At 66.6% G+C, this 55,504-nt stretch carries 57 protein-coding genes and 1 tRNA gene; 32 read left to right on the top strand and 26 right to left on the bottom strand.

Annotation, left to right across the window (positions count from 1 at the left end; genetic code table 11):
• From CON77_RS11590 to CON77_RS11575, 4 genes are all read left to right on the top strand, one after another.
• A partial coding sequence (locus tag CON77_RS11590) for an ATP-binding cassette domain-containing protein (protein ID WP_157826933.1) occupies positions 1–433 on the top strand: 433 nt, incomplete at its 5' end.
• Complete coding sequence (locus tag CON77_RS11585; RefSeq protein WP_101049284.1) at positions 433–1,242, top strand: ABC transporter substrate-binding protein; 810 nt, start codon at positions 433–435, stop codon at positions 1,240–1,242. The genes CON77_RS11590 and CON77_RS11585, both read left to right, overlap by 1 nt.
• Positions 1,243–1,536: 294 nt before the next feature.
• Positions 1,537–3,057: an acetaldehyde dehydrogenase ExaC gene (gene exaC, locus CON77_RS11580; protein ID WP_101049307.1), complete on the top strand. Its 1,521-nt coding sequence runs from the start codon at positions 1,537–1,539 to the stop codon at positions 3,055–3,057.
• Positions 3,058–3,234: 177 nt separating this feature from the next.
• A complete protein-coding gene (locus CON77_RS11575; protein WP_101049283.1) occupies positions 3,235–3,600 on the top strand; it encodes a DUF779 domain-containing protein in 366 nt (121 codons plus the stop codon).
• Between the two features lie 18 nt (positions 3,601–3,618).
• Here the strand turns inward: CON77_RS11575 and CON77_RS11570 are convergent, their stop codons facing one another.
• Positions 3,619–4,737 (bottom strand): sigma-54-dependent Fis family transcriptional regulator, encoded by a 1,119-nt coding sequence (locus CON77_RS11570; protein ID WP_101049282.1) that lies wholly within the window; start codon positions 4,735–4,737, stop codon positions 3,619–3,621.
• Between the two features lie 217 nt (positions 4,738–4,954).
• Here CON77_RS11570 and CON77_RS11565 point away from each other — a divergent pair, with 217 nt between their 5' ends.
• From CON77_RS11565 to CON77_RS11545, 5 genes are all read left to right on the top strand, one after another.
• Positions 4,955–5,428: a 4Fe-4S dicluster domain-containing protein gene (locus tag CON77_RS11565; protein ID WP_101049281.1), complete on the top strand. Its 474-nt coding sequence runs from the start codon at positions 4,955–4,957 to the stop codon at positions 5,426–5,428.
• Positions 5,429–5,447: 19 nt separating this feature from the next.
• Positions 5,448–7,295: an aldehyde ferredoxin oxidoreductase family protein gene (locus CON77_RS11560; protein WP_101049280.1), complete on the top strand. Its 1,848-nt coding sequence runs from the start codon at positions 5,448–5,450 to the stop codon at positions 7,293–7,295.
• 106 nt (positions 7,296–7,401) lie between these two features.
• Positions 7,402–8,754: an NAD(P)/FAD-dependent oxidoreductase gene (locus CON77_RS11555; RefSeq protein ID WP_101049279.1), complete on the top strand. Its 1,353-nt coding sequence runs from the start codon at positions 7,402–7,404 to the stop codon at positions 8,752–8,754.
• Between the two features lie 11 nt (positions 8,755–8,765).
• Positions 8,766–9,017 carry a sulfur carrier protein ThiS gene (gene thiS / locus CON77_RS11550; RefSeq protein WP_101049278.1) on the top strand — a complete coding sequence of 84 codons (252 nt, stop codon included), beginning with the start codon at positions 8,766–8,768 and terminating at the stop codon, positions 9,015–9,017.
• A 14-nt stretch (positions 9,018–9,031) separates the two neighbouring features.
• Positions 9,032–9,331, top strand: a complete 300-nt coding sequence (locus tag CON77_RS11545; protein WP_101049277.1) for a hypothetical protein — start codon at positions 9,032–9,034, stop codon at positions 9,329–9,331.
• Positions 9,332–9,358: 27 nt separating this feature from the next.
• On the opposite strand, the gene CON77_RS11540 is transcribed toward CON77_RS11545, so the two are convergent.
• Entirely contained in the window at positions 9,359–10,258 is a 900-nt protein-coding gene (locus CON77_RS11540; RefSeq protein ID WP_101049276.1) for a substrate-binding periplasmic protein, read from the bottom strand.
• A gap of 79 nt (positions 10,259–10,337) precedes the next feature.
• A complete protein-coding gene (gene pedF / locus CON77_RS11535) occupies positions 10,338–10,829 on the bottom strand; it encodes a cytochrome c-550 PedF (protein WP_101049275.1) in 492 nt (163 codons plus the stop codon).
• Here pedF and CON77_RS15585 point away from each other — a divergent pair.
• Complete coding sequence (locus CON77_RS15585; protein WP_157826932.1) at positions 10,828–11,109, top strand: hypothetical protein; 282 nt, start codon at positions 10,828–10,830, stop codon at positions 11,107–11,109. The genes pedF and CON77_RS15585 overlap by 2 nt on opposite strands.
• A gap of 119 nt (positions 11,110–11,228) precedes the next feature.
• Positions 11,229–13,385 (top strand): sigma-54-dependent Fis family transcriptional regulator, encoded by a 2,157-nt coding sequence (locus tag CON77_RS11530; RefSeq protein ID WP_101049305.1) that lies wholly within the window; start codon positions 11,229–11,231, stop codon positions 13,383–13,385.
• Here the strand turns inward: CON77_RS11530 and CON77_RS11525 are convergent.
• Both CON77_RS11525 and CON77_RS11520 read right to left on the bottom strand, forming a co-directional pair.
• Positions 13,362–14,396, bottom strand: coding sequence for an MBL fold metallo-hydrolase (locus CON77_RS11525; protein WP_101049274.1), 1,035 nt, complete (start codon positions 14,394–14,396; stop codon positions 13,362–13,364). The two genes, CON77_RS11530 and CON77_RS11525, sit on opposite strands and share 24 nt — an antisense overlap.
• The gene (locus tag CON77_RS11520) at positions 14,393–15,349 is read right to left on the bottom strand and encodes an alpha/beta fold hydrolase (RefSeq protein WP_198552353.1); all 957 of its coding nucleotides are present in this window, start codon (positions 15,347–15,349) and stop codon (positions 14,393–14,395) included. The genes CON77_RS11525 and CON77_RS11520 overlap by 4 nt, the downstream gene beginning before the upstream one ends.
• 160 nt (positions 15,350–15,509) lie before the next feature.
• On the opposite strand from CON77_RS11520, the gene pqqA reads away from it, so the two are divergent.
• The 9 genes from pqqA (at position 15,510) to CON77_RS11480 (ending at position 21,495) form a co-directional block, all read left to right on the top strand.
• Positions 15,510–15,584 carry a pyrroloquinoline quinone precursor peptide PqqA gene (gene pqqA, locus CON77_RS11515; RefSeq protein ID WP_082876953.1) on the top strand — a complete coding sequence of 25 codons (75 nt, stop codon included), beginning with the start codon at positions 15,510–15,512 and terminating at the stop codon, positions 15,582–15,584.
• 92 nt (positions 15,585–15,676) lie between these two features.
• A complete protein-coding gene (pqqB, locus tag CON77_RS11510) occupies positions 15,677–16,594 on the top strand; it encodes a pyrroloquinoline quinone biosynthesis protein PqqB (RefSeq protein WP_101049272.1) in 918 nt (305 codons plus the stop codon).
• On the top strand, positions 16,591–17,343 hold the full coding sequence (gene pqqC / locus CON77_RS11505; RefSeq protein ID WP_232788516.1) for a pyrroloquinoline-quinone synthase PqqC: 753 nt from the start codon (positions 16,591–16,593) through the stop codon (positions 17,341–17,343). The genes pqqB and pqqC overlap by 4 nt, the downstream gene beginning before the upstream one ends.
• The gene (gene pqqD, locus CON77_RS15580; protein WP_232788515.1) at positions 17,340–17,639 is read left to right on the top strand and encodes a pyrroloquinoline quinone biosynthesis peptide chaperone PqqD; all 300 of its coding nucleotides are present in this window, start codon (positions 17,340–17,342) and stop codon (positions 17,637–17,639) included. Before pqqC ends, pqqD begins: the two co-directional genes overlap by 4 nt.
• The gene (gene pqqE / locus CON77_RS11500) at positions 17,623–18,810 is read left to right on the top strand and encodes a pyrroloquinoline quinone biosynthesis protein PqqE (protein WP_439650565.1); all 1,188 of its coding nucleotides are present in this window, start codon (positions 17,623–17,625) and stop codon (positions 18,808–18,810) included. The genes pqqD and pqqE overlap by 17 nt, the downstream gene beginning before the upstream one ends.
• Positions 18,810–19,622, top strand: a complete 813-nt coding sequence (locus tag CON77_RS11495) for a hypothetical protein (protein ID WP_232788514.1) — start codon at positions 18,810–18,812, stop codon at positions 19,620–19,622. Before pqqE ends, CON77_RS11495 begins: the two co-directional genes overlap by 1 nt.
• Positions 19,623–19,625: 3 nt before the next feature.
• Entirely contained in the window at positions 19,626–20,240 is a 615-nt protein-coding gene (locus CON77_RS11490) for a hypothetical protein (RefSeq protein WP_101049270.1), read from the top strand.
• Positions 20,241–20,253: 13 nt separating this feature from the next.
• Complete coding sequence (locus CON77_RS11485) at positions 20,254–20,778, top strand: hypothetical protein (RefSeq protein ID WP_232788513.1); 525 nt, start codon at positions 20,254–20,256, stop codon at positions 20,776–20,778.
• A gap of 3 nt (positions 20,779–20,781) precedes the next feature.
• Positions 20,782–21,495 carry a hypothetical protein gene (locus CON77_RS11480; RefSeq protein WP_101049268.1) on the top strand — a complete coding sequence of 238 codons (714 nt, stop codon included), beginning with the start codon at positions 20,782–20,784 and terminating at the stop codon, positions 21,493–21,495.
• Positions 21,496–21,508: 13 nt separating this feature from the next.
• On the opposite strand, the gene CON77_RS11475 is transcribed toward CON77_RS11480, so the two are convergent.
• From CON77_RS11475 to CON77_RS11445, 7 genes are all read right to left on the bottom strand, one after another.
• The gene (locus tag CON77_RS11475) at positions 21,509–21,841 is read right to left on the bottom strand and encodes a c-type cytochrome (protein WP_101049267.1); all 333 of its coding nucleotides are present in this window, start codon (positions 21,839–21,841) and stop codon (positions 21,509–21,511) included.
• A 113-nt stretch (positions 21,842–21,954) separates the two neighbouring features.
• Complete coding sequence (locus CON77_RS11470; protein WP_198552355.1) at positions 21,955–23,646, bottom strand: PQQ-dependent methanol/ethanol family dehydrogenase; 1,692 nt, start codon at positions 23,644–23,646, stop codon at positions 21,955–21,957.
• Between the two features lie 259 nt (positions 23,647–23,905).
• Positions 23,906–24,982, bottom strand: coding sequence for a quinoprotein relay system zinc metallohydrolase 1 (locus CON77_RS11465; RefSeq protein ID WP_232788512.1), 1,077 nt, complete (start codon positions 24,980–24,982; stop codon positions 23,906–23,908).
• Positions 24,979–25,830, bottom strand: a complete 852-nt coding sequence (locus CON77_RS11460) for a quinoprotein dehydrogenase-associated SoxYZ-like carrier (RefSeq protein WP_101049265.1) — start codon at positions 25,828–25,830, stop codon at positions 24,979–24,981. Before CON77_RS11460 ends, CON77_RS11465 begins: the two co-directional genes overlap by 4 nt.
• A gap of 61 nt (positions 25,831–25,891) precedes the next feature.
• Positions 25,892–26,722: an ABC transporter permease gene (locus CON77_RS11455; protein WP_101049297.1), complete on the bottom strand. Its 831-nt coding sequence runs from the start codon at positions 26,720–26,722 to the stop codon at positions 25,892–25,894.
• A complete protein-coding gene (locus CON77_RS11450) occupies positions 26,722–27,921 on the bottom strand; it encodes a type 1 periplasmic-binding domain-containing protein (protein ID WP_232788511.1) in 1,200 nt (399 codons plus the stop codon). Before CON77_RS11450 ends, CON77_RS11455 begins: the two co-directional genes overlap by 1 nt.
• Entirely contained in the window at positions 27,918–28,925 is a 1,008-nt protein-coding gene (locus CON77_RS11445; protein ID WP_101049264.1) for a PQQ-dependent catabolism-associated beta-propeller protein, read from the bottom strand. Before CON77_RS11445 ends, CON77_RS11450 begins: the two co-directional genes overlap by 4 nt.
• A 160-nt stretch (positions 28,926–29,085) precedes the next feature.
• Between CON77_RS11445 and CON77_RS11440 the strand changes: the two genes are divergently transcribed.
• From CON77_RS11440 to CON77_RS11430, 3 genes are read left to right on the top strand one after another with little or no spacing between them, the layout of a single operon-like run.
• Positions 29,086–30,087, top strand: coding sequence for a tripartite tricarboxylate transporter substrate binding protein (locus tag CON77_RS11440; RefSeq protein WP_232788510.1), 1,002 nt, complete (start codon positions 29,086–29,088; stop codon positions 30,085–30,087).
• Positions 30,084–30,845: an ABC transporter ATP-binding protein gene (locus tag CON77_RS11435; protein ID WP_198552352.1), complete on the top strand. Its 762-nt coding sequence runs from the start codon at positions 30,084–30,086 to the stop codon at positions 30,843–30,845. The genes CON77_RS11440 and CON77_RS11435 overlap by 4 nt, the downstream gene beginning before the upstream one ends.
• 28 nt (positions 30,846–30,873) lie before the next feature.
• Positions 30,874–31,320, top strand: a complete 447-nt coding sequence (locus tag CON77_RS11430; RefSeq protein ID WP_101049262.1) for an OsmC family protein — start codon at positions 30,874–30,876, stop codon at positions 31,318–31,320.
• Between the two features lie 12 nt (positions 31,321–31,332).
• On the opposite strand, the gene crcB is transcribed toward CON77_RS11430, so the two are convergent.
• From crcB to CON77_RS11405, 5 genes are all read right to left on the bottom strand, one after another.
• Entirely contained in the window at positions 31,333–31,716 is a 384-nt protein-coding gene (gene crcB, locus CON77_RS11425) for a fluoride efflux transporter CrcB (RefSeq protein ID WP_101049261.1), read from the bottom strand.
• 19 nt (positions 31,717–31,735) lie between these two features.
• Positions 31,736–32,635: a recombination-associated protein RdgC gene (locus tag CON77_RS11420; RefSeq protein ID WP_232788509.1), complete on the bottom strand. Its 900-nt coding sequence runs from the start codon at positions 32,633–32,635 to the stop codon at positions 31,736–31,738.
• A 419-nt stretch (positions 32,636–33,054) separates the two neighbouring features.
• On the bottom strand, positions 33,055–35,424 hold the full coding sequence (locus CON77_RS11415) for a putative bifunctional diguanylate cyclase/phosphodiesterase (RefSeq protein ID WP_101049260.1): 2,370 nt from the start codon (positions 35,422–35,424) through the stop codon (positions 33,055–33,057).
• Positions 35,421–36,038, bottom strand: coding sequence for a methylamine utilization protein (locus CON77_RS11410; RefSeq protein ID WP_157826929.1), 618 nt, complete (start codon positions 36,036–36,038; stop codon positions 35,421–35,423). The genes CON77_RS11415 and CON77_RS11410 overlap by 4 nt, the downstream gene beginning before the upstream one ends.
• Positions 36,035–36,970 (bottom strand): DUF4394 domain-containing protein, encoded by a 936-nt coding sequence (locus tag CON77_RS11405; protein ID WP_101049258.1) that lies wholly within the window; start codon positions 36,968–36,970, stop codon positions 36,035–36,037. The genes CON77_RS11410 and CON77_RS11405 overlap by 4 nt, the downstream gene beginning before the upstream one ends.
• Before the next feature lie 205 nt (positions 36,971–37,175).
• Between CON77_RS11405 and CON77_RS11400 the strand changes: the two genes are divergently transcribed.
• From CON77_RS11400 to CON77_RS11390, 3 genes are read left to right on the top strand one after another with little or no spacing between them, the layout of a single operon-like run.
• Positions 37,176–37,490, top strand: a complete 315-nt coding sequence (locus CON77_RS11400) for a L,D-transpeptidase Cds6 family protein (protein ID WP_101049257.1) — start codon at positions 37,176–37,178, stop codon at positions 37,488–37,490.
• Between the two features lie 5 nt (positions 37,491–37,495).
• Positions 37,496–37,843, top strand: a complete 348-nt coding sequence (locus CON77_RS11395; protein ID WP_101049256.1) for an ATPase with chaperone activity — start codon at positions 37,496–37,498, stop codon at positions 37,841–37,843.
• The gene (locus CON77_RS11390) at positions 37,780–38,505 is read left to right on the top strand and encodes a GDSL-type esterase/lipase family protein (RefSeq protein ID WP_439650564.1); all 726 of its coding nucleotides are present in this window, start codon (positions 37,780–37,782) and stop codon (positions 38,503–38,505) included. Before CON77_RS11395 ends, CON77_RS11390 begins: the two co-directional genes overlap by 64 nt.
• Here the strand turns inward: CON77_RS11390 and CON77_RS11385 are convergent.
• Complete coding sequence (locus tag CON77_RS11385; protein ID WP_157826927.1) at positions 38,471–40,429, bottom strand: sensor domain-containing diguanylate cyclase; 1,959 nt, start codon at positions 40,427–40,429, stop codon at positions 38,471–38,473. The genes CON77_RS11390 and CON77_RS11385 overlap by 35 nt on opposite strands.
• 418 nt (positions 40,430–40,847) lie before the next feature.
• On the opposite strand from CON77_RS11385, the gene CON77_RS15200 reads away from it, so the two are divergent.
• Entirely contained in the window at positions 40,848–42,614 is a 1,767-nt protein-coding gene (locus tag CON77_RS15200; RefSeq protein ID WP_157826926.1) for an Ig-like domain-containing protein, read from the top strand.
• Positions 42,615–42,625: 11 nt separating this feature from the next.
• Complete coding sequence (locus tag CON77_RS11375) at positions 42,626–43,075, top strand: site-specific integrase (RefSeq protein WP_101049252.1); 450 nt, start codon at positions 42,626–42,628, stop codon at positions 43,073–43,075.
• Between the two features lie 47 nt (positions 43,076–43,122).
• On the opposite strand, the gene CON77_RS11370 is transcribed toward CON77_RS11375, so the two are convergent.
• From CON77_RS11370 to CON77_RS11345, 6 genes are all read right to left on the bottom strand, one after another.
• Positions 43,123–43,198: transfer RNA gene (locus CON77_RS11370), tRNA-Thr, on the bottom strand.
• 57 nt (positions 43,199–43,255) lie between these two features.
• A complete protein-coding gene (locus CON77_RS11365; protein WP_101049251.1) occupies positions 43,256–44,287 on the bottom strand; it encodes a class 1 fructose-bisphosphatase in 1,032 nt (343 codons plus the stop codon).
• Between the two features lie 29 nt (positions 44,288–44,316).
• Positions 44,317–47,025, bottom strand: coding sequence for an aminopeptidase N (gene pepN / locus CON77_RS11360; protein WP_198552351.1), 2,709 nt, complete (start codon positions 47,023–47,025; stop codon positions 44,317–44,319).
• 18 nt (positions 47,026–47,043) lie between these two features.
• A protein-coding gene (gene prfB / locus CON77_RS11355) for a peptide chain release factor 2 (protein ID WP_101049250.1) occupies positions 47,044–48,148 on the bottom strand; the annotation gives its coding sequence in 2 pieces (ribosomal slippage) (positions 47,044–48,066 and positions 48,068–48,148; 1,104 coding nt in all).
• 85 nt (positions 48,149–48,233) lie between these two features.
• Positions 48,234–48,812, bottom strand: a complete 579-nt coding sequence (locus CON77_RS11350) for a hypothetical protein (protein ID WP_232788507.1) — start codon at positions 48,810–48,812, stop codon at positions 48,234–48,236.
• 61 nt (positions 48,813–48,873) lie between these two features.
• Positions 48,874–49,833, bottom strand: a complete 960-nt coding sequence (locus CON77_RS11345) for an alpha/beta fold hydrolase (protein ID WP_101049249.1) — start codon at positions 49,831–49,833, stop codon at positions 48,874–48,876.
• A 74-nt stretch (positions 49,834–49,907) separates the two neighbouring features.
• Between CON77_RS11345 and CON77_RS11340 the strand changes: the two genes are divergently transcribed.
• From CON77_RS11340 to plsY, 4 genes are read left to right on the top strand one after another with little or no spacing between them, the layout of a single operon-like run.
• Positions 49,908–51,632, top strand: coding sequence for an acetate--CoA ligase (locus tag CON77_RS11340; protein ID WP_369407350.1), 1,725 nt, complete (start codon positions 49,908–49,910; stop codon positions 51,630–51,632).
• A 58-nt stretch (positions 51,633–51,690) separates the two neighbouring features.
• On the top strand, positions 51,691–52,764 hold the full coding sequence (locus CON77_RS11335) for an aldo/keto reductase (RefSeq protein ID WP_439650566.1): 1,074 nt from the start codon (positions 51,691–51,693) through the stop codon (positions 52,762–52,764).
• A gap of 14 nt (positions 52,765–52,778) precedes the next feature.
• Positions 52,779–53,276: an aminoacyl-tRNA deacylase gene (locus CON77_RS11330; protein ID WP_101049246.1), complete on the top strand. Its 498-nt coding sequence runs from the start codon at positions 52,779–52,781 to the stop codon at positions 53,274–53,276.
• Positions 53,277–53,321: 45 nt separating this feature from the next.
• Positions 53,322–53,951, top strand: coding sequence for a glycerol-3-phosphate 1-O-acyltransferase PlsY (gene plsY, locus CON77_RS11325; protein ID WP_101049245.1), 630 nt, complete (start codon positions 53,322–53,324; stop codon positions 53,949–53,951).
• A gap of 58 nt (positions 53,952–54,009) precedes the next feature.
• Here plsY and CON77_RS11320 read toward each other — a convergent pair whose 3' ends face one another.
• A complete protein-coding gene (locus tag CON77_RS11320; protein ID WP_101049244.1) occupies positions 54,010–54,957 on the bottom strand; it encodes an HD-GYP domain-containing protein in 948 nt (315 codons plus the stop codon).
• A gap of 4 nt (positions 54,958–54,961) precedes the next feature.
• The coding region (locus CON77_RS11315; protein ID WP_101049243.1) for a retropepsin-like aspartic protease family protein at positions 54,962–55,504 on the bottom strand (543 nt) is incomplete at its 5' end.

The following is a 55,504-nucleotide window of genomic DNA, read 5'->3' as shown; positions in this document are numbered from 1 at the left end:
CGTGTGCTGGCGCGGCTCGACCTGGCGTGCCAGCCGGGCCGTGGCCGAAGAGGCGCTGCGCCGGGTGGGGCTGGACGGTCTGGCCCAGCGCAGCGGGCGGGCCCTGTCGGGCGGTCAGCAGCAACGCCTGGCGCTGGCCCGGGCCTGGGCGCAAAACCCCGAGGTCTGGCTGCTGGACGAGCCCACTGCCAGCCTGGACCCGAAGGCGAAGAAGGAGGTCGAAGCCCTCATCGCCGAATTCGCCGCCGCCGCTGGCACCACCCTGGTGTTCAGCAGCCACAACCTGGGCCAGGTCAAGCGGCTGGCCACGCGGGTGTTGTACCTCGAAGCGGGCCGCTTGCTGGCCGATTTGCCGGTTCACGATTTTTTCAACGACGCCGTGCTGGAGCGGGTGTCCCCCTCGGCGTTGGCTTTTTGCAAAGGAGAGCTCTGATGTGGTCGAAATGGTTCAAGCCGGGCTGGTTCGCCGCCGGCGTGTGGGTGCTGTCGTTCGGGGCCCAGGCCCAGTCCATCGTGGTCGCGTCCACCACGTCCACCGAACAGTCCGGGCTGTTCGGCCACGTGCTGCCGATGTTCAAACAGGCCAGCGGCATCGACGTCAAGGTGGTGGCGCTGGGCACGGGACAGGCCATCGACATGGCGCGCCGCGGCGACGCCGACGTGCTGTTCGTGCACGACAAGGTGGCCGAGGAAAAGTTCGTGGCCGAAGGCTTTGCCGCCAAGCGCCAGGACGTGATGTACAACGACTTCGTGCTCATCGGCCCCAAGGGCGACCCGGCGCAGACCCAGGGCAAGGACATCGTGGCGGCCCTGAAGAAGCTGGCGCAGGCCAATGCCCCCTTCGTGTCGCGCGGCGACAAGAGCGGCACCCACGCGGCCGAACTGCGGTTCTGGAAAATGGCGGGCAACGAAAGCAATATGGGCGGTGGCTACAAGGCCTGTGGCTGCGGCATGGGCCCGGCGCTCAACATCGCCGCCTCCAGCGGGGCCTACGTCCTGGCCGACCGTGGCACCTGGTTGAACTTCAAGAACCGCGCCGACCTGGCGGTGCTGGTCGAGGGCGATCAGCGTCTGTTCAACCAGTACGGTGTGATGCTGGTGAGCGCCGCCAAGCACCCCCAGGTGAAAACCGCCGAGGGCCAGAAGTTCGTCGACTGGGTGACCGGTCCGGCCGGACAGTCGGCCATCGCGTCGTACAAGATCGGGGGCGAACCATTGTTCTTCCCGAACGCCAAACCCTGACGCCACCCGATACCCCCTGCCCAGGCCTGCCGCAGCGTGCTGTGGCAGGCCTTTGATTTTGGTGGTGGGTATTCCCTTATGCACGTTGCTGCCGTTGCATCGCGGCGCAACATATGCATGAATTTGCCGTACCAAAACAGAGCGGTGCGGTACACCAGCCCCCTGAAATCTGTTCCAAAGGCCTGGGGGAGCCGTGGTTTCGGTGGCAAAACGCGGTGGCATGGAAGTTGTTGAGGGTTCTGGGCCGAACAGGCCTTGTTCCACGTTTTTGACAACTTCACAGAGGAAGACAACATGCTTTACGCCGCCCCCGGTGCTGCCGGTGCCAAGATCGCCTACAAAGCCCAGTACGACAACTTCATCGGTGGCAAGTTCGTGCCGCCCGTGGAAGGTCAGTACTTCGACGTGATCACCCCGGTCACCGGTCAGGTTTACACCCGTGCCGCCCGCTCGGGTGCCCAGGACATCGAACTGGCCCTGGACGCCGCCCACGCCGCCGCCGACCAGTGGGGCAAGACCGATGCCGCCACCCGCGCCAACATCCTGCTCAAGATCGCCGACCGCATCGAACAGAACCTGGAACTGCTGGCCTACGCCGAAACCGTGGACAACGGCAAAGCCATCCGCGAAACGCTGAACGCCGACATTCCGCTGACCGTGGACCACTTCCGTTACTTCGCCGGTTGCGTGCGCGCCCAGGAAGGCGGCATCAGCGAGATTGACGAGAACACCATGGCCTATCACATCCACGAGCCGCTGGGCGTGGTGGGCCAGATCATTCCCTGGAACTTCCCCATCCTGATGGCGGCTTGGAAGCTGGCCCCCGCCCTGGGCGCCGGCAACTGCGTGGTGCTCAAGCCCGCCGAGTCCACCCCCATTTCCATCCTGATCCTGGCCGAGCTGATCGCCGACCTGCTGCCCCCGGGCGTGCTGAACATCGTCAACGGGTTCGGCCGCGAAGCCGGCATGCCGCTGGCTACCAGCAAGCGCATCGCCAAGATCGCCTTCACCGGCTCCACCACCACGGGCCGTGTGATCGCCCAGGCCGCCGCCAACAACCTGATCCCGGCCACGCTGGAACTGGGTGGCAAGTCGCCCAACATCTTCTTCGCCGACGTGATGGACAAGGACGACGGCTTCCTCGACAAGGCCATCGAAGGCCTGGTGCTGTTCGCCTTCAACCAGGGCGAGGTCTGCACCTGCCCGTCGCGCGCCCTGATCCAGGAAAGCATCTACGACAAGTTCATGGAGCGCGTGCTGCAGCGCGTGGCCGCCATCCAGCACGGCAACCCGCTGGACACCGACAGCATGATGGGCGCCCAGGCGTCCAAAGAGCAGCTGACCAAGATCCTGTCCTACCTGGACCTGGGCAAGCAGGAAGGCGCGCAAGTGCTGGCCGGCGGCGGCCAGGCCCACCTGGGCGGCGACCTGGAAGGCGGCTACTACGTGCAGCCGACGCTGTTCAAGGGCCACAACAAGATGCGCATCTTCCAGGAAGAAATCTTCGGCCCGGTGCTGGCCGTGACCACCTTCAAGGACGAGGCCGAGGCGCTGGCCATTGCCAACGACACGCTGTACGGCCTGGGCGCCGGCGTGTGGAGCCGCAATGGCAACGTGGCCTACCGCATGGGCCGCGCCATCAAGGCCGGCCGCGTGTGGACCAACTGCTACCACGCCTACCCCGCGCACGCCGCCTTCGGTGGCTACAAGGAGTCCGGCATCGGCCGCGAAACCCACAAGATGATGCTCGACCACTACCAGCAGACCAAGAACCTGCTGGTCAGCTACAGCGAGCAGAAGCTGGGCTTCTTCTGATCCTTGGCTGGTGGAGTCATGTCTCTTTGGCGTGACTCCGCGCAACACCCGGGCCGGGCCATCGCCTCATGCTGGGGTACCAGAAATCGGCGATGGCCCGGCCCGGTTGTTGCGCTACTGGGTGCGTGAATGTCACGAGGCAGCGCGTGCCCACCAACACAAGCAGGAGACACCACCATGGTCGATAAAGTCATCGCCACGCCGGCCGCGGTCGAACTCATCGAATTTCTCAAGGCCAAGCACGGCCCCGGTCTCATGTTCCACCAGAGCGGGGGCTGCTGCGACAACAGCGCGGCCAACTGCTACCTGCTGGGCGAAATCACCACCGGTGCCGGCGACGTGTACCTGGGCGACATCGGTGGCTGCCCTTTCTACATCGGCAAGGCGCAGTACGAGTACTGGCGCCACACCCAGCTCATCATCGACGTGATCGAGGGCCATGGCGGCACCTTCTCGCTCGAAGGGCCGGAGGGCAAGGCCTTTCACACCCGCTCGCGCGTGTTCACGGCCGAGGAACTGGCAGCGCTGGAACGGCAGGCCTGAGGCCTGAGGGTCGCCGCTTCAGCGGCGTTCCAGCTTGCGGTACACCGTGGCCCGGCTGATGCCGAGCGCCCGCGCGGCCTCGGCCACATTGCCCTGGGCATCCTCCACCGCCTTGCGGATCAGGGCGGATTCCACCTGTTTCAGCGGCACGCCGTAGTTGCTGGCGGGGTGGATCGAGGCCCCCCCGTCCTGCACCCCGCTGGGCTGGGCCAGCACCTGCAGCCGCAGCCCGCACCACAGCGGCTGCTCCACCGCGCCCCGCTGCTGCCGGGCGGCGTCGAACAGGGCCCCGGTGGGCACCGCGAACACGTCGCAGGCGTGCGGCCAGTCCTGGCCGGGCACCAGGTTGAGCATGTCGATGGCCGCGCGGTTGGCCGCGGTGATGCGGCCGTCTGCGTCCAGGCCGACCAGGCCGTCGCTGTCCTCCCCCAGCACCCGGCCGGGCCAGTTCAGGCGCAGCAGCAGGTGGTGTGGCTGCGCCAGCGTGAGCGCGTTTTCGATGCTGCGCGCCGACTGGGTCACCAGGTGCTTGAGGGCGGGGCGTTCCGGCACGTGGATGCCGGTGAGGTCGAGCATGCCGATGCACTGGCCGTCGGGGCCGAACAGCGGGGCCCCGGCGCAACTGTAGACGCTGGTGTCGTCGAAGAAGTGCTCGCCCCGGTGCAGCCACACCGGCAGCCCCTCGGCCAGCGTGGCGCCAATGGCGGTGGTGCCCACCGCCTGCTCCGAGAGGTTCACCCCCACCCGGGCGATGGCACTGGCACTCGGGTCCTGCCGGTCGATCGGGCCGTTGACGTCGATCACCACGCCCTGCGCGTCGGTCAGGATGGCGAAGTAACGGGTGTCGGCCATGGCGCGTGCCAGCGAGCGGATCACCGGGGCGGCCGCGCGCAGCAACGACTGGTTGGCTTCGATGGCGCGCTTGACGGCGGGGGCCGACACCGCCTCGAACTGCACGCGCTGCTGCGGCTGCAGGCCCAGGTCCAGGCAACGCCGCCAGGAACGTCCGATCCACGGAGGCAGCCAGGGAGCGGGCTCGCCCGGTGCGCGTTCCAGAAGGGCCTGGCGGGCGCGTTCGATGCCGGCCAGTCGGTCCTGGGGGGTGGGCGAGGCGGGGGCGGGCAGTCCGGTGTGCATGGGTGTGGGCGGTGGCGCGGGCGGCAGGCCCGCATGTTGCCGTGTTTTCGCCATTAAAGCAGTGTTTCAATTTGAGAATAAGTGCGTCGGGTGCGGGCGTCCTAGGGATTTCCCTGAACCCAAACGCCCGGGCTGCTTTAACAATCGCCATGCAAACGTGTTCATAAGTACGGCTGTGCATAGGTGGCCGTGCCCCCACCCCAACAGGAGAAGCTCCATGCAGAAAGTTCTGCACATCAACCCGGACAAATGCACCGGCTGCCTGCAGTGCGAAATGGCCTGTTCCTTCGAAAATTACGGCACCTACGCGACGTCCAAGTCGCGCATCAAGGTGTTCGATTTCCACCACACCGGCAAGAAGGTGCCCTACACCTGCACCCAGTGCGACGAGGCCTGGTGCTTGCACGCCTGCCCGGTCGAGGCCATCACGGTGGACAAAGTCACCGGGGCCAAGGTGGTGAGCGAAACCACCTGTGTCGGCTGCAAGGTCTGCACCATCGCCTGCCCCTTCGGCACGGTGAACTACGTGCAGGAAACCGGCAAGGTGCAGAAGTGCGACCTGTGCGGCGGCGAACCGGCCTGTGCCGAAGCCTGCCCGACCGGGGCCATCACCTTCATCGATGCCAACTGGACCGGCATGGACAAGATGAAGCAGTGGGCCGACAAATTGGGCAACCAGGCCGCGGCCTGATCGGGTAAGGAGCAAGAACATGTCCTGGGCTGGAAAAATCCTCCGCGTCAACCTGACGAACGGCACCATCCAACGCGAACCGCTGAACATGCAGTGGGCGCACGCTTACCTGGGCTCGCGTGGCCTGGGCAGCAAATACCTGGTCGAAGAGGTCGACCCCAAAGTCGATCCGTTGTCGCCTGAAAACAAAATCATCTGGGCCACCGGCCCGCTGACCGGCACCATGGCCTCCACCGGTGGCCGCTACACCGTCATCACCAAAGGGCCGCTGACCGGCGCCATCGCCTGCTCCAACTCGGGCGGCTACTGGGGCGCCGAGTTCAAATCGGCCGGTTGGGACATGGTGATCTTCGAAGGCGCCAGCCCGAAGCCGGTCTACCTCTACATTAACGACGACCAGGTCGAACTGCGCGACGCCTCGCACCTCTGGGGCAAGTCGGTGTGGGACACCGAGGAAATCCTCAAGACCAGCCTGCAGGACCCGCTGCTGCGCATCTCCTCCATCGGCCTGGCCGGTGAGAACCAGGTGCTGTACGCGGCCATCGTCAACGACCTGCACCGCGCGGCCGGCCGTTCCGGCGTGGGCGCCGTGGCTGGCAGCAAGAACCTGAAGGCGATCGCGGTGCGCGGCACCAAGGGCGTGGGCAATGTGAAGGACCCGAAGGCCTTCATGAAAGCCACCTTCGAGAAGAAGAAGATCCTGGCCGAGAACGCGGTGACCGGCCAGGGCCTGCCCACCTACGGCACCCAGGTGCTGATGAACGTGATCAACGAGATCGGCGCGCTGCCCACGCGCAACCACCGTGACACCCAGTTCGAAGGCGCCAAGGACATTTCCGCCGAAGCCATGGCCACGCCGCGCGCGAGCGACGGCAAGGCCCAGCTGGTGACCAACCAGGCCTGCTTCGGTTGCACCATTGCGTGCGGCCGCATCAGCAAGATCGACCAGAACCACTTCAGCGTGCAGAACAAGCCGCAGTACTGGGGTGCCACCGGCGGTCTGGAGTACGAAGCGGCCTGGGCGCTGGGCGCGGCCAACGGCGTGAACGACTTGGAAGCGCTGCAGTACGCCAACACCATTTGCAACGAGCAGGGCATGGACCCGATCAGCTTCGGCGCTACCATCGGCGCGGTGATGGAGCTGTACGAGATGGGCGTGCTCACCAAGGAGCAGATCGGCATCGAGGCGCCGTTCGGCTCGGCCCAGGCGCTATGCGAACTGGCCGACATGACCGCCAACGGCGTGGGTTTTGGCGTAGAGATCGGCCGGGGCTCCAAGCGCCTGTGCGAGAAGTACGGCCATCCCGAGCTGTCCATGAGCGTCAAGGGCCAGGAATTCCCGGCCTACGACTCGCGCGGCATCCAGGGCATGGGCCTGACCTACGCCACCTCCAACCGCGGCGCCTGCCACCTGCGCAGCTACACCGTGGCCTCCGAGGTGCTGGGCATCCCGGTCAAGACCGACCCGCTGACCGCCGACGGCAAGCCGGAACTGGTCAAAGCCTTCCAAGACGCGACCGCCGCCTTCGACTCGGCCGGCATCTGTATTTTCACCAGCTTTGCTTGGGGCCTGGCCGATGTGGCACCGCAAGTGGCCGCCGCCTGTGGCGACGAGTACACCACCGAGGAGCTGGAAAAGATCGGTGAGCGCATCTGGAACATGGAGCGCGAGTTCAACAACGCCGCCGGCTTCACCGCCAAGGACGACAACCTGCCGCCGCGCCTGCTGAACGAGCCGGCCCAGACCGGCCCGGCCAAAGGCCTGGTGAACAAGTTGCCCGAGATGTTGCCCAAGTACTACGCGGTGCGTGGCTGGGACACCGAAGGCCGCCCGACCGCCGACACCAAGGCCCGCCTGGGTCTGTGATCCGAACCGCCTGTGACCGCGCCACCCCTGGCGCGCACAGGGCCGGGGTGGTTCAGGCCGCGCGCCTGTCCACCCCTTTTTTCATTGTCCGCGGAGCCCATTGCCCATGACCCATCACCTCATCCTCGGCGCCGGCCCGGCCGGCGTGATCGCGGCCGAAACCATCCGCAAGCACGCGCCGCACGACCGCATCACCCTGGTCGGCGACGAGCCCGAGCCGCCGTACTCGCGCATGGCGATCCCCTACCTGCTGATCGGCAACATCGACGAGCGCGGCACCTACCTGCGCAAGGGCGCCAGCCACTTTACCGAGCGGCGCATCGACCAGGTGCGCGCCCGCGTGACCCGGGTGGACGCCGCGGCCAAAACCGTGGCGCTGGACGACGGCCAGACCCTGTCCTTCGACAAGCTGCTGATCGCTACCGGCTCGCACCCCGTTCGCCCGCCGATTCCGGGCATGGACCTGCCCGGCATCCACCCTTGCTGGACGTTGGAGAACGCGCGCGAAATCGCCAAGCTGGCCCAGCCCGGCGCCCGCGTGTTGCAGATGGGCGCGGGCTTCATCGGCTGCATCATCATGGAGGCCCTCAAGCAGCGTGGCGTGGACCTGACCGTGGTGGAAATGGGCGACCGCATGGTGCCGCGCATGATGGGCCCGGCCGCCGGCGGCATGATCCGCGAGTGGTGCGAGGCCAAGGGCGTGCGCGTGTTCACCGGCGCCCGGGTGGAAGCCATTGAGCGCGCGCCCGAGCCGGCCACCGGCATTTTGGGCAAGCTGGCGCAGGCCGTGGGCCTGGCTGGTGCCGCGCTGGCCGCCGACCGGCCGCTGCGGGTGCGTCTGTCCACCGGGCAGACGATCGAGGCCGACCTGATCATCAGCGCCACCGGGGTGCGCCCGGCCATCGGCTACCTCGAAAACTCCGGCATCACCTGCCTGCAGGGGGTGTTGACCGACGAGCACATGCAGACCAACGTGCCCGGCATTTACGCCGCCGGTGACTGCGCCGAGGCCTTCGACAAGGTCAGCGGCAAAACCATTGTCAGCGCCATCCAGCCGAACGCGGCGGACCAGGCCTATGTGGCCGCCATGAACATGGTGGGCAAGCGCGCCGAGCTCAAGGGCGTGACGCAGATCAACGTGCTCGACACGCTGGGCCTGATTTCCACCAGCTTTGGCAACTGGCAGGGCGTGCCCGGCGGCGAGCAGGTGGAGCTGCTGGACCCGGCGCACCACAAGGTGCTCAGCCTGCAGTTCCAGGGCGACGTGATGGTGGGCTGCAACAGCGTGGGTTGGACCGACCACGTGGGCGTGATGCGCGGCCTGGTGGAAGGCAAAGTCAAACTGGGCGAGTGGAAAGACAAGCTCAAGGAAGACCCGACGCAGCTGATGAAGGCCTACCTGGCGACGGCTCAGGCGCAAGGCCAGTGGAGCGGGGCCGGCGACGCCCGCCGCCGTTGAGCTGGGGGACTATGCAGATCACCTTCAAGCTGTTTGCCACGCTGGGCGACTACTTGCCGCCCGCCGCCCGCTACAACCAGATCGCGCTGGACCTGGCGCCCGGTACCACCGTGAGCCAGGTGATCGAGGCCCACGCCCTGCCGCCCAAGCTGGTGCACCTGGTGCTGATCAATGGCCACTTTGTGCCGCCCGAGGCGCGGGCCGACCGTGCCCTGACCGACGGCGATGTGCTGGCCATCTGGCCACCCATCGCCGGCGGCTGAGCCGGGCACCCATCATGCAGTCGGCCTACGCAGAGCACTTCGTGCGCGACATGGGCTGCACCCCGCGGGAGTGGCTGGGCTGGTTGCCCGAAGCCGTGGGGCCGCATGCCTGGACGCTGGGCGCCGAGGAGGCGCAGGTGCAGATCGGCACGGGAGGGCTGCGGCTGCGCTGGGCCGAACTGCCGCCGCGCGTCATCGCGCTCATGCGCATGCCGCGCTTGCAGGTGGAATTCCGCTTTGAAGGCCTGTCGGCCGATCAGCGCTACGCTTTCATGAAGCGCTTCGACCTGTACATGCAGCGTGGCGGGGGCTGAGAGGCCCCCGCGCCGCGGTCGCCTGCCTCAGGGTGTGACCATCGTCAGACCGTGTTCGCGGAACAGGGCGAGCAGTTCGCCCTTGTCGCGCAGCCGCTGCAGCGCGGCTTCCAGGGCCAGGGCCAGGGCCTTGTTTTCTACCTTGACGGCCATGCCGATGGGCCAGCCGTTGTCGGCCAGGCCGGGCAGGCCGAGTTCGGTCAGGCCGAAGGCGGCCCGCTCGACCTTGGCCGTGAAGAGGGCAGATTCGGCCTGTGCGCGGGTGACGTAGGCCGCCTCGATCTCGCCCTTGAGCACGGCCTGCGCCGCGTCGATGCCGCTGTCGAAGATGCGGACCTGGCTGCGCAACATGCCGCCGCGGTAACCCATCAGGATGCTGGCCGCGCCGCTGCCGCGCTCGGCGCCCAGGGTGTGGCTCTGCAGGTCGTCGCCGCTGCGGATGCCGCTGAGCTTGTCCAGACGGTGGAACACGGTCAGCACCTCGCGCGCATAGGGCGCGAAGATCAGGGTCTGGCGGTTCTGGTTGATCAAGTATTTGTCCACCGGCACGTGCAGCATCACATCGGCCGGACCATAACCCAGGTAGTGCCCGCGCCAGACCATGTTGCGCAGGTCGTCGTTCATTTTTTCGCCCGCGTCGAACGGCAACAGGTTGAGTTGCAGGTTGAGCTCACGGGCCAGGGCCCGAGCCAAGCCCACGTCCAGGCCGGTGGGTTCGTTGGCCGAGCCGCCGGAGTAGGGGGCGTTGTCCTTGTACACGGCCACTTTCAGGGCCCCGCTGGCGCGGATCTTGTCCAAGTCCTGCAGTTCGGTGGCATGGGCCGGCAGCCAGGGCGCGGCCAGGGCCAGCGGCAAGGCGGCCAGCAGGCTGCGGCGGGGCAGTCCGGCGCCGACGTGGCTGTTCGGGGTGGGGGTGTGGGCGGTCATGCGTGTCTCCTTTTGTGTTTGTGCGTGTCCGGGTGCGCGCCTGTGGTGGCGCGCCAGGGCCGTGTGGCCCTGTGTGTCGTCAGTCGTTGGTGCGGCGGGTTTCCAGGTAGGTGCGGATCGCCCAGATCGCTTCCTGGCTCAGCGTGCTTTCGAACGGGGGCATGTAGACGCGGCCGTCGCGGGTGCGGCCACGGCGCACGGTGGCCAGGAAGAAATCGTCCATTTCCTTGAAGCAGGCGGCCTTTTTGTCGGCGTCGGCCAGGCCGGTGCAGTCACCGTCGAACTTGCGCAGGTCGGGAGCTATGCCGCCGGAAATCGCCTCCAGGCCGTGGCAGCGGGCGCAGTTCTGGTTGTAGGCGGAGGTGCCGATGCGCAGCGCCTCTTTCTGGGCAGGGCCGGTGCTGTATGGGTTGCTGTCCAGCCATTTGCTGCCGAGTTGCGGCAGGGTGCTGGTGTCCACCGCCTGGGGCACGACATCGCCATGGGCGAAGGCGCCGGCGGCGGCGAAAGCCAGGGCCAACGCGGCGGCGGCACGGTGCAGGGTGGGGCGGAAGGTGTGGATGGGGTGCATGGACAAAGTCTCCTGGGTTTTGAATCGCACCCAACAGGGCAATATGCGTGCCACCGAGCTTGCCCCCTGTGCCACCGCCGCGATTGCGCAGGTGCGGGCCATCCGGCTGCTCCATGGGGACACGAAGTGTTCCAGTATGGAGCATGCGTGGTGGATCTTGTCCGTTTTGGGCGGTGTGGGGTGTTCCAGTGGGGCGCAATTGGGCCGAACCGAGGGTTTTCCTGCACTGGCGAAGTCTTTGCATGTATTGATGGCACACACGAAGAAAACGACAATATGACGCAAGGAAACGACAAAAACGGGCCGGCAATCGACGGGGGCAAGTCCCTGGCGGCCGACTTTGATGCAGCGGTGGCCGGCGACTGGGGGTGGGTGGCCGGAACCACAGGAGACGACAACATGCCTTTGACACAGCCCCAAGCGCTGGTGGACGCCGGTTCTGGTGGGTGGTCTTGTTTGCCCAGCAGCCCGAAATACCAGGCCGTGATCGGTGAAGCGCACGTGCGCAGCCGCAATTTTGGCCTGAACAGCGCCGACCGGCCCGATTTTTCCAGCGTGCCCAAGCGCCATTTCCACGAGGCCCTGGACGCCAACCGTTTCCTCTACCAGCACGCGGCGCCGGTGATGGAAACCATGTACGAGCAGATCGCCAACACCCACAGCATGGTGGCGCTGACCGACAGCAGCGGCCTGATCCTGCATTCCCTGGGCGACAGCGATTTTCTGGAAAAAGCCGCCCAGGTGGCGCTGATGCCCGGGGTCGACTGGTCGGAAAAGAGCAAGGGCACCAACGCCGTCGGCACCGCGCTGGCCGAAGAGCAGCCCATCGTGGTCCATGGCCGCGACCATTACCTGTTCGCCAACCAGTTCCTGGCCTGCTCCTGCACCCCGATCTTCGACCCCTACGGCAAAGTGGTGGGGGCGCTGGACGTGACCGGCGACGAACGCAGCTACCACCACCACACCATGGCGCTGGTGCGGATGTCGGCGCAGATGATCGAAAACCACATGTTCGCCAACGTGTTCCCGGACGCGGTGCGCATCCACTTCCATTCGCGCTCCGAATTCCTGGGCACCTTGGTCGAAGGCATCGTGGTGTTCAGCCAGGACGGGCGTTTCCTGTCGGCCAACCGCAGCGCCCAGTTTCAGTTGGGGCAGTCGGTCAACAGCCTGCGGGCACACACGTTCTCGTCGCTGTTCGGCCAGGCGATCTCGCAGTTCTTTGACCGCCTGCGCGGCTCGGCCGGCAAACCCGTGCTGCTGTGTCTGCACAACGGCGTGTCGGTCTGGTGCCAGGCCCGGTTGCGTCAGGTCAACCAGTGGCTGACCCCCGGTTTCCAGGTGGCTGCGACCCCGGCCCCGAGCCCCGAGTCGGTCGTGGAGGAGGTGAGCAGCCCGAACCGCCGCTGGGAAAAGCCGAGCGTGGCCACGGCCCCGGTGGCGCCGGTCACCCCGGTGGGACGGCTGGCCTCGCGGGCGGGTCTGTCGGGCTTGCATTACCTGGACACGGGTGACCCACAGGTGTCCGCGGTGTTGCGCAAGCTGCAGCTGGTGCAGGGGCGCGACATTCCCATCATGATCCTGGGGGAGACGGGCACGGGCAAGGACATTTTGGCCCAGGCCATCCACAACGATTCCGACCGCGCGGAGCGGCCTTTCGTGTCGGTCAACTGCGCCTCCATCCCCGAAACCCTGATCGAGTCGGAGCTGTTTGGCTACGAGGAAGGGGCTTTCACCGGCGCCCGGCGCAAGGGGTCGGTGGGCAAGATCCAGCAGGCCAACGGCGGGACGCTGTTTCTGGACGAAATTGGCGACATGCCGACGCAGTTGCAGGCCCGCCTGCTGCGGGTGTTGCAGGAGCGGCGGGTCAACCCCCTGGGTTCGAACAAGGAATACGAGGTCGACCTCACCATCATCTGTGCCACCAACCGGAACCTGAAGGAGCTGATCGCCCGCGGGCAGTTCCGCGAAGACCTGTACTACCGCCTCAACGGCCTGGTGGTACGCCTGCCGGCCTTGCGCGTGCGCACCGACTTCGAGGTGGTGGCCCGCAAGATCCTCGCCTCGCTGTGCGAGCGGGGCAACCAGATCGACATTTCGCCCGAGGTGATGGCCCTGTTCAAGCGCTACCCCTGGCCGGGCAACTTCCGCCAGTTGCACAACCTGATGCGCACCGCGGTGGCCATGGTGGGTTGCGAGGGCTGCATCGAGGTGTCGCACTTGCCGGACGATTTTCTGGACGAGGTGATGGCGCCACCGACCGAAGAGAGTTCGGTGGACGGGGGCTGGTCGCAGGCCGTGCCCTTGGCGGCGCCGGTCGTGCCCCTGCCGCATGCCGGCGGCCATCCGGTGCCGCAGGCGGTGGCCGACGCGGACCGCGCCGCGCCGAGCGCCCGGGGTGCTGCGGCCAAGCTGGAGGACATGACCCTGCAGGCCATGGCCGATGCGCTGCGGCGCTGCCACGGCAATGTGTCGGCGGCAGCCAAAGCGCTGGGCGTGTCGCGCAACACCATCTACCGCAAGAAAGACCAGCTACCTCCCGACGTCTGGGCCTGAACAGGCGGGCGGCTTGCGCCCTTCAATCCACCAGGGCTCGAGTTCGCGCCAGGCGCGCTGCGCGTTGAAGCCCTGGCGCTGGGCGTAGCCGGCCCAATGGGCGTAAGCGGGCAGGGCCAGCGATTCGGCTTCGCTGGCCGACCAGCCGCGGTCCATGGCCGACCACACCGCCTGCGTCAGCTCGCACAGGTATTGGCGGGTGGCGTGCAAAGTGTCGATTCCGCCCACGCTCTGGCCGATCACGGTGCGCGGCCGCAGGGCCGTGAGCTGATCCAGTGCGGCGATCCACCCCTGGACCGTGCCCTGGGCCAGTTCGGGGAGGCGGTCGCGGTAGACCAGACCGGCGGCGATCAGCACCCGTGTGTCGGCTTGCCACAGCGCCAGGTCGCTGTGGGTGTGGGCGTCGCGCAGTTCCAGGGCCATCCAGGGGCGGTCGGTCAGGCGCAGGGTCTGGCCGGGCGCCAGGGTGTGCGTGGGCAAAACGATGTGGGTGCCGCGCAGGGCGTCGGCGCCCGCGGTCTGGGTGATGTGTTCGAGGCAGCCCGGGCAGCGCTGGGCCATGGCCTGCCGGGTGTCTTCGGTGGCCCACAGGTTGGCGGGGTGGAGGTCCGAAGGTGATGACGCAAAGGCGCTGTTGCCCAACACGTTTTCGGCGTGGGCGTGGCTGTTGAGCACCCGCGACACCCCGGTTCCCCACTGGCAGCGCACCGCCTGGGCCAGCGCCTGCCCATGCAACAGGCTGGGGCCGGGGTCCACCACGGTCACCGTGGGGGCCGCGCCCAGGCCGGCGGGGGCGATGAGCACGACGTTGCTGACCACGTGCCCCCGGTTCTGGGGCGCGATGTCGGCAGCCTGGCCCTCCCAAACCCAGACCCCGGGGGCCGTGGCTTGCAAGGGCTGGGCGTTCGGGCAGTGGGCGGCGGCCCAGGCCGGTGCCGCGAGACCGCAGGCCAGGGCCCAGGCCGTCAGCCAGAGCCGGCCGCTGGGGCGGGCAGGGCGTAGGTGACTCATGGGGCAGTGGGTGGCAGCAGGGCGTGCACGCGGTCGCGCAGCGCGCGCGCGTTGTCCGGGTCGGTGCCCAGGTGTCCGGCGCAGGTGTGGTGCAGCCGGGCAATGCCGGGGCGGATCTGGTTCATCTGTCGGTGGGCCTCCCGGCTGGTGTGCGGTGGGCAGACCGCATCGTGCTGGCCATGGATGAAGTCGCAGGGGATGCCGGCCTGGGCGATGCGCTGGAGTTGCCGCGACCAGTCGCCCGGACGCATGCCGCAGTGTCGGAGCAGAAAATGGGCCTGGATACGGAATTTGGCCGCCAGTGCCTGCCCGGTGCGCCAGTCTGTGGGGCGCCGCGACTGGCGCTGCAGGCCGGCCCAGTGGCGGTGTTGCGGTGCGCGTGCTGCGGCCGTGGGGCTGTGCCGCCAGGCGCGCCGGGCGCCGTGCGCGGCGGTCAGGGCTTCCATCCGGTTCCACTGTGTCAAGGTACGCCGGTGTGTCACAGACATTGTTCCATGTTGGAGCAGTTGTGACAGCCGGTGCAGCGGCGTTCGGTGTCTGGGGCTGGCCTGAAACCCCGGTGCAGGGGGGGCAAAGCGCCGAAACAGGCGCTGCACCGTGCGTGGCTGGGCGTCAAAAGTGCCGCGCAGCACCAGGTGTTCAACCGCCTCGGGGTGCCGGGCCGCGTAGCGCAGGGCCAAGGTGGCTCCCCAGGAGCCACCCAGTACGCTCCAACGGACCACACCCAGGTGGTGGCGCAGGGCTTCGAGGTCGCCCACCAGGGTGTCCAGGGTGTTGCGGCGGGTGCTGCCGCGGGGACGCGAACGGCCGCTGCCGCGCTGGTCGGGCAGGATGGCGCGGTGCCGTGCGGGGTCGAACGGTTGGAGCAGCCCTGGGTTGCCGCCACTGCCGGGACCGCCGTGCAGCACCAGCCAGGGCTGGCCGGTGACGGGCCCCTGCACCCGGTAGGCCATGCCGAGCCCCGCGCCCAAGGGGAGTACGCGATCGCCGGAGAGGCTAGGGTAAATCCGGGGGGGTGAGGTCACACGGTGTGGCATTTATATTGCATGATGGTGCTCAAGTTGGCACCTCGTTGTGTCAGCTTACCACCCAACCACACACAGGAGATACCCCATGCAATGGACCACCCCGAGCTTCACCGATCTGCGTTTCGGTTTCGAAATCACGATGTACATCGCCAACCGCTGAAACCCGTCGGTCCGCGCTGAGGCGGACCGGGTTCCAGGCAGGCGCATGCGGCGTTGAGCCGGGTGCGCCTGTTTTTTTCGAGAGTGCCATCCATGCGTTTGAAGGTTTTGGGGTCGTCCGCCGGAGGCGGTTTTCCGCAGTGGAACTGCAACTGCCCGAATTGCGCCGGCCTGCGCGCCGGCACCATCCAGGCCCGGGCGCGCACCCAGTCGTCGGTGGCCGTCAGCGTCAATGGCGTGGACTGGCTGCTGGTCAACGCGTCGCCCGAGGTGCTGCAGCAAGTCCGCGAACACCCCGAGCTGCAGCCCGCGCGCCAGGTGCGCGACAGCGGCATCGCCGCCGTGCTGCTGATCGACGCGCAGATCGACCACACCACCGGCCTGCTGATGCTGCGCGAGCGCGGCACCCCGCTGCCCCTGTACGCCACGCCCGAGGTGCTGAGCGATTTGGGCGACGGCTTCCCGCTGACCCGCATGCTGTCCTTTTACTGCGGTCTGGACACCCGGCCCATCGCCCTCAACGGCACCCCGTTGGACCTGCCTTTCCTGGCCGGCGTGGACGTGCTGCCCGTGCCCCTGACCAGCCAGCCGCCGCCGTACTCGCCCTTCCGCGGCAAACCGCGCGTGGGCGACAACATCGGCCTGCTGTTCGTCAACCGCAAGAATGGCCGGCGCTTGTTCTACGCTCCTGGCCTGGGCCAGATCGAGCCCCAGGTGCAGGCCGCCATGGCCAGTGCCGACGTGGTGCTGGTGGACGGCACCTTCTGGACCGAGGACGAGATGATCCGCCTGGGCCTGTCGAAAAAGCCCGCCGCCGTCATGGGCCACCTGCCGCAGAGCGGTCCGGGCGGCATGATCGAGGTGCTCGACGCCCTGCCGGCCAGCACCCGCAAGGTGCTGATCCACATCAACAACACCAACCCCATCCTGCGCGAAGACTCGGCCGAGCGCGCCGAGCTGACGGCGCACGGCATTGAAGTGGCGTTCGACGGCCTGGAGATCACCCTGTGAGCACCGCCCTGACCCCCTCCCTGCGCGTGCCGAGTGCCGCCGACCTGCAAGCCCCGGCCTGGGACCGCGCCGAGTTCGAACGCCAGTTGCGCGCCAAAGGCGCCGGTTACCACATCCACCACCCCTTCAACGTGCGCCTGAACGGCGGCCAGTGCAGCCCCGACGAAATCCGCGCCTGGGTGGCCAACCGCTTTTATTACCAGATCTGCATCCCGCGCAAAGACGCCGCCATCCTGGCCAACATGCCCGACCGCGAGCACCGCCGCAAGTGGATCGAGCGCATCCTGGACCACGACGGCTACGGCGACTACGAAGGCTCGGCCGCCGGTGGTATCGAGGCCTGGACCCGCCTGGGCGAGGCCGTGGGCATCCCGCGCGAGGAACTGTGGTCGCTGCAGCGCGTGGCCCCCGGCGTGCGCTTCGCCTGCGACGCCTACGTGCACTTCGCCGCCAACTCGCCCTGGCAGGAGGCGGTGTGCTCGTCTCTGACCGAGATGTTCGCGCCGCAGATCCACAAAGACCGGCTGGCCACCTGGCCCGGCCACTACCCGTGGATCGACGCCGACGGCCTGCAGTACTTCCGCAGCCGCATCCCGCTGGCCAGCCGCGACGTGGAGCACGGCCTGCAGGTCACGCTGGACCATTTCGGCACCCGTGTGGCCCAGATGCGCGCCCTCGACATCCTGCAGTTCAAGCTCGACGTGCTGTGGAGCATGCTCGACGCCATCGAAAAAGCCTGCCAACCATGAGCGACGCCACCTCCGCCAGCGCCACCCCGCCGGGCGATGCCCTGCCGGCGCACCCCAGGCTCTCGCGCCTGTTCCGGCTGCAGTTCGAAAGCGCGCAAAACGCCTGGGTGCTGCTGTATCCCGAAGGCATGGTGCAGCTCAACGCCAGCGCCGCCGAAATTTTGCGCCGCTGCGACGGCCGCAGGCACTTCGACGACATCGTTGACGAGCTGCAATCCTTGTTCAACGTGCAGGGCATCCGCGAGCAGGTCGCGGCCCTGGTGCAGGAGGGGCAGCGCCGTGGCTGGATCGACTGAGACGCTGACGCCGCCGGCCCCGGCCACCGCCCCGGTGACGGCCGGCCCGCCGCTGTGGCTGCTGGCCGAGCTGACCTACAAGTGCCCGCTGCACTGTGTGTTCTGTTACAACCCCACCGACTACCCGCGCTACGACCGCGAGCTGACCACCGCCGAGTGGGTGGACGTGCTGCGCCAGGCCCGCGCCATGGGCGCGGCGCAACTGGGTTTCTCGGGCGGTGAGCCGCTGGTGCGCGACGACCTGGAAGAGCTGGTGGCCGAGGCCCACCGCCTGGGCTTCTACACCAACCTCATCACCTCCGGCGTCGGCCTGAACGACAGCCGCGCCCGCCGCCTGAAGGAGGCCGGGCTGGACCACATCCAGCTCTCCTTCCAGGACTCCACCCGCGAACTCAACGACTTTCTGAGCCACACCAAGACCTTCGAGCTCAAGAAGAAGGTGGCGGCACTCATCAAGGCCTACGACTGGCCGATGGTGATGAACTGCGTGCTGCACCGGCACAACCTGCCACACGTCGGTAAGATCATCGACATGGCGCTGGACCTGGGCGCCGAGTACCTGGAGCTGGCCAACACCCAGTACTACGGCTGGGCCCTGCACAACCGCCAGCACCTGCTGCCCACGCGCGAGCAGCTGGTGGAGGCCGAGGCGGTGGTCAACCGCTACCGTGCGGAGATCGGCAACCGTTGCCGGGTGCTGTTCGTGGTGCCCGACTACTTCGAGGAGCGCCCCAAGGCCTGCATGAACGGCTGGGGCAAGGTGTTCCTGTCCATCGCGCCCGACGGCACCGCCATGCCCTGCCACAACGCCGGCAACCTGCCCGGGCTGCAACTGCCCAACGTGCGCGACCTGCCCCTGCACGACATCTGGCACGGCAGCGGCGCCTTCAACCACTTCCGTGGCTACGACTGGATGCAAGAGCCCTGCCGCAGCTGCGACGAGAAGGAAAAAGACTTTGGTGGCTGCCGCTGCCAGGCCTACCTGCTGGCCGGCGACGCGGCCGCGGCCGACCCGGTGTGCGGCAAGTCGCCGGACCACGAGAAGGTGGTGCAGATCGTGCGCAACGCCTCGGCCGTGCCCACGCAGCCCATCGTGTTCCGCAACGACACCGAGGCCCGGGCTCTGCTGCGCGCCGGTGGCGAAGCGACGGTCTGTTCCGCGAAGGGGTGATGCCGTTGCGCCGCCCCGCCTTTGCCCACCAGGCCATGTTCGGCGCCTGGCTGGTGCGGCGCCTGCCCTGGTTCCAGCGCCCGGCCTGGGGGCTGGAGCAGGGGCCGCAAGGTCTGTTCCTGCTGTGGGCGGCTTACGTGGGGTTGTTGACCGCGGGGGCTGTGTTGCTGTACGAAAAAGGCGTGTGGGCCATGCTGTTGCGTGCCGACCCCACCGGGTTGACCCTGGCCATCCTGCTGCTGTTCGCGGTGTGTACCGGCTGGGTGGGCGCGCGCGCCTGGCACCTGGGGCGGCAGCGCGAGGCCTTGCTGGCCTGGTCGGCGCCTTTGCCGGCCGCGGGTGACACCGCCGTGGATGCCGCTGCCCTCCGCCCTGCGGATGGGGCGGCCGGCCGGGTGGGGCAGACCGGTGCCCCGATCGACCGGCGCTGGGCCCACACCTACCTGGAGGCGGTGCGCCAGCGCGGCACCGACGTGGGCGTGGCGCGCGACCTGCTCACCGAAGCCAGCCACGGCCCGCACGAGATGGCCTGGTGGTTCAACGGCATCCAGCTCAAGCTGGGCTTGCTGGGCAAGGTGATCGGGTTTTCCATCCTCGCGCTAGAACTGGGCCAGATGCAGAACTTCGACCCCAGCCAGTCCACCCAATTGCTCAAAAGCCTGACCGGTGGCCTGGGCATCGCCCTGCTGACCACCATGACCGGACTGGCCGGCAACATCCTGCTGGGCCTGCAATTGATGCGCCTGGACCGCCACGCCGACGCCCTGGTGGCCGACATCCTGGCTCTGGGCGAGCACCAGCGCGGGGGCTGAACCATGGCCATCGGCAGACCGGCCCGCGACACCGAGGCCGACCCGTTCTACGACATGCTGTTCAACATCCTGATCGCGTTCGTGTTCTGTTTCGTGATCGCGATGCTGGCCTTCAACCCCCAGGCGCGCAAAAAGGGCGACATCCCGGCCAAGGCCGAGTTCATCATCACCGTGTCCTGGCCAGACAACAACCCGAACGACGTGGACACCTGGGTGCGCGACCCACAGGGCAATGTGCTGTGGTTCCGCCAGCGCGACGCCGGCCTGATGCACCTGGACCGCGACGACCGCGGCGCCAAGAACAACACCGTCATCGTCAACGGGCGCGAAATCACCAACCCCATCCGCCAGGAGATCGCCACCCTGCGCGGCTTGATGCCGGGCGAGTACGTGGTCAACGCCCACTACTACGACAGCCGCGACCAGCAGCCGGTGGACGTGTCGGTGGCGGTGGTCAAGGTCAACCCTCAGGCCGACATCGTCTACACCGGGCAGGTGCGCATCCCGGCCAAAGGGGCCGAGCGCACCCTGGTGCGCTTCAGCCTGGACGAAGCCGGCTTGGTGTCCGACCTGGGGACCGAGCCCTACACCCTGGTCGAGACCGTGGGCCTCAAGTGACAAGGACTTTCCCATGATTCCAGCCGTTTCCTCGCAACTGCTCATGCTGGGCGTGTTGTACGCCCTGTTGGCCTTTGGGCTGCTGGTGTTGTGCCTGGCCACGCGCTGGCCGGTCTGGGTCAAGGGCCTGGGCATCGTGGCGGTGAGCGGGTTTTACCTCTTGGCCCAGCACACCTTCACGGGGGTGTCGGGCTGGCCCAGCGTGGACCGCCTGCCGCCCAAGTTCGTGTTCCTGTCGGCCGTGTTCGACGAACCGGTGCCCGCCAAGGGCCACGACGGCGCCATCTTCCTGTGGGTGCACCCGGTGGCGGACGGCAAGCTGCTGGACATGCCCCGGGCCTATCGCCTGGCTTACCAGAAGGACCTGCGCGGCATCTTGGAGGACGGCCTCAAAAAAGCCCGCGACGGCAACGCCCAGATGGGCAGCGCGACGCCGAAACGCGGCCCGGCCGGCTCCAGCTGGCTGCGGCCCGCGGGCAACGAGGACCTGGAGATCCGCCTGAGCGACGTGCCCCGGGCCCAATTGCCGGAGAAGTGAGCCATGTTGTCACCCGTGACCCCCGCCCGCGCGGCTTGTGCCTGGACCTTGGCCGGTGTGGCCGCGTGCCTGAGTGCCTGCGGGCCTTCGGCCTCCAACGTCTGGTTCCCTTTGGATGAGGGTTTGCAGCAGAGCTACCGGGTGCGCCAAGACAGCACCGACGCCTCGAGCGAAACCACCTGGACCCAGACCGTGCGCGCGCCCCTGACCTGGAACGGCGAGCCGGTGGCGGTGCGCCACCACTCGGCCGGGGTGGAGTTTTACCTGAAATCCACCGAGGCCGGGGTGCAGCGCGTCGCGGTGCGGGCCGAGGTGGACGGCGAGGCCTTGCCCGACGACCCGCCGCGCTGGGTGCTCAAAGCCCCTTACGTGGTGGGCACCGAGTGGAGCACCCCCACCGTGCCCTACCTGTTGCAACGCCGCAACGAGTACCCGCGCGAGTTGCGCCACACCCACCGGCTGAACATGCAATGGCGCATCGCCGCGGTGGACGAGACGGTGGAGACCCCGGCCGGCCGGTTCCAGCCCTGCCTGCGGGTGGACGGGGTGGGGCAGCTCAACTTGTACACCGACCCGGTCAACGGGTTCAGCGACGTGCCCATCACCGGCAAGGAGTGGTATTGCCGCGGCGTGGGACTGGTGAAATGGGAACGGCACGAAACCGTGCCGTCGGGGTTTTTCCTGGGCGGGTCCGTCAGCGCCGAATTGTTGCGCTGACCGGCGACCGGCCTCAGTCTTTCTGGCTCAGCACCCACTGGGCCAGGGTTTTCAGGTCTTCGCCCGACATGCTGCTGTGCGCCGGCATCGGGATGCGGCCCCATTTGCCCTTGGAGCCGTTCTGGATCGACTGCACCAGGGTGGCGGTGGCGCCGCTGTCGCCGGCGTACTTGGCGGCGATGGCCTTGAAGGCGGGACCGACCACTTTTTCGTCCTTGGCGTGGCAGGAATAGCAGCCGTTGGCCTTGGCCAGTTCGGTGGCCTTGCTCAGGTCGGCGTTGGCCAAGACATGGGCGCTGGCCCCTGCCAGGGTCATGGCCAGGGCAGCGGTAACAAAGGTTTTCATGGGTGTCGCTCGGTCAAATCTCGGGAAAAAAGACACCGCAGGCCAAACCACAGCAGCCTGCGGTGCCGTCAATGTCCATGCCGGTTGTCGCACCCCGGCATGGGAACCCACAATCACTTCATCAGTTTGAAGGTCCAGACGGAGCCACCTTGCTCCAGGAAGTTGACCTTCTTGGCCACTTCACCGCCCCACAGCGGCACCGCACCGCCCCAGCCGGACACGACGGTCACGTACTGCTCGCCGTTTTCCTTCCAGGTCACGGGCGGGGCCACCACACCGGAGCCGGTCTGGAACTGCCACACGATCTTGCCGGTCTTGGCGTCGGCGGCCTTCAGGTAGCCTTCCGGGGTGCCCCAGAACACCAGGTTGCCGGCGGTGGTCAGCACGCCACCCCACAGCGGGGCCTCGTTCTTGACTTCCCACTCGATCTTGCCGGTCTTGGGGTTGACCGCGCGCAGCGAGCCGATGTAGTCGTCGTACAGCGGCTTGATGGTGAAGCCAGCGCCCAGGAAGGCCGCGCCTTTCTTGTAGGTGATGGGCTCGTTCCAGATCTCCATGCCCCATTCGTTGGACGGCACGTAGAACAGACCGGTCTTCGGGCTGTAGGCCATGGGCATCTGGTTCTTGCCGCCCAGGAAGCCCGGGGCCGCGAACACGGATTTGCCCTTGGCCGCACCGGCGCCCGCTTCGGTCGGGTCGCCCGGGCGGTTGTTGGGGTCGAAGTTCGGGCGGCCGGTCTTGAGGTCGATGCCGTTGGCCCAGGTCGTCTTGGTGACGAAGGGGAAGGCGTTGATCAGCTTGCCGGTGGTGGCGTCGTTGACGTAGAAGTAGCCATTGCGGTCGGCCTTGCCGCCCACGCGCTTGCCGTCCATGTCGAAGGTCACGAACTCGTTCACACCGTCGAAGTCCCAGCCGTCGTTCGGGGTGTTCTGGTAGTGCCACTTGATCTGGCCGGTCTTCACGTCGATGGCGACGGTGGAGGCGGAGTACAGGTTGTCGCCCTTGCGCACGTGGCTGTTCCACGGGCCGGGGTTGCCGGTGCCGAAGTAGGCCAGACCGGTCTTGGCGTCGTAGGTGCCGCCCAGCCAGGTGGCCGCGCCGCCGGTTTTCCAGGTGTCGCCCGGCCAGGTGGCGTTGGTGGTGCCGGTCACGCCGTTTTCCTTGCCGTCCTTGTAGCCCATGTGGCCTTCGACCACCGGACGCGTCCAGACCATCTTGCCGGTCTTGGGGTCGCGCGCTTCGACGCGGCCGATCACGCCGAATTCACTACCGGACACGCCGGTCAGCAGCAGGCCTTCGGCGATCAGCGGGGCAGCGGTGTAGCTGTAGCCGGCAGCGTAGTCGTCGATCTTTTCACGCCAGGCCACTTTGCCGGTCTTGCGGTTCAGGGCCACCAGCTGGGCGTCCAGGGTGCCGAAGATCACCAGGTCGTCGTACAGGGCGGCGCCGCGGTTGATCACGTCGCAGCAGGGCATGATGCCTTCGGGCAGGCGGTGCTCGTACTTCCAGAGCTTCTTGCCGGTCTTGGTGTCGAGGGCGTAGATGCGGGAGTAGGACGCGGTGACGAACATCACGCCGTCGTGCACCAGCGGCTGCGACTGCTGGCCGCGCTGCTTTTCACCGCCGAAGGACATGGACCACACGGGGGTCAGTTTGCCGATGGTCTTGGTGTTGATGTCGGCCAAGTCGGAAAAACGCTGGCCCTGCGTGCCCAGGCCCCAGCTCAGCACGTTGTCGGGGGTGGCGGCGTCTTTGGCGATCATGTCGTTGGTGACTTGGGCGCCAACCTGTGCGGCGGCGGCCATCACCAGGATGCTCAAAAGTTTTTTCTTCACGTTCAGTCTCCTGCTGTCTGTGGATGGGCGTAGGAATTGTTCGACCGTTGCTCGGTTCGCCCAGTGCGCACCGATCACGTGTCGCGGGAAAAGGGGCAAATTGCGTGCCAGCTTGTCGTCTACGGGACAACCCGAAGTTTTGGCGCCCGCGCTGCCGACTTTGGGCCGGTCATTTGCGGGAATGTGCCAGCCCGCCGTGGCAGGGCTGTCACAGGTGTTCAACTTTGGATCACTGGCCTGTGACAGGTGACGCCGGACCCGCCCGCAAGGCCGCCAATTCGTGCTGGGGGTACAGGTAGGTGACCGAGCGCACAAATTCCGCGGGCATGGCCGCCCAGCGGGCAAACCGCTCGGGGATGGGTTGGCGCAGCACCTCCCCCAGGTCGAGGCCGTCGCGGGCGCTGCGGCTCAGGGTCTGTTCCAGCCAATCCAGCCAGTCCCGGGTCTGTTCCAGGCCGCGCAGGTCGCTGTGCACCGGGCCGTGGCTGGGCACCAGCACCTGCAGGGGCAGGCCGGTGGCGATCTGGCGCAGGCTGTTCAAGCTGGCGCGCCAGTCGGCCAGCCGGGCGTGCGGCGTGGTCGGCACCCGGTCGGCAAAGACCAGACCCCCGGCGAAAACGACGCCGGTGCTGTGGTCGATCAGCACCAGGTCGTCGTCGGTGTGGCCGTTCAGGCGTTTCAGTTCCAGCCGGTGGCCGCCCCAGTCGAACACGCCGGTCTGCAGCGGCTGGCGCGCCGGGGTGGCTTCGGTGCCTTTCATCCAGTCGCCGCACAGGCGGAACAGGTTGTCCTCGTAGGCCTTGCCTTCGGCCTGCATGCCGCGGATGCTGCCGGGCAGGGCCTGGGTGGGCACGTCGGCATAGGCCTGGTTGCCGAAAAAATAATCGGGGTGCAGGTTGAGGTTGAGCACGCGCACCACGGGCTGGGTCGTGACGCGGGCGATGGCCTGGCGCTGCTGTTCGCCGTACAGGCGCCCCGGCCCGGTGTTGACCACGAGCACCCCGGCCGGTGTGGCGATGAAGCCGGTGTTGATGATGTTGCAGCCGTTGGCGCGGCTGAAATCGTCCACCGCGCCTTCGATGACCCAGGTGTCGCGCGCGATGGCGCGCGGCCGCAGGCCGTGGTCCAGGCGTGCCAGCGCCGGCTGGGCCACGGTGGCAGGGGGCATGGCGGGGGTCGTTTGGGCCCCGGCCGGGCCCGCTTGCAGGGCCCCGGCCAGGCACCAGGCCAGCCCGGCATGTCGGCCGAGCGCGCGGGCGGTGGGGCGGGGCAGGGCGGTGGCCTGTCGCGGGGTGCGGGGCCTCATGCCGCCACCTCGTGGTGGATGCGGTTGCCGTTGTTGTCCCGCCCCTGCAGCACCATGGTGCCGGGCGGTGTCCGCCCCAGCTCGAAGGTGATGAGCGGGTTTTCCGACACCGGCTCGTGCAGCTCCAGCCGCCACCAGAGCCGGTCGGCGCTGTCGCGCAGTTCCAGCTCCTCGATGTGGAAGGCCGGGATGCCGGCGACCAAACCGGTGTCCATCGGGTGCATCACGCGCACCCGCAGCCGGGTGCCGCTGCCTTCCAGCACGTTGCGGAAGAAGCGTGCCTGCACCTGGTTCAGTGTCTGGCTCCAGCTGCCGTCGGCGCGGGTGGCGCCGGGCACGGTGCAGCCACCGCCGGCGGCGTTCACCCAGGTCTGGCCCACGTGCCATCGGCCGTCTTGTGTGCGCACCAGGGCGCGCAGCGGCGAGCCCTGCTCCAGCCGGAAGCGGAAGGCCAGCACCGGCAGCGCCTGGCGTGGCTCGAAGGTCAGCACGTGCTGCACCGGGTTGCGGTCGGCCACCACCACGATGCGGTCGATGGTGTGGCCGGCCTGCACCAGCGCCCGGGCGTCCAGCAGCACCGGGACGTTCATCGCGTCTTCGGCAAAGGGTGGGCCTTTGATCAGGACCTGGGGGCTGAACTCGGCCGCCTCGGTGCCCATGAATTTGCGCCGCACCACCGGCCATTGCATGGAGCCCAGCGGGTCGCCGCCGGTGGGGTCGTCCTGGGCTTGGGCCGGCAGGGCCCAGCCCAGGCTGCCCGCCCCCAGTGTGCCCAGGCGCCAGGCGTTGTCGCGCAGCCAGCGGCGGCGGTTCGGCCCGCGGGGGGGCTGGGAAGGTGAGGGGGGCATCGTCGTCTCCTGTTGTGTGTGTGTCGGGATGCGCGGGCGGCGGGTCCGGGCCGCCGCCGCCTCAGGGCGCGCCGCGTTGGCGGATCCAGCCACGCTGCGGGTCGTAGCCGCGCAAGGCCAGCACGAAGAACGCCAGGCTGCCGCCGGCCAGCACGGCCAGGCCCACGCCGTTCCATTGCCCGTGCAAGGCAAAGCGCATGGCTTCCACCGCGTGGGTGAAGGGGTTGTAGCGGGCCAGGGTGTGCAGCCACAGGGCCCCGGCCTCTTCCAGCTTCCACAGCGGGTACAGCGCCGGGCTGATGAAGAACATCGGGAAAATGACGAAGTTCATCGTGCCGGCGAAGTTTTCCAACTGCCGCACGTAGACCGACAGCATCAGCCCCAGCGAGGCCAGCAGCACGGCGGCGCCCACCATCACCGGCAGTGCGGCGAGCAGGTGCAGGGGCTCGAAGGTGACGCCAAAGGCCCAGGCGATGGCCAGGAATACCGCCATCTGCACCAGCGACAGCGTGGTGCCCGCCAACAGTTTGAAGCCCAGCAGCCAGCCGCGTGCCAGTGGCGCCGTCAGCAGCAGCCGCATGATGCCCATTTCCCGGTCGTACACCAGCGACAGCGAGCTTTGCATGCCGTTGAACAGCGCGATCATGCCCAGCAGGCCGGGCACCATGTAGACCTTGTATTCGATGTAGGTTTCGTAGGGCGGGATGATGGCCACGCCGAACACGTTGTGGAAGCCCGCGGCGAACACCACGAACCACAGCAGCGGCCGCACCAGGGCCGAGGCCAGGCGCGCCGGCTGGCGCAGGAATTTGTGCAGCTCGCGGCCCACCACCGCGCGCAGGGCGCGCAGCAGGTGGACCGCCAGCGCCGGGGCCGGCGCGGTGGGGGGCATCAGGGTCGGGCTTTGCACGCAGTCTCCTTCTCGTCCACGCCCAGGGTGTCGAGCACTTCGGTGGGGTGCAGCACGCCGTCCAGCGGGGCGGTGCCGACCACGCCGTCCACGTGGCTCAGGAACAGGGGCTGGCGCAACTGGCCGTCCCAGGCGCGAAACGACAGGCGCGGGCCCTTGGCCCCATCCACAAACACCTGGCCGGCGCGCAGCTGGCGCGCCTGTTCGGCCAGGGGGGCTTTGGCGTGTTCGCCCAGCAGCGCGGCCACGGCCTTGACGGCCACCCAGGCGGCCCAGTCCTGGCCGGTCATGGGGCGTTCGGCGGCGCGCTGAAAGCGGCGGTTCACCTGCGGGCCGCCGTTGCGTTCCCAGTGCGGGTGCCAAGCCAGCGGCACCAGGCCGTTGGCGCCCACCACCGGGCGCGGCTGCTGGGTGGCGTAGGGCAGGGTGCGGGCGAATTCGCCGTCGGCGTCCAGCACCGCCACCACGTCGTGGTGGCGGTCGTTGGTCAGCAGGCGCGGGTTGGCCAGGTCCCGCTCGCGCGGATCGCCCGAGAGCTTGAACAATTTGGTCGCGGTGGCTTTGATGCCGTAGCGTTTGGCCGCGCGCTGCCACGACTGGCCCAGGGCCACGTCGTCCGGCTCCGGGCCCTGTAGCACCAGGGCGTTGCGCCAGTTGCGCGCAGCCAGGTACTGGGCCAGGGCGTCTTGCAGCATGTGCTGGCTGGGGTAGGTGTGGAACAGGGTGGCGGCACAGTTTGGGCCGCGCAGACCGTCTGCGCTGGCGCTGGCGTTGAACAGCAATGCACTGCCGCCCGCGGCCTGGGCCGCCTGGGCGGTCTGGGCCTCGGGCAGGTCCAACACCCAGTAGGTCACCTTCTCGGCCTTGAGCTGTTGCAGCAGGCGCGGCAGGTCGGCGGCGTTGCGGGCGCTGGCTTCGCGCACCTTCAGCTGCAGGTCGGCGGCGCGCAAGCCCACTTCGGCGTCGCTGGCGCCCAACTGGGCCGCTGCCAGCAGGCGTCCGCCTGAGTGACCGGGGTAGCGGCGTTCCAGGCGGCGCGGCTGGTAGCGCGGGTCGTCGTCGAGCGAGACGACGGCCACGCTGTGCGTGGTCAGCGCCAGAGCCGGCGCCGCCTGACCGCCCAGGGCGGCCAGCACCAGGACGCAGGCCCCGACCTTCCAGGGGCGGCGCACCGGCCTCACGGCAGCACCAGCGGGGTGTGCGGCACGCGGCCAGCTGCCACGGTGCGCAGCGATTTGCCCTGCTGCGTGTCCACCAGGGTCATGTCGTCCGACAGACCGTTGGTCACGTACAGGGTGCGTTCGTCCGGGCTCAGCCCCAGGCCCCAGGCGCGCTTGCCGGCCAGCACCGTGCGCCGGACCTTCTTGCTGGCCACGTCCACCTCGGCCACGTGGTTGGCCCGGCCCAGGCTGACCCAGGCGGTCTTGCCGTCGCGCGTCATCACCACGCCCACCGGGGTGATGTCGGGCTGGCGCAGCCCCTGGATCTTGAACTCCACCGTGGCCTTGACCTTGTGCGTGGCGGTGTCCACCACGCTGACGTTGGCGCTCAGTTCGTTGCTCACCCACAGTTCCTTGCCGTCGGGCGACAGGGCAAAGCGGCGCGGCCGGTTGCCGACCTTGATGTCCTTGACCACCTTCTTGCTCGTCAGGTCCACCAGGTGGACCAGGTTGGCTTCTTCGGAGGTGACGTAGGCGAACTTGCCGTCCTTGCTCACCAGAATGCCTTCGGGCTCGCCCCCGGTTTTCACTTCGAACAAGGGCTTCTTGCTGGCCAGGTCGTAGGCGGCCATCACGTTCTCGTCCTCGATGGACACGTAGGCCACCTTGCCGTCCGGGCTCAGGTCGAAAATTTCCGGGCTGTCGCCCAGGGGCACGGTGTCCACCATCTTGCCGCTGGCGCGGTCGACCACGCCCAGCTGGTTGCTGTCGCCGCAGCACACGTACAGCTTCGATTTGTCGGCGCTGAACATCATGTGGCGCGGGCGCTGGCACACGTCGATGGTGCCGGTCTGCTTGCCGCTGGCGTCGAACACGACGATCTTGTTGTCTTTTTCGCTGGACACGTACACCGATTGGGCCTGTACCGCGGCGCTGCCAGCGGCCAGCAGGGCGGCCAAAGCGGTGGCGCGGGCGGCCACACGGAACGACCGGAGGGCGGGTGTGGGGGTGCGTGTCAAAGGCATCTGTGGTCTCCTGATTTCATGGTTACTTGGCGTGCACGGGTGTCACACGCGGGGTGCCAGTAGCAAAAATGATGCCCAAAAATCGGGCTCGCTCCTTGCTTGTTGCCACGATACACCAAGCGCTGTGCCCGCATGCGCCAGCGCCACAACGGAGACAAACGTGACCCATCCCAATGCCGCAGGCCCGCGGCGCATGTTTCTGCGTGCCGGCACGGCAGCTGGCCTGAGCGCCTTGTGGCCCGGTCTGGCCCGGCCCAACACCGCCAAGCCTTGGCCGCAGCGCCCCATCCACCTGATCGTGCCCTGGCCGGCCGGCGGCGGCACCGACCTGACGCTGCGCGCCCTGGCCGACGAGGCCGCCACCCGCCTCGGCCAGCCGGTGGTGGTGGTCAACCGGCCGGGGGCCGCCGGCACCCTGGTCGCACCCCTGCTCAAGGCCGCCGCGCCCGACGGTTACACCATCGGTCAGCTGCCCATCACCGTGCTGCGCTTTGCCCTCATGAACCGGGTGGCCTGGAACCCGATGACGGACCTGGCCCCCATCCTGCAGGTCTCGGGCACCACCTTCGGCTTGCTGGTGCCGGCCGACAGCCCCTGGCGCAGCGTGGCCGACCTGCTGGCCTGGGCGCGCGCCCACCCCGGCGAACTCACGCTCGGCTCCACCGGCGTCGGCTCCACCCCGCACCTGGCCATGGAAGAGCTGATGCAGGACCAGGGCCTGGCCTACACCCACGTGCCGTACAAAGGCACCGCCGACCAGATGCTGGCGCTGGTGTCCAAGCACATCATGGCCGGGGTCAACTCCACCGGCTTCGCCCCCTGGGTGGAGCAGGGCAAGCTGCGCCTGCTGGCGGTGTTCGCCGAGCGCCGGCTGGGCCGCTGGCCCCAGGTGCCCACCATGCGCGAATTGGGCTTCGAGAAAGCCGTCTACAACTCGCCCTGGGGCCTGGTGGCACCGGCCGGCACCCCGCATGCCATACTGACCGCCTTGCACGACGCCTTCAAACACGCCATGTTCACCCCCCGCCACCTGGCCGAACTGGCCCGGTACGACCAGAGCCCCGAATACCTCGACCCCGCCGCCTACCTGGCCGCCCTGCGCCAGACCCAGGCCAGCGAACGCCGTTTGCTGCAGCGCATGAAGCTGCTGGCGGCGCCATGAGCGGCATGCACATGGCCGACGCACCGGTGCTGCAGGCCACCGGATTGGTCAAGGCCTACAACGGCAAACCCGCCCTGCGTGGGGTCGATCTGCGGCTGCAGCCGGGCGAGCTGGTGGCCCTGCTGGGCCCCAACGGCGCCGGCAAAAGCACCCTGATGCAACTGCTCACTGGCCTGTTCGTGCCCGACGAAGGCCGCATCGAGGTGCTGGGCCACGACCTGCGCCACGACGCTCCCCGTGCCCTCGCCGGCCTGGGGGTGGTGTTCCAGCAGATGGCGCTGGACCTGGACCTGTCGGTGCGCGCCAACCTGCTCTTCCACGCCGACCTGCACGGTCTGCCGCGCCGGCTGGCCCTGGAACGCATGGCCCAGGGCCTGGCCGCCCTGGGCATGGAAGGCCAGCTGGCCCACCCGGTGCGCACCCTCTCGGGCGGCAACCGGCGCAAGGTGGAACTGGTGCGCGCCATGCTGCACCGCCCCCGGGTGCTGCTGATGGACGAGGCCACCGTTGGGCTCGACCCCGCCTCGCGCCAGCAACTGCTGCAGGCGGTCCAGGCCTTGCAGCGCGACACCGGCGTGGCCACCCTGTGGGCCACCCACCTGGTGGACGAAGTGGAGGGTGCCGACCGGGTCGTCGTGCTGCACCAGGGGCTGGTCCGCTTCGACGGCGCGGTGGACGCCCTGCTGGCCGCCACCGGCGCCGACCGGCTCGAAGCCGCCTTCCTCCAGCTCACCGGACCGGCGCCGCGTATCGGCTAATCTGTCGGGGTTTGCTGGAGGAGCTTGCATGACACAGACCGCCACCGTGACCCTCACCCGCCTGTCGGGCTACCAGTTCCAAATCGATTTCGGTCTGGACACCCCGGCCTTGTTCAGCGACGAGCCCCCGCCCCTGGGGGCCGGCAGCGGCCCCGCGCCCAACCACCTGCTGCTGGCGGCTGTGGCCAACTGCTTGTCGGCCAGCCTGGTGTTTGCCCTGGGCAAGTTCAAGCAGGATCCCGGTCCGATCAAGGCCACCGCCACCGCCACCACTGGCCGCAATGCCAGCAACCGCCTGCGCATAGAGGCCATCGATGTGCACCTGGAGCTGCAAAAGCCCGGCGCCGAATTCGAGCACCTGGACCGGGTCCTGGCCCAGTTAGAGGAGTTCTGCACCGTCTCCATGAGCGTGAAGCAGGGCATCGCCATCGGTGTGCGCGTCAGCGACGCCGACGGCACGGTGCTCAAAGGCTGACTGGGCGGGCGCTCAGCGCGCCGGCCAGAGCGCCTGGGCGCTGGCGATGCCGGCCCAGGTCAGCAGCAGCGAGCCCGCCACGTGCAGCGTGGCGTTCAGCAGCCCCAGCCCGACGCGGCCGCCTTGCAGCATCACCACGGTTTCCAGTGAAAACGTGGAAAACGTCGTCAGCGCGCCCAGCAGGCCAGTGACCAGGGCCAGGCGCCACACCGGGTCCAACCCCGGGTGCTGTTGGAAAAACACCAGGGCCAGGCCCACCACATAAGCCCCCGCCCAATTCGCCACCAGCGTGCCCCAGGGCAGCCAGGCGCCGGTCTGGTTCAGCCACAGGCCCAACCGCCAGCGCCCCAGGGCACCAATGCAGGCGCCCAGGCAGATCGCCGCCACCGTCAGCATGGCCGGGCGGTCCGTGGGCTCACAGCAATTCCCCGCCCAGGGCGGCGATCAGGTCGGTGATCAGCGCACCCAGTTCGCCCGTGGCGATGGCCGCGTCGGCGTCGAAGCCACCGTTGTCCTCGGCGCCGGCGTTGTCCTCGAACACCCCGTCGAGAAAGGTGATCTTGCTCAGCACCGTGCCTTCGCTGAGCATGCAGCTGACGCGCCCGTCCCAGTCCAGTGCCAGCTTGGTGGGCAGCTTGCCCTGGCCGATGTGCAGGCGCATCTGCTCGTCGTCGAGGTGGTGGCGGGTGAACTTCACCACCGATTTCATCTCGTCGCCGGACTTCAGCTCCACCTCCCGGCCGGGGGCGAAGTGGGCCGGCCAGTCGTCGGCGCTGCCGGTCAGCCAGGCCGTCATCGCCGCCTGGGGCGAGACCTGGGTGTTCAAGGGGCTCAGCTGCAGGCCGTCCAGGCCCTTGACCAGCGCGGTGAGGATGTCGTCGGCCTTGGACTGGCTGCCGGTGTCCAGCACCAGCCGGCCCTGATCCAGGTCCAGCCAGACCATCACGCTGCTGGTCTTGGCAAAGGCCATGGGCATCAGGTCGTGCACGATCTCGTCGCGCAACTCCCGGCTTTCCTTGCGGCCGGGTTTGCGCCCTTCCTTGGCCTCGATCTGGGCCAGGCGCTCCTCCAGGTGGCGTTTGACGACCGCTCCGGGCACGCCCTTGGTCTCGATCTGGAAGCGCAGCAGGCGCTGCCCCCCCACCAGTTCCACCAGGGCACCGTGGGCGTCGCCACGCGGTGGCACCCAGCCCATGGCTTTGTCCTGCGTGGCGCTGCAGGGCACGAAGGGCATCTGGGCCAGGGCGGCTTCCATGTCTTCCACGGAAACCGACCAGTCCGGCCCCACGCGGTAAACCATCACATTCTTGAACACGTCAATCCTCTGTACTTATTAAGGCTGGCATCTTAGCCGTACCCCAAGCGGTCCAGTGGCAACAGGCGGTAACCGGTCTGTTGCAGCGCTTTCAGGACGGCACGGGCGGTGCTCAGGGCGTGTGGTTCGTCCCCATGCACGTTCGAGCAAGGCATCTAAACAGGCCCGCGTGCATGCGCGAGGCTGCCCGGTTGTGTGAGTTCGCACCAGTTGTCTGTCACGGCCATGTAGGCGCAACCGTTTTCGGTCTAACCCAGTTGCAAGCGGCCGTCGGTTTGCAGGATATAGCTTTGCCAGGCGGGCCATTCAAGTTGGACTCCAACTCCAGAGTACTGGCAGCGTTACCTAAGGGCCCCAGGCGCGGTTCAAAGTGGGACATTTTTCGGCAGCGGGCGGGGTATGGGAATAACCTCTCGGAGTCAGTGCTGTGTGGCCACGCGCTCGTTCCAGGCCTGCAGCCAGGCTACAAATTCGCTGGCGGGCATGGGCCGGCTGATGTGGTAACCCTGGGCATCATCGCAATTCAGCTCGTGCAGCTTGTCCAGGATCGCCTGGTTTTCCACGCCTTCTGCTACAACCGTCAGGCCAAGGTTGTGGGCTAGGTCGATGGTCGAGCGCACAATCTTTTCGTCGCTGACGTCTTTTTCCATGCCCATCACGAACGATTTGTCGATTTTCAATTCGCTCACCGGCAGGCGCTTGAGGTAGGCCAGGGACGAGTAACCAGTCCCAAAATCGTCGATCGAGAGCTTGAACTTCAGGTCAGCCAGTTGGTTGAGGGTGTTTTCGGCCCGCTGGGGGTCGTCCATGATGGCGCTTTCGGTGATTTCCAGGCAGAAATCCGAAGCTTGGACGCCGTGGTGCTGCATCAGCGTGGACAGACGAAGGGGAAAGTCTAGGTCCAGCAGGTCGCGGGTGGAGAGATTGATAGCAATGCGCAAATCTGCGTCTGCCGGCCCCAGGCTGGCCAGCAGTCGGGCGGCTTCCTCGAACATCCACAGCGTTAGTTGCCGTACAAAACCCGTTTGCTCTGCGAAGGGGATGAACTGCATCGGCGGCACCAGCCCGCGGCCAGGGTGCTGCCAACGCACCAGTGACTCGGCCGCCACCACTTTGCCGGTACGCACATCCAACTTGGGTTGCAGGAACAGCCGAAGCTCATCGTTTTGCAGCGCTTGGCGCAGGTCGCTCAACAGCGACAGGTTCAACTCGCTGGAGGAGTCTAGCGAGGGTGAATACAGCAGCACGTTTTTAGTCGTGGTTTTGGCCGCGTGCATGGCTATTTCGGAGCGGCTCATCAACAAGTCGGCATGGTCAGCGTCGGCCGGCCAGCAAGCCAAGCCCATGCAGGCGTCAATGTCCACGGTCTGGTCGTTCAAGGCTAGCGGCGCTTCGAACGCTTCGTGAATGCGCTCGGTGATTTTGAGGGCCCCCTCGGCGCCAGAACGGGTCAGCAGAATGGCAAATTCATCCCCGCCCAGCCGGGCTACCAGATCGCCCTGGCGGTAGACCTGTTGGGTCAGCCGGTGCGCTACGGCTTTGAGCAATTCGTCGCCAAAGCTGTAACCCAGCACATCGTTGACGTGCTTGAAGCGGTTCAGGTTCAGGGTGATCACTACCAACGGCTTGGCCACGTCGCGGGCGCCCGAGATTGCGTCTTTCAAGGTTTGGCGGAACTGCTCGCGGTTAGGCAGACCGGTGAGGCGATCCCAGTAAGCTAGGCGCAAAATTTCTTCGCGCTGTTCGGCAATGCTGGTGCGCATCTGGTCGAAACTGCGAGCCAATGCGCCCACTTCGTCGTTGCGGGCGGTGCCAGGTACCGATACCTCGAACTTGCCTTGCCGCAAAGCAGTGGCCACTTCGGTCAACGCCTGCAGAGGTCGCGTCACGAACCGGGTGCCCACGGCACTGCCCATGCCAAACAGCACCACGCCAGCGACGGTGATGAACGCCAAAGTCCATTGAAGTGCCAAAAACGGCGCGGCTGCTTCGTCGAAGGATCGAAACAGGGCCACCTGCATAGTGCCTGTCATGGTTTCCGGTACGATGTGCCTGACCATCAGGTGTTCGTTTTTCCAACGCACCTCGGTAGTCATTTCGTTCATCATCAGCCGTACGGCATGGACTTCGGCCATGGCCAAGGTGGACAGGGCAATTGAGGGTTCATCCGGCGGTTGCGCCACCATCATCACCGACTTGAGGCCGGCCAAGCGCAGCATGTCGTCCACCAGGGTCTGCGTGAGCGGAAAGCCCATCACCACCCAGCCAATGATTTGCGGCGCCCGTACTGGCGCCAGCACGAACTGGTAGGCCACGCGCTCCACCACAATCAGGTTGCCTTTGCCCGGTTGTTGGGCCAAGTTGGCCCCCAGCACCGGCATGGTCGCCAGCAGCGCCATGCCTTGCCCGTCAGCACTGTTGGTGGCACTCACAAGTGAGAACTCTGGTGTGAGCAAGGCGGAAATTTCTGCCCCGATTCGGTTGCCGTTGTTCTCCAGCGCCGATGCAATGGTTTCTTTGTCGCCGCTGGCAATGGCCGAGCGAAAGCCGAAATCAGCCGCCAGCACCACCGAAGCCTCGTACAACCGAGTGGCGTTCTGGTCCAGCAAACGCTGCCACACTTCGGTTCCCAGGCTCAAACCGGCGTCAATTTCAGAACGCACCTGTTTGTCCACTGCTTCACGCACGGTCCAAAAGCTGGCCGCCTGTACCAGAAGGAGCAGCACCAGCGAAAACAGCACCAGCCGCTCGGCCAGCGGCTGCCTTTTGAAGCTGAGCCAGTGCTTCATGATGGCAGCAAGCCTTTCAGTGTGACTTGTGCTTGGGTATCCGCATCACCCAGATTGACCGTTTGACGGGTGGGCGCAGCGTTGGATGGCACGCGCTGGTGCCACGTTTCCATTTGGTAGGTGCCTTTGGGTACGTTACCCAGTGTCAGTTTGCCTTGGGCGTCGGTTTTGCCGAAGTAGGGCGTGTTCACCACGTGCACCCAGGCAATCATGTGGTCGTGGATGTTGCAGCCCAGCACCACCAGCCCCGGCTTGTCAAACACCACAGGTGCGGCCGGTGTGCCAGCGTAAAGCTTCAGCTCGAACTTCTTGGCCGGTGAGAACGAATAAACGTGGTGGCGCACAGTGTCCTCGTTCGGGAAGGTGATGGACGTTCCAGCTGTGATGACGGTGACCGCCGGCAAAAACGTTTTCTCCCGCTGAATAATGTTCTGCTCCTTGCCGGATTTCACTGCGTTGGCCGCCAATGGCGATTTGAGCTGGACGACCGCGTCGGTCAAGGGTTGACCGCTTTCATCCGTTACCAGCACAGCCAATATGCCTGCCTTGGCACTACCCAGCACACATAAACCACTGGCCAGTAGGGCCGCGCGCAGTACTGTCGTGCGCATCATGGTTCAATCGCCATGCCGGCAACGGCCTCGCCACCCCCCACGGTGCCCAGCAGGGTCGCGGTCCCGAAGTCCAGGTCGATTTTGACCAAACGGGGTAGGGTGGTGGTGGCCGAAGTGACGATGGCCAGCGCCACATTGCTGACGTCCGAAATGTCCAGCGTGGCATCAGTCAGCGGGCCCAACCCCATGGCGCCCACGGTCGTTAGCACTCCCAGGTTGGGCGACACCGCTGGTTGCACCCCTTCGCGGGTGCCTTGCAGCAACAAAGCACCCAAGCGGCCATCAATGGCGAAGTTGGTTGTGAGTTTGTCGTTCTTGGAGTTGTAGGTATAGCCGGCAGCTACCAAGTTGGGGATCTGACCGGCGTTTACGTCAGTGGAGGCGAAGGCCAAGCGCGGGTCGGTCTGTACGCCATCTTCCTTTGCGTTGAAATCGACGATCGCTGCGGTGTCCGGGTGCAGGCGGTGGTTGTCACCTGTGCTTTGAACCACCCGGATACGGTCGGCTGCAGGGTTAAAGTCAAAGCCCATGGGGCCGGGGTTGAGCGCTATCTTGGTGGCGCTGGGGTTCACCGCCTTAGCTATGCCCTTGTCCGGATCCAAGGTGTACAGGGTACCGCTGCGGCCTAGGCCAAACATGACGCCTTTGGCCACACGGTAATCAATGCCTACCAGAGCATCGCCGGGCATCAGACCGCTTATGGCTTTACTGCCGAGTACGTTGCGAGGGTCGGCAGCGTCGATGTGAACCAGCTTTTGAGAGGTTGTCAGCACCCAAACCGAAGGCGGCAGGACTGGAATAGTTGATTTTTGTACCGTTTGGGCTGCAGTGCCGCGGGGCAAAAAGGTCGTAGCTGTGGTCACTGCCAGCACGCCAGTGAGCGCAAGCCATTTCAATGTTTTATGGCCTGTTTGCGCAGTACGTGATTTCATGCGGTCTGGCTCCTTGAGAGTAGAAAATTCAACACTCAACAGATTGCTCTGGATGCTCGTAGCATACAGATTTAGCTTCCTGCGTGATGATGTGTGTCTTGGTAGCCAATATTATTGGTTTGAAGCAATTGCTTGTAGCTCTGAAACTATGACATGGACTGTTTCCCTAAGCGAGTGTATTTGCCTACCTTGTCCGCGACCGGCGGTGGACAACTGGGCACGGGCCTGGAGCCGGTCTGATTTTGACGGCTACCTGCAGTCCTATTCCAATGCGTACCCGCCAGGGGGCGGGCAGACGCGCGCGGCCTGGGTGCAGGAGCGCCGCGCCCGCATCGTCGGGCGCCAGGGCATTCAGGTGAAAGTGTCGAACCTGCAGGTGGCGCTGGACGGGGACCGGGCTGTGGTCCGTTTTCGCCAGGATTACCGGGCGGGCAGCATTGTGTCGAACGCGCAGAAGCGTCTGGACCTCCGGAACGAGCAGGGCCGCTGGCGCATCGTGGCCGAGCGGGTAGGGGGCTGAACACCGTGTCGGATTCGCAAATCCACTTGCCCCCGTCTTTCGTGGCCGTGCACACGCCCCCTGGGCGGCTCCGGCCGCTCATGGGTTGGGCCGAACTGGTGCAGCGCCACGAGTGCTGCGAGGACATGGCGCAGATGCTGGTCGAGCCTGCCGCGCAGATCCTGGTGCGCCTGGGCATTGCCGAACATGACGTGCTGAACAAGGTGTGGGTCGGCTTGAGCGACGGGGAGGTGCGTTTGAGCGAGGCCGAAGGCCGTTGGGTGGTGTGCCGCCTGGCGGAACTGTTGCAATGGCCGGTGCCCGCCGGGATCGCCGATGGCGTGCCGGTCAACGGCGAGGCATCCCGGGGATGAAGGCCGGCGGCGTGTTTGGGGGGCGCCGCCGATGTCTGGCGTGGGCGGTGGGGGCGGTCCTGGTGGGGACCGCGGCTTGCGACACGGCGCCACGTCTGGCCGCGGTCGCACCCGGACAGACCGTGTTGGCCCTGGGGGACAGCGTGACCCACGGCACAGGCGCAGGCCCGAGCGAGGATTGGCCCAGTCTGGTGGCCCAAGCCACGGGTTGGCAGGTCGTCAACGCCGGGGTGCCCGGTGACACCGCACAACTCGCACAGCAACGCCTGGCGCCATTGCTCGAGGCCCACCGTCCGGCCTTGTTGATCCTGGAGATCGGTGGCAACGACCTGCTGCGCCGCCGCCCGCCGGCCGAAGTGAAAGCCGACCTGAGGGCGATGTTGCACACGGCCCGGGCCGCAGGGGTGGCGACGGTGCTGGTGGCCGTGCCCGAACCCACTTTGCTGGGGGCCCTGGCGGGGCGTGTCCGCGACGCCGAGCTGTACGCCGAAGTGGCCAAGGAAGAGGGGGTGGCGCTGGCGCCCGAGGTGTTGGCCCAGGTGTTGTCGGAGCCGGCCTGGCGGGCGGACCCGATCCACCCCAACGCGGCGGGTTACCGGCGCCTGGCCGACGGTCTGCTGGCGCGCTTCAAGGCGTTGGGTTTGTTGTGGGTGCCGGGCTGACGCAGACCCGGTTGCGCCCCCCGCTCTTGGCCTGGTACAGGGCTTCGTCGGCGCGGTGCAGCGTGGCGTCGATGTCCGCATCGGAGCGCTGCCATTGCGCCACGCCCATCGACACCGTGAATGCAATCTGTGGGCCGTCGTCGAGCAGCACCGGGGTGGCTTGCAGCATTTCGCGGATCCGTTCGGCCACTTTGTGGGCGCCGGACAAGGGGGTGCCCGGCACGATGACGGCAAACTCTTCCCCGCCCAGGCGGGCGGGCAGGTCCACCTCGCGCAGGGCGGACACCAGCTGGCGCCCCAGTTGACGCAGCACCGCATCTCCGCCCGCATGGCCGAAGTGGTCGTTGATCTTTTTGAAATGGTCCACGTCCAGCATCAGCACGCTGAACCCTTGTTCCATGCGCCGTGAACGGGCGATTTCCGTTTGCGCCCGCTCGTAAAAGGCGCGCCGGTTGGGGAGGGCGGTCAGCATGTCGGTGTGGGCCAGTTGCTCCAACTGGGCTTCCACCATTTTTTGCTCGGTGTGGTCGAACACGGTGGTGCGGCTGGCCAGGAAGCGCCCCTGTTCGTCGCGCAGGGCCGAGGCGCTGATCAGGATGGGCATGGGCGTGCCACTGCCGCGGATGAGTTCAAGCTCCAAGTCTTTGATGTACCCGTCGCACATGAATTCGGAGTATCGCTGGCGGAACACCGCTTGGCTGGCGGGCGTGAGAAAGTCTTGGAAGTGCCGGCCGAGTACCTCGTCCAGCGACCGTCCGAGCCAGGACAGCTCGGTTTGGTTCATGCGCACCACCCGACCTTCCGGGTCCAGCGAGTGGTAGCCACAGGGGGCGTGGTCGTAGAGGTCTTGCACCTCGGCGCGCGCGGCTTCGGCCAGGTGCAGGTCGCCGCGCACGGCGACCTCGCGTTGGCGGGCCGAGCGAAAGCGCTGGAACACTTCAACCAGTTCCTGGATGTGGATGTTGCGCCGCTCCGGCAGCGTGGCTTCGTCGTGGGCCATGGCGTCGGCGACCGATTGCATCTGGCGCACCAGGTAAGCAGAAAATACCACGGCCGCCAGCACCGACAAAGCCATCCACAGGGTGGCCAGGCCCGCGATGTGCTTGAGCATGTCGTGAACCGACGCGTTCAGGATGCTTTGTGGCACCGCCATGCCCAGGTACCAGTCGAGTCCAAAGATCGGGCGCACCCGGTTGATGGTGAGGGTGCCTTCCAGTGTGGCGCCCGCGGTGGCCTGGCTCTGACCGGACAGAATGGCTTCCCGGAAGGAGGCGCTCGACGGTTTGCCGACGTAGCGGTCGGCGTCGTGGCTGCGGGCGACCAGGATGCCGTTGCGGTCGGCGATGCCCGCAATCCAGCCGGCTGGCAATTGGTCGGCGGCCACGAACTGGTTGAGCGCATTGGCTGCGATGATGCCCCGCAGCGCGTGCGTGGCGGTGCCGTTGCTGCGCACGATGGGTACCGTCACGGCCACCACCTGGAGGGGGCTGATCGGCGAGATGAAGGGCCCCGAGGCGTTGGGGCTTTGCGTGCGCAGGGCCTCGGCCACGAGTTCGGGGGCGCCCAAGGGCAGGCCGGTGCGCTCCAGCGGCACCGATGTGAGGAACAGAATGCGCTCTGCATCGACCAGGGTGATGGCGCGGATGCCACTCTGGTGGCCGACGACGCGTTGGGCGTGGTGGTACAGCGTGGGGATGTCCAGGGCCAGTGCGGCATCCGACACGGCCAGGCTGGTGAGCGTGCCCACGGTGTTTTCCAATTCCTCGGACACCGCGTGCGCCATGTCGTCGCTGCGCCGCTCCAGTTGTTCGATGAGGGTCTGCTGCTGGAAGTTTTTGTAGTCCCACACCACCGACAGCGCAAATGCCAACAACGGCAAGGTCGCCAGCAGCGACAAGCCGAGCAACCAAGTGCGCAAACTCAAGCGAAGGTGTACCAAGGTGCGGTGGGTTTGACAGACACGAATCGGTCTGGCGGCATTATCACTTTTCTGTGTGGGTGTTGATCAAGTCGCTGCGATTTGGGCCGTGGCTTGAGGGCAGAAAGCCCCTGCGGTCGCCATCCACCGCACCCGCAGGGGCGTTCGTCCGGGGTCTTGTGGTCAGCGCGGCATGGAGGGGGTGGAGAGCAATTCGGCTTCTTGCGTCCCAGGGCCCAGAGGGCTTTTTTCTGTGCGCCGCAGGTGGGTTTTGACGAACACGCCCATGTCAGGGTGGGTCCAGAAGGTTTCCTCGTTGCCGATGGTCGTGCTGCAGACGACCTTGAAGGGGTAGCCTCCCCCAAACAGGGGATGTCAAGCGGATTATTTATCTGTTATAAACTTAAAAGAAAGGATATTTATCATGAGCATGGATGAGGCTAGATTTAATTTTTCTTTAGACGCTGCTGGATCAATTGCAACAAATTTTTATTTGCTGGTTGGTGACAATGCTTATTCGTATTCATATTCTGGGACGAATATTTCATCTGGAGTTTTTGGGGATCTGGATGCTTATTTCATGAGGCTCCAAGTTGGACATACTTATACGGCGATAATTAGTCAGGGTAGTCCATTTGGAGTAGGTCCGGCCGATGCTGATTTTGCATTGTTGGATAGAAATGGTTACGTTTTGGCGCTCTCATATGACTATGGTGGTTATTCCGGGTATACATTTACGGCTACTGACTCACTGTATTATCTGCAGGCTTATACCAGTACCCAAGGCTATACTGGTATAAGACTTGAAGATAATACAATTATTGAAGCAAATGGCATTGGTGAAACGATCGAATCCGGTAGATCATATACGGCCGCCTTGGATTATGTTTCTGACGTTGATATTTACAGATTTAGCGCTGTGGCCGGTGTTTCATATGAGTTTGGTATCGTAAGTTCGATCCCCGATATATATTTGGATGTAGAGTATTCTCAGCGATCCGTGGATAGCTTGGTGTCGGCCGGGGGGGGGAGATATAGTTTTTCGGCTCCGTATACCGGTTATTATGAGTTGCACATCTCTTCAAATACTTTCGTTAATACGGGGGGCTATACGCTTTATACGGATATAACACCTCCGGAAATTTCAATAGTTGCAAATAAGTCTTCGCTATCGCTTGGTGAACAAGCTGTTGTTTCATTTTTATTATCCGAGGCATCCACAAATTTCACCCTGTCTGATTTGACGGTCTCTGGCGGGGTTCTGAGTAGCTTCTCAGGTAGCGGTTTTAACTACTCGGCCATATTTACACCAACGGCTAATAGTACAGTCAACGGTGTGGTGAGTGTGGCAAGTGGAAGATTTTCAGATGCTGCAGGAAACTACAACGTTGATGGATATGAGGCAAACAATACAGTCACTTTGACTGTGAATACCCTAGCGGTAAATGAGGTTTTCGGGACTTCTGCGAGCGATAGATTGTTTGGTAGTAGTGGTAACGATCTGGTGGATGGTGGTCAAGGTACCGACACCGTCGTTTACTCAGGCAACGCCTCTCAGTACACCATCCAAATCGACCGAGTTCACGGCACCGCAGTGGTGACCGACAGCCAAACCGGCCGCGATGGCAGCGATACCCTCACCAGCATCGAGCGCCTGCAGTTCGGCGGCCAGACCTTCGATCTGTTCAATCCGGCGCGTACATCCGTACCCATGTACGGCCAAGCCAACAACTTCCTGTTTGATGCCTCTTACTACCTGTTGAGCAACCCCGATCTGGCGTCCACCGTCACCATGGACAACGCCTTCGCTCATTACCTGAGCACCGGAGCAGCCGAAGGCCGAGATCCTAACGCCTGGTTCGATCCCGTTTACTACGCCAACCGCTGGGACGACTTGAGTTCCTTGAACCTGTCCGCAGACATCCTGTTCCAGCACTACAACCTGTACGGGGTGTGGGAAGGACGCAGTGCCGGACCGGCCTACGACCAGTACGATGGCAACCGCTACCTGAGCGAAAACCCCGACGTGGCCGCGTACGTGGACGCGTACATCGGAGACTTCCTGGGCAGTCGCACCAACGGGGCGGTGGCGCACTACCTGATCTATGGTGCGGCAGAAGGCCGTGTGGCCTACGACTTGGAAGGCAACCAGATTGACCAGACCATCCTGATTGGGGTGCCTACCGTTTAAAACAAATTGAAATGCCGGGGCTGCGTCAGGGCAACGTCAAAAGCCTGCGCTGGAGCCAGATCAGTCTGGAGCGCAGGCATATGTGGGTTTCGGCGTCGGAACACAAAAACGGTAAAGCGCACGCGGTGCCGTTGAATGAGCAGGCCATGGCGGTCTTGCAAAAGCGCAAGGGCACGCACCGGACCTATGTTTTCACCTACGAGGGGGAGCCGGTGACGCAGGTCAGCACCAAAGCCTGGCGCAATGCGCTGGTGCGTGCAGGAATTGAGGATTTCCGCTGGCATGACCTGCGCCACACGTTCGCCACCTGGCACCGTGAGGTGGGGACACCGACCCATGAACTGCAGCGTCTGGGCGGCTGGAGAATCCAGTCGATGGTGGAGCGGTATGCACATCTGGCGCCCGAGGGCTTGCAAGCTGCTGCGGCTCGACTGGATAATCTGCGTGTGGTTACGTCTTAGCTACAAGAGAAAAGCCCCTGACCATGACAGCCAGGGGCTTGTATCTGTGGTGCCGGAAAGAGGAATCGAACCCCCGACCTTCTCATTACGAATGAGCTGCTCTACCGACTGAGCTATTCCGGCACGGTTGCCGCGTCTCCGCGGAAACAGCCTCGCATTATAGCCACGCCGCTGGGCGCTTCAGCGTTGGGCGTCGGCTTCCAGGTGGTAGGCGGTGACGCGTTCCACCTCGTTTTTCGAGCCCAGTACCACGCTCACGCGCTGGTGCAGTTCGGTCGGGGCGATGTCGAGGATGCGCTGGCGGCCATTGGTGGCGGCACCGCCGGCCTGTTCCACCAGCCAGCCCATGGGGTTGGCTTCGTACATCAGGCGCAGCTTGCCGGGTTTGTTCGGCTCGCGCTGGTCCCAGGGGTACATGAAGACGCCGCCGCGGCTGAGGATGCGGTGCACATCGGCGACCATGGACGCGATCCAGCGCATGTTGAAGTCCTTGCCGCGCACGCCGTCTTTGCCGTACAGGCATTCTTCCACGTAGCGCTTGACCGGGGCGTCCCAGTGGCGCATGTTGCTCATGTTGATGGCGAATTCCTTGGTGTCTTCGGGGATGCGCACGTTTTCCTGCGTCAACACGAAGGTGCCTTGCTCGCGGTCCAGGGTGAACATGCTCACGCCGTGGCCCACGGTCAGCACCAGCGTGGTTTGCGGGCCGTAGATGCAGTAGCCGGCGGCCACCTGCTGTTTGCCCGCCTGCAAAAAGTCTTTTTCTCTGACAGGTTCGACCATCTTTGGGTCGTCGTTCGGTTTTTTCAGCACGCTGAAGATGGTGCCGATCGACACGTTGACGTCGATGTTGGAAGAACCGTCGAGCGGGTCGAACATCAGCAGGTACTCGCCCTGCGGGTAGCGGTTGGGCACCACGTAGATGGTGTCCATTTCCTCGCTGGCCATGGCCGCCAGGTGGCCGCCCCATTCGTTGGCGTCGATCAGCACCTCGTTGGCGATGATGTCCAGCTTTTTCTGCACTTCGCCCTGCACGTTTTCGCTCTCGGCGCTGCCCAGCACCTCACCCAGGGCGCCTTTGTTGACCTGGATGGCGATGCGCTTGCAGGCGCGGGCGACGATTTCGAGCAGCAGGCGCAGCTCGGACGGGATCAGGCCGTGCTGGCGCTGCTGTTCGATGAGGTAGCGGGTGAGGGAGATGCGTTGGGTCATGGGGGCTCCGGTGGGGGCGCGCGGGCGGCTCAATCGGCCAGGGCGCGGGTGACGACCTCGCGCACGTCGTTGCTCAGGTCGGCCTTGGCGGCGACGCGGGCGATGGCTTCGCGCGCGGCGGTGCGGTAGGGCTCGGCCAGCTTTTTCCAGCGGTCCAGGGCGCGCGCCAGGCGGGCGGCCACCTGCGGGTTGAAGGCGTCGATTTCGACCACGCGTTCGCTCCAGAACACGTAGCCGGCGGCGTCGGCGCGGTGGAAGGCGCCGGGGTTGGCGTTGCAGTAGCTGAAGATGACGCTGCGGGCCCGGTTCGGGTTCTTGAGGTGGAAGTCCGGGTGTTGCAGCAACTGCTTGACCACGGGCAGGATGTGGCCGCCGTGGTCGGGCGCGCCGGCCTGCAGGGCGAACCACTTGTCCAGCACCAGCTCTTCATTTTTGAACAGGGCGTGGAAGCGTTCCAGCGCGTTCTGTGCCAGGGCGTGGCCGCTGCCGACCAGTGCGTTCAGGGCGTTGAAGCGGTCGGTCATGTTGCCCGCGTCTTTGAAGCGCTGCAGGGCCTTGCCGGGCCAGACCGGGTCGCCGGTGTGGCGGGCCGCCAGGCACAGCATCTGCAGGGCCAGGCCGGCCAGGGCGCGGCGGCCGCTGGAGACCGGATCGGGCCGGTAGGCGCCGTTGTGTTGGTGGGCGTCGAAAGCCTGTGCCCAGTCCGCGTGCAGGGCGTTGGCCAGCTGGGCGCGCATGGCTTCGCGCACGGCGTGAATGCGCTGCGGGTCCACCACGTCCAGTTGCTCGGCGATGTAGGTTTCGCTGGGCAGGGTCAGCACCAGCTCCTTGAAGGCGGCGTCCAGACCGGTGTGGCGCAGCACGCCGCGCATGGCATCGAGGTAGGCGCCGTTCAGTACCTCGGTGGGCACCGGGCCGTCGGCCTGGATGGCGGCGAGGGCTTGGCGCAGGGCCAGTCGCTGGCCGGCTTCCCAGCGGTTGAACGGGTCGGTGTCGTGCGCGAGCAGGGTCAACAGCTGGGCGTCGCTGTAGGCGTGTTCCAGCACCACCGGGGCGCTAAAACCGCGCAACAGGGAGGGCACCGGTTCGCTGTCCAGGTTGACGAAGGTGAAGGTCTCGCTGGCCTCGGTCAGCACCAGGGTGCGGCTGCCTTGCTCGGGCTGGGTCCAGTGCGCCAGCTGCAGCGGCAGTTCCTGTCCCTGCGCGTCCAGCAGGCCCAGCGCCACTGGGATGACGAAAGGCTCTTTCACCGCCTGGCCGGGGGTGGCGGGGCAGCTCTGGCTCAGCGTCAGGGTGTAGCTGCGCGCGGCGGCGTCGTACACGCCCTGGGCTTGCACGCGCGGCGTGCCAGCCTGGCTGTACCAACGCTTGAACTGGGGCAGCAGGCGGGCCAGGTCGCTGGCGGGGTTGGCGTCGGCCATGGCCTGCGCGAAGTCGTCGCAGGTCACGGCCTGGCCGTCGTGGCGCTCAAAGTAGAGCTTCATGCCTTGGGCAAAGCCCTCGCGGCCGACCAGGGTCTGCTGCATGCGCACCACCTCGGCCCCTTTTTCGTAGATGGTGACGGTGTAGAAGTTGTTGATTTCGGCGTACTGGTCGGGGCGCACCGGGTGGGCCATGGGGCCCGCGTCTTCGGGGAACTGGGCGGTGCGCAGCACGCGCACGTCTTCAATGCGCTTGACGGCGCGGGCCGACGGGCTGCCGGCCATGTCCATGCTGAATTCCTGGTCGCGGAACACGGTCAGGCCCTCTTTCAGGCTCAGCTGGAACCAGTCGCGGCAGGTGACGCGGTTGCCGGTCCAGTTGTGGAAGTACTCGTGGCCCACCACGCTTTCCACGTTGCCGAAGTCCACGTCGGTGGCGGTGGCGGCGCTGGCCAGCACGTACTTGGTGTTGAAGATGTTGAGGCCTTTGTTCTCCATCGCGCCCATGTTGAAGTCGCTGGTGGCGACGATCATGAAGCGTTCCAGGTCCAGCGGCAGGCCGAAGCGCGCCTCGTCCCAGGCGATGGAGGCCATGAGGGAATTCATGGCGTGTTCGGTTTTGTCCAGATCGCCCGCGCGCACGTAGACCTGCAGGGTGTGTTCGGTGCCGCTGCGGCTGAGGATTTTTTGTTCGCGGTGCACCAGGCTGCCCGCCACCAGCGCGAACAGGTAGCAGGGTTTCTTGTGTGGGTCCACCCACTTGGCGTAATGCCTCGGGCCATTGGGGCCGTCTTCCAGCGGGCCTTGCTCGACCAGGTTGCCGTTGCTCAGCAGCACCGGGTAGGCGGTTTGGTCGGCGCGCAGCGTGACGCTGTAGCTGGCCATCACGTCCGGACGGTCGAGGAAGTAGGTGATGCGGCGGAAGCCCTCGGCCTCGCACTGCGTGAAGAAGGTGCCCTGGCTGACGTAGAGACCCATCAGCTGGGTGTTCTTGCTGGGGTTGCAGGTGGTGAAGATTTCCAGCTCGAAAGGCTCATCGCCTTCGGGCAGTTTTTCCAGCACCAGCTGTTGGCCGTCCATCTTGAAGCTGGTGCCGGCGCCGTTGACCAGCACGCGTGCCAGGTTCAGCTCCTCGCCGTCCAGGCGCAGCGGCTGGGCCGCGACGCCGGGGTTGCGGCGCAGCCGCATTTTGTTGAGCACGCGGGTTTTGGCCGGGTCGAGGTCGAAGGTCAGGTCCACCGTGTCCACCACAAAGGCGGGGGCGGTGTAGTCTTCGCGCTTCACCACGGCGGGGGCGCCTTCACGCAGAGAGGTCATGAGGGGGTCCGTTTCTGCTCAAACGCCTTGCTTGAGCGAGGCTTCGATGAAGGGGTCGAGGTCGCCGTCCAGCACTTTCTGGGTGGCCGAGATTTCGACGTTGGTGCGCAGGTCCTTGATGCGGGAGTTGTCCAGCACGTAGCTGCGGATCTGGTGGCCCCAGCCCACGTCGGTCTTGGTGTCTTCCAGCTTTTGCTGTTCTTCCATGCGCTTGCGCATTTCGAAGTCGTACAGGCGCGAGCGCAGGCGCTGCCAGGCCACGTCTCGGTTGCTGTGCTGGCTGCGGCCGTCCTGGCACTGCACCACGATGCCGGTCGGGATGTGCGTCAGGCGCACCGCCGAGTCGGTCTTGTTGATGTGCTGACCGCCGGCGCCGCTGGCGCGGAAGGTGTCGGTGCGCACGTCGGCGGGGTTGATGTTGATCTCGATCGAGTCGTCGATCTCGGGGTAGACGAACACCGAGGCGAAGGAGGTGTGGCGCCCGCCGGACGAGTCGAATGGCGATTTGCGCACCAGGCGGTGCACGCCGGTTTCGGTGCGCAGCAGGCCAAAGGCGTATTCGCCTTCGATCTTGAGGGTGGCGCTTTTGATGCCGGCGGTGTCGCCGTCGGTCAGGTCTTCCACCGTGACCTTGAAGCCCTTGCGTTCGCCGTAGCGGGTGTACTGGCGCAGCAGCATGCTGGCCCAGTCGCAGGCCTCGGTGCCGCCGGCGCCGGCCTGGATGTCGAGGAAGCAGTTCAGCGGGTCGGCCGGGTTGTTGAACATGCGGCGGAATTCCAGCTTTTCCACGTCGGCTTGGAGTGCGTCGGCTTCCCCTTCGATGGTGGCAATGCCGGCCTCGTCCTCTTCCTCGCGCGACATCTCGAACAGTTCGGTGTTGTCGGCCAGTTCGGAACCCAGGCGGTCGAGCACCAGCACCACGTCTTCCAGCGACTTGCGTTCCTTGCCCAGTTCCTGGGCGCGTTTGGGGTTGTCCCAGACGGTCGGGTCTTCCAGCGCGCTGGCGACCTCGCTCAACTTCAGGGCTTTGGCATCGTAGTCAAAGATACCTCCGGAGCTCGACCACGCGTGCGCTGAGGTCGGTCAGTCGGGAGGAGAGGGTGTTGAGGCGTTCTGCGTCCATGGGGCGGGTGTCCTGAATTGTCTAAAGGCAAACTGCTATTTTCTCATGGGGCCCCCGGCTTGGGGACGGGCGGGGGCCGAAGGGCTCAAAAACGCCAGCTGGTGCCCACCATGACGGCCGCGGTGCCCAGCAGTTGCACTTCCACCGCGGCCTGTTCGCTCAGGCGGTAACCCACCGCCGGGATCACCACCGGCGAAAAACCGCCCACGTTCAGCGGCACCTTGTCCTTGTGTTCGCCCACGTAGCCGTAGATGATCCCCGCCGTGGCCGAGGCATAGAGCCGCGGCAACCCAGGCACCAGACCCGGCCAGGTCTTGCCCACGAAGGCGTAGGCCGAGGGCTGGCCGAAGGAGTTGCTGAACAGGCTGGCGCCGCAGAAGCGGTCGCCAGGCAGGCGGCGGCTCAGGCTGAAGGCGACCACTTGCCGGTGGTCGTCGGAGTAGCGCCAGTGGTGGGTGTAGGGAGAAAAGAAGGCCTCATGGCGCAAGCGCGGGGCGGTGCCGCCCTGGTCTGCCGAAGGCTCGGACCAGCCGGGGCACAAGGTCTCGGAGGCCTGGGCTCCCAGTGGAGCGCTCAGGCCCAGGCAGGCGACCAGTGCCCAGTGGCGCAGGCGGGCGGTGGTGGCCACGGGGTGGTGCAGAAGGAAGAAGTGGGCAGCAGTCAAGCCGCCATTGTCCCCGCAGGCCGGCGCGCGGTCTGTAACAAATGGTCGCGCCGCGCGGGCTTCAGGCCAGAAAGTCTTCGATCAGGCGGGCCACGGCGGCCGGCTGGTCGTGGTGCAGCATGTGGCCGGCGTCGGCCACCACGGCGGTGCGGCAGTCGGGCACGTAGCCCAGGCGCTCGTGGTATTCGGCCAGGGTGTATTCGCCGCGGGTGAACCACTGGGCCAGGCTGTCGTCGGACGCCTCCACCGCCAGCACCGGCGCGGCGATGCGGGCGAACACCTCCAGCACCTCGTCCAGCCGGTAGAGCAGGGCGCTGGTGACCTTGTGGGCCGGGTCGCCCAGCACCTCCCAGCGGCCGTCGGCGTTGCGCGCGGCCCAGTGTTCGGCCAGCCACAGCGCGCGCGCCAGTGGCAGGCGGCGGTTGGTTTTCATCAGCCGCTGGGCCACGCCGTGGAGGTCGTCGTAGGCTTTGAGGGCCAGGTCGCCGCGGTGCAGGGCCTTCAACTCGTCCATCCATTTGGCGTAGCGGCCGGGCGCCTGGGCCGGGCGGGTGGCGGGCATGCCAAAGCCCTCCAGGTTGACCAGGCGGCGTACCCGCTGCGGCCGGATGCCGCCGTACATCATGGCCACGTTGCCGCCCATGCTGTGGCCGACCAGGTCGATCGGGGCGTCGGCCGGGCGGCCAAGCTCGGTGTTGACGTGGTCCACCAGCACGTCCAGGTCGGCCAGGTAGTCGGCGAACAGGTAGTGGTCGGCTTCGCCGTAATCGGTGGGGTGCCGGGCTTGTGTCAGGTGCAGGGGGCGGGTCTGGCCGAAGCCACGCCAGTCGGGGGCCACCACGAAGCGGTCCTGCGCCATGGCATCGAGCACGAACTGCCAGGAGGCGGACACGTCCATCCAGCCGTGCACCAGCAGCAGCGGCGCCCGGTCTGGCGTGGGCGTGCCCCACTGGCGCAGGTGGTAGCGCTGTGACCGGATGGTGACAGCTTGGTGGTGGGCGGGGCGCAGAACTTGATACATACTGGTGATTATTCAGGAGACCCGCCATGGCCCGCAGTCAAGGCAGAGACAAAAAACATCCCCCCGCTTCCCCCATGGACGCCTATGCCGGCTTGCACGCTGGCTTCCGCTGGCAGGTGCCGGAGCGCTTTAATATGGCCGAGGTCTGCGCGCGACGCTGGGCCGCACGGCGCTCGACGGCCGGGCAGACGGCGGTGCTGGCCGACGGCCCCGACCAGCGCCCGCAGGCGCACAGCTACGCCGATTTGCAGGCAGCGGCCAACCGGCTCTCCAATGGCCTGCGCCTTCTGGGCGTCAAGCCCGGCGACCGCGTCGCCATCGTGTTGCCGCAGCGTTTCGAGACGGCGGTAGCCTACATCGCCGTGCTGCAGATGGGCGCGGTGGCGATGCCGCTGTCGCAGCTGTTTGGTCCCGAGGCGCTGGAGTACCGGTTGCAGGACAGCGCCGCGGTGGCGGCCCTGGTGGACCACGCCACCGGCCCGGCCGTGCAGGCGGTGCGCGAACGCTGCCCGGCGCTGCGCCACGTGCTGGGGCTGACCGGCGCCTTCGACACCGAGGTGGTGGACTGGCCCGCGGTGCAGGGCAGCGCGCGCAAGCGCTTCGAGCTGGTGGACACCCGCGCCGACGACCCGGCCGTGCTGATCTACACCAGCGGCACCACCGGCAACCCCAAGGGCGCGCTGATTCCCCACCGCGCGCTCATCGGCAACCTCACCGGTTTTGTCTGCAGTCAGAATTGGTTCGGCTTCGATCCCTGGAATCCCAAACAAGCCTCCGAAGCGGTGTTCTGGAGTCCCGCCGACTGGGCCTGGACCGGCGGGCTGATGGACGCGCTGCTGCCCACGCTGTACTTCGGCCGCCCCATCGTGGCCTACAACGGCCGCTTCTCGCCCGAGGCCGCGTTCGAGCTGCTGCAGCGCCACCGGGTGACCCACACCTTTCTGTTCCCCACCGCGCTCAAGGCCATGATGAAGGCCTGCCCCGAGCCCCGCGGGCGCTACCGCCTGCACTTGCGGGCCATCATGAGCGCCGGCGAGGCGGTGGGCGACGCCGTCTTCGCCTACTGCCAGCAGGAGCTGGGCGTGACGGTGAACGAGATGTTCGGCCAGACCGAGATCAACTACATCGTCGGCAACTGCGCGCGCTTGTGGCCGGCGCGGCCCGGCAGCATGGGCAAGGGCTACCCCGGCCACCGGGTGGCGGTGATCGACGACGACGGCCACGAGTGCCCGGTGGGCGTGCCCGGCGACGTGGCGGTGCACCGGCTGGACGTGCACGGCCAGCCGGACCCGGTGTTCTTCCTGGGCTACTGGAACAACGAGGCCGCCACCGCCGCCAAGTTCACTGGCGACCCCGCCGACAGCTGGTGCCGCACCGGCGATCTGGCCCTGCGCGACGCCGACGGCTACCTCTGGTACCAGGGCCGGGCCGACGACGTGTTCAAGGCCGCGGGCTACCGCATCGGGCCGAGCGAGATCGAAAACTGCCTGGTCAAGCACCCCGCAGTGGCCAACGCAGCGGTGGTGCCCAAGCCCGACCCCGAGCGCGGCGCCGTCGTCAAGGCCTATGTGGTGCTGGCGCCCGAGGCGGCCGCCCGCCGCGCCGCCTGCGCCCACCCCGAAACCGAGTTCGACGCGGCGCTGGTGGCCGAACTGCAGGCCCACGTCAAGGGCCGGCTGGCCCCGTACGAGTACCCGAAAGAGATCGAATTCATCGACTCCTTGCCCATGACCACCACCGGCAAGGTTCAGCGCCGTGTCCTGCGCCTGCAGGAAGAGGCTCGCGCCCGCCTGGCCTGAACGCGTTCGTTCCCGTCAGGCGCCTCACGTACACTGCGTCCAACTCCTTTGCATGCTTATGACTTCCAACCTCCCGACCGTCAACCTGGGCCAGAGCGGCCTGCGCGTCACCCCGATCTGCCTGGGCACCATGACCTTTGGTGAGCAGGTGGCCCAGCCCGAGGCCCACGCCATCCTCGACCGCGCGCTGGAGCGCGGGGTGAACTTCATCGACACCGCCGAGATGTACGCGGTGCCGGCCAAGGCCGAGACCTGCGGCGCCACCGAAACCATCATCGGCGAATGGTTCGCCCGCCGCCCCGGCGTGCGCCAACAGGTGGTGTTGGCCACCAAAGTGGCTGGCCCGTCGCGCGGCATGCCCTGGATCCGCGGCGACCAATCTGGCCTGACCCGCGCCGAGATCGTGGCCGCCTGCGAAGGCAGCCTGCGCCGCCTGCAGACCGAGGTGATCGACCTCTACCAGATCCACTGGCCGGCGCGCAACGTGCCGGTGTTCGGCCAGTTGTACTACGACCCGAGCAAGGACAAGCCCTGCGCCTCCCTGCACGAGCAGCTGGAGGCCATGGCCGAGCTGGTCCGGGCAGGCAAGGTGCGGGCCGTGGGCCTGTCCAACGAAACGCCTTACGGCGTGCACGAGTTCGTGCGCCTGGCCGAACAACACGGCCTGCCGCGCGTGGCCACGGTGCAGAACCCCTACTGCCTGCTCAACCGCACGGTGGAAAACGGCCTGGACGAAACCATGCACCACCTGGGCGTGTCGCTGCTGGCCTATTCGCCGCTGGCCTTCGGCCTGCTCACCGGCAAGTACGACGCCACCGGCATCGACGCCGCAGACGCCCCGGCCGGCCGCATGGCGCTGTACGACTCGATGAAAAAACAGCGCTGGGGCCGGCCCGAGGCCCTGGCCACGGCGCGCCGCTACAGCGCCCTGGCGCGCGAGCATGGCCTGACGCCGACGCAACTGGCCCTGGCGTTCTGTTACACCAAATGGCAAGTGGCCAGCACCATCATTGGCGTCACCTCGCTGGCGCAGCTGGACGAATGCCTGGACGCCTGGGGCACGACCTTGTCGCCCGAACTGCTCAAGGCCATCGACGCCATCCGCTGGGACAGCCGCGACCCGGCGCTCTGACGCGGCCCACGGGCATGGCCAAGAAAGCGCACGTTTCCGAAACCCCCGCCACCGCCTGCCTGAAGGCGCACGGGGTGGCCTACACCGAGCACGCCTACGACTACGTGGACCACGGCGGCGCCACCCACAGTGCCGCGGTGCTGGGCTTGGACCCGTTTGCCGTGGTCAAGACGCTGGTGATGCAGGACCAGGACGCCGCCCCGTTGGTGGTGCTGATGCACGGCAACCGCTCGGTGTCCACCAAAAACCTGGCGCGGCAGATCGGCGCCAAGTCGGTGGAGCCGTGCAAGCCCGAGGTGGCGCAACGCCACAGCGGTTATCTGGTGGGCGGCACCTCGCCGTTCGGTACGCGCAAGGCCATGCCGGTGTACGTCGAGGCGTCGGTGCTGGGGCTGGACCGCATTTGGCTCAACGGCGGGCGGCGCGGTTACCTGGTGGGCATCGCCCCGCAGGCGCTGGTGGCGGTGCTGGGCGCACGATCGGTGGATTGCGCCATCGCCTTGCAAGGGTGAGCGCCCAGGGCACAATGCAAGCCCTGACGAATTTGGAGGTGGGACATGGGTGAATGGATGACGCCGTTGGCGGTGGGCGTGGCGTATCTGCTGGGGTCTTTGTCGTTTGCGGTGCTGGTCAGCCGGGTGATGGGCCTGAACGACCCGCGCACCTACGGCAGCAAGAACCCCGGGGCGACCAATGTGCTGCGCTCCGGCAACAAGGCCGCGGCGGCGGTGACGCTGCTGCTCGACGCGTTCAAGGGCTGGCTGCCGGTGTGGGCCGTGGCCCAGTGGGGCGAGGCCTGGGGCCTGGGCGCGGGCGCGCTGGGGTTGGTCGGTCTGGCCGCCTTCCTGGGGCACTTGTTTCCGGTGTTCTTCGGTTTCAAGGGCGGCAAGGGCGTGGCCACGGCGGCCGGCGTGCTGCTGGGTTTCGAGCCCTGGCTGGGGCTGGCGGTGCTGCTGAGTTGGGTGTCGGTGGCGGTGTTCACCCGTTATTCGTCGCTGGCGGCCATCGTGGCGGCGGTGTTTGCGCCCTTTTTCTACCTGTTCGGCGACGGTGTCGCCTGGAACGCGGCCGCGCCGGTGGCGCTGGCCATGGGCGTCATGGGGGGGCTGCTGTTGTGGCGCCACGCGCAGAACATCCAGCGCCTGATCGCCGGGCAGGAAAGCCGGATCGGCTCCAAAAAGCACTGAGCGGACAGGCCGGCTGCGCCGATACGGCGACCGCGCCGAAGGGCTGGCCGCCGGTGCTTCAGGGCCGGGTCAGCGCCACGCGCGACAGTTGCAGCAGGCGCGGGTGGTTCAGGCGCACCCGCACGCTGCGGGTGACCAGGGCCGCGGCAATGCCCAGACCGTCGGTGCCGGTGTCGATCAGCTCGGGCTCCACCACCGGGGTGTCGTGGGCGTCGAGCACGGTCGCCACCCAGGGTTCGCCCGGGCGGTCCGAACGGCGCAACACCACCGCGACGCGGTCGTCGGCCAGGCGCACGAAAGTGCCGGGAGGGCAGATACCCACGCTGCGCAGCAGGGTGTGGCCGATGGCGTCGGGCGCCTGACCGGCCTTGGCCACCAGGTGCCGGCCGGAGTCGGTGACGCAGCGGCCGGGGCGGCTTTCGCGCGGGCTGATGAGCGCGGCGTAGCGGTCCATGGCCTGCAGGATGCGGGTGGGCAAAGGCAGGTCCGCCCCGGCTTCGTGGTGCTGTTCCACCGTGTCCAGCCACAGCCGGTCGCTCACCCCCAGTTCGCGCAGCCATTGGGCGCTGCGGGCGGCGTGGGTGTCGATCTGGGCGCGTTGGGCCTCGTCCGGCGGGGTGGCCTGTTCGGCCAGGGTGTCTTGCAGCCGGGTCATGGCCAGGTTCATGGTCAGGGCGGCCAGGGCCAGGCTGTCGCGCTGTTCGGGCGGCAGCGCCAGGTCGTCGGCCACCAGCTGACACAGCGCCCAACAGACCATGGCGTGCGAGGCGCTGTAGGCCACCGTGGACGAGGCCGCCAGCTGGAACAGCCAGTACAGGGTGCTGTCGCCGTCGATTTCCAGCAGGGCGCGGCCTTCGCGGTGCAGCGTTTGCGCCTGTTCGACGAAGTCCGGTCGGGCCTGCGGGGCCAGCAAGAGCGCGGCCAGCCGGGTTTCCAGGTCGGACCACTGTTGCATCCAGTGCTGCATGGCGCCGTAGGCCGGGTCGGGGTGGGCGGTGAAATTCATGGGGTCAATACCGGGGTTCCAGCGTCATGCGGCCGTCTTCGCGCCGCATGGCAAAGCGCGACAGGAAGCTGTTGCCCAGCAGCACATAGGGCAGTTCGGCGGGCAGCACCACCGCGGTCACGCCGTGGCTGGTGTGTTCGCCCACCTGCACGGTGTGGAGCAGCACCTGGTGGCCGGTGATCTCGCCGTTGGCGGTTTTCACGCGCACTTTCTGGCCGTTGCCGAGGTTCAGGCCGATGCGCCGGGCCTGGGCTTCGCTCAGTGTGAGCACGGTGGCGCCGGTGTCCACCAGAAACTGCACGGCCTGGCCGTTGATCTGACCGGGGCTGGTGAAGTGGCCCCCGCCATCGGCCAGCAGGGTGATGCCGCGCGTGGCGCTGGGGCTCTGGGCCGCCAGCGGGCCATCTCCCAGGCGCAAGGTGCGGCGTTCGCCCTGCACGTCGAGCACCACGTGGTCCTGGCCCACGCTCAGCACGCGCACGCCGGCGAGGGTCTGGCCGGTGGCCACGAAGCGCGGGGTGCCACCGTCCACCGCCAGCAGCGCCCG

This window comes from Macromonas nakdongensis (assembly GCF_002837145.1).
Lineage (GTDB): Bacteria > Pseudomonadota > Gammaproteobacteria > Burkholderiales > Burkholderiaceae_C > Macromonas_B > Macromonas_B nakdongensis.
Note: the sequence above shows the minus strand (reverse complement) of the source record. Positions and strands in the feature narration are given on the sequence as shown.

Bases quoted from the DNA above. Each gene is read 5' to 3' on its own strand.
- CON77_RS11585 (WP_101049284.1), top strand. From the start codon at position 433: ATGTGGTCGAAATGGTTCAAGCCGGGCTGGTTCGCCGCCGGCGTGTGG.
- exaC (WP_101049307.1), top strand. From the start codon at position 1,537: ATGCTTTACGCCGCCCCCGGTGCTGCCGGTGCCAAGATCGCCTACAAA.
- CON77_RS11575 (WP_101049283.1), top strand. From the start codon at position 3,235: ATGGTCGATAAAGTCATCGCCACGCCGGCCGCGGTCGAACTCATCGAA.
- CON77_RS11570 (WP_101049282.1), bottom strand. From the start codon at position 4,737: ATGCACACCGGACTGCCCGCCCCCGCCTCGCCCACCCCCCAGGACCGA.
- CON77_RS11565 (WP_101049281.1), top strand. From the start codon at position 4,955: ATGCAGAAAGTTCTGCACATCAACCCGGACAAATGCACCGGCTGCCTG.
- CON77_RS11560 (WP_101049280.1), top strand. From the start codon at position 5,448: ATGTCCTGGGCTGGAAAAATCCTCCGCGTCAACCTGACGAACGGCACC.
- CON77_RS11555 (WP_101049279.1), top strand. From the start codon at position 7,402: ATGACCCATCACCTCATCCTCGGCGCCGGCCCGGCCGGCGTGATCGCG.
- thiS (WP_101049278.1), top strand. From the start codon at position 8,766: ATGCAGATCACCTTCAAGCTGTTTGCCACGCTGGGCGACTACTTGCCG.
- CON77_RS11545 (WP_101049277.1), top strand. From the start codon at position 9,032: ATGCAGTCGGCCTACGCAGAGCACTTCGTGCGCGACATGGGCTGCACC.
- CON77_RS11540 (WP_101049276.1), bottom strand. From the start codon at position 10,258: ATGACCGCCCACACCCCCACCCCGAACAGCCACGTCGGCGCCGGACTG.
- CON77_RS15585 (WP_157826932.1), top strand. From the start codon at position 10,828: ATGGACAAAGTCTCCTGGGTTTTGAATCGCACCCAACAGGGCAATATG.
- pedF (WP_101049275.1), bottom strand. From the start codon at position 10,829: ATGCACCCCATCCACACCTTCCGCCCCACCCTGCACCGTGCCGCCGCC.
- CON77_RS11530 (WP_101049305.1), top strand. From the start codon at position 11,229: ATGCCTTTGACACAGCCCCAAGCGCTGGTGGACGCCGGTTCTGGTGGG.
- CON77_RS11525 (WP_101049274.1), bottom strand. From the start codon at position 14,396: ATGAGTCACCTACGCCCTGCCCGCCCCAGCGGCCGGCTCTGGCTGACG.
- CON77_RS11520 (WP_198552353.1), bottom strand. From the start codon at position 15,349: ATGGCCTACCGGGTGCAGGGGCCCGTCACCGGCCAGCCCTGGCTGGTG.
- pqqB (WP_101049272.1), top strand. From the start codon at position 15,677: ATGCGTTTGAAGGTTTTGGGGTCGTCCGCCGGAGGCGGTTTTCCGCAG.
- pqqD (WP_232788515.1), top strand. From the start codon at position 17,340: ATGAGCGACGCCACCTCCGCCAGCGCCACCCCGCCGGGCGATGCCCTG.
- CON77_RS11495 (WP_232788514.1), top strand. From the start codon at position 18,810: ATGCCGTTGCGCCGCCCCGCCTTTGCCCACCAGGCCATGTTCGGCGCC.
- CON77_RS11490 (WP_101049270.1), top strand. From the start codon at position 19,626: ATGGCCATCGGCAGACCGGCCCGCGACACCGAGGCCGACCCGTTCTAC.
- CON77_RS11485 (WP_232788513.1), top strand. From the start codon at position 20,254: ATGATTCCAGCCGTTTCCTCGCAACTGCTCATGCTGGGCGTGTTGTAC.
- CON77_RS11480 (WP_101049268.1), top strand. From the start codon at position 20,782: ATGTTGTCACCCGTGACCCCCGCCCGCGCGGCTTGTGCCTGGACCTTG.
- CON77_RS11475 (WP_101049267.1), bottom strand. From the start codon at position 21,841: ATGAAAACCTTTGTTACCGCTGCCCTGGCCATGACCCTGGCAGGGGCC.
- CON77_RS11470 (WP_198552355.1), bottom strand. From the start codon at position 23,646: ATGGCCGCCGCCGCACAGGTTGGCGCCCAAGTCACCAACGACATGATC.
- CON77_RS11465 (WP_232788512.1), bottom strand. From the start codon at position 24,982: ATGAGGCCCCGCACCCCGCGACAGGCCACCGCCCTGCCCCGCCCCACC.
- CON77_RS11460 (WP_101049265.1), bottom strand. From the start codon at position 25,830: ATGCCCCCCTCACCTTCCCAGCCCCCCCGCGGGCCGAACCGCCGCCGC.
- CON77_RS11455 (WP_101049297.1), bottom strand. From the start codon at position 26,722: ATGCCCCCCACCGCGCCGGCCCCGGCGCTGGCGGTCCACCTGCTGCGC.
- CON77_RS11445 (WP_101049264.1), bottom strand. From the start codon at position 28,925: ATGCCTTTGACACGCACCCCCACACCCGCCCTCCGGTCGTTCCGTGTG.
- CON77_RS11435 (WP_198552352.1), top strand. From the start codon at position 30,084: ATGAGCGGCATGCACATGGCCGACGCACCGGTGCTGCAGGCCACCGGA.
- CON77_RS11430 (WP_101049262.1), top strand. From the start codon at position 30,874: ATGACACAGACCGCCACCGTGACCCTCACCCGCCTGTCGGGCTACCAG.
- crcB (WP_101049261.1), bottom strand. From the start codon at position 31,716: ATGCTGACGGTGGCGGCGATCTGCCTGGGCGCCTGCATTGGTGCCCTG.
- CON77_RS11415 (WP_101049260.1), bottom strand. From the start codon at position 35,424: ATGAAGCACTGGCTCAGCTTCAAAAGGCAGCCGCTGGCCGAGCGGCTG.
- CON77_RS11410 (WP_157826929.1), bottom strand. From the start codon at position 36,038: ATGATGCGCACGACAGTACTGCGCGCGGCCCTACTGGCCAGTGGTTTA.
- CON77_RS11405 (WP_101049258.1), bottom strand. From the start codon at position 36,970: ATGAAATCACGTACTGCGCAAACAGGCCATAAAACATTGAAATGGCTT.
- CON77_RS11390 (WP_439650564.1), top strand. From the start codon at position 37,780: ATGGCCGGTGCCCGCCGGGATCGCCGATGGCGTGCCGGTCAACGGCGA.
- CON77_RS15200 (WP_157826926.1), top strand. From the start codon at position 40,848: ATGAGCATGGATGAGGCTAGATTTAATTTTTCTTTAGACGCTGCTGGA.
- CON77_RS11375 (WP_101049252.1), top strand. From the start codon at position 42,626: ATGCCGGGGCTGCGTCAGGGCAACGTCAAAAGCCTGCGCTGGAGCCAG.
- CON77_RS11365 (WP_101049251.1), bottom strand. From the start codon at position 44,287: ATGACCCAACGCATCTCCCTCACCCGCTACCTCATCGAACAGCAGCGC.
- pepN (WP_198552351.1), bottom strand. From the start codon at position 47,025: ATGACCTCTCTGCGTGAAGGCGCCCCCGCCGTGGTGAAGCGCGAAGAC.
- CON77_RS11345 (WP_101049249.1), bottom strand. From the start codon at position 49,833: ATGTATCAAGTTCTGCGCCCCGCCCACCACCAAGCTGTCACCATCCGG.
- CON77_RS11340 (WP_369407350.1), top strand. From the start codon at position 49,908: ATGGACGCCTATGCCGGCTTGCACGCTGGCTTCCGCTGGCAGGTGCCG.
- CON77_RS11335 (WP_439650566.1), top strand. From the start codon at position 51,691: ATGACTTCCAACCTCCCGACCGTCAACCTGGGCCAGAGCGGCCTGCGC.
- CON77_RS11330 (WP_101049246.1), top strand. From the start codon at position 52,779: ATGGCCAAGAAAGCGCACGTTTCCGAAACCCCCGCCACCGCCTGCCTG.
- plsY (WP_101049245.1), top strand. From the start codon at position 53,322: ATGGGTGAATGGATGACGCCGTTGGCGGTGGGCGTGGCGTATCTGCTG.
- CON77_RS11320 (WP_101049244.1), bottom strand. From the start codon at position 54,957: ATGAATTTCACCGCCCACCCCGACCCGGCCTACGGCGCCATGCAGCAC.